Raw genomic sequence first — 57,671 nt, 5'->3', positions numbered from 1 at the left:
TGGTTTTAAACTTGGAACACTTGGTGGAATTTTAACAATTAATGCGAAAAAAAATTATTTTTTAATCACTAACCATCATGTAATTGCAGGGAAATGTTCTAAGCTGAATGATGATATTTTAAATGCTGCTGATGAAAAAATTGGAAATCTTTACTGGAGTGAATTCGGAGGTAATTATAAATATGGTGGTGAATACGATATTGCTTTAGCTAGAATTACCAATAAAAAGTATAATCCTAAAAACTTAGGATTTCATTACAAAAAACCAATAAAAACTACTTTTGAGATTAATGAAGTTTTAACTATTGGAGGGAAGTCAGGTAAAAAATGCGGTTTCCTATATTCAAGTAAGGCTATTGTGAAAATTGATGGAAATGATTGGTATAAAAATCAAATATTACTTGAGAATCTAGAACTAACAGATGGAGATTCTGGGTCAGTAATAACAGACAAAAATAAAAGCGTATTGGGCTTATACATGGGAAAGAATAATAAATTAAAAATAGCTAATAATTTATATAATCTATTTGACAATAAAATCATTACAACAACCCAAGGTAAATTTAAATTAGAATTATTTCATTAACACTAAAAACTATTATTTATGAGCATTAGAAAAATTGATAAGAAAAAACAAATTCAAACTTTAGAAATTTTTTCTCAAATAAAGAATGGACAAGAATTACTACTTGTTGCTACTTTTAAAATTAATATTTCAAATCATAAAGTTGATGAAATTGAGATTAAAGTTTTAAATGAACTTAACAATACTTATAAACTAGTAAGTGCCATTGAATACTGTGGTAAAGAATTTAAAAATAAGACAGTATTTCACTTTTTAGTTAATCTACAAAAAGTAGGTCTAAATCCAGTACATGAAAAAGTTGTAATTACACCAACAAAATTGAAGATAGATTCTGGACAGTTAATATTATCTTCTTTTAATTTCTATGATGATAAAACTGATGAAGAAACTGATTGTAAATATGACCCATTTAATAGTAACAGTTATAACCCAGAAACTGTTGATGGCGATATAATACTTGGAAATCCATAAAATAATTGAATATAAATTACATCACAAAATTTATTCTCATATCAGCAATTTTTTTAGTTGCTGATATTTGTATTTCGCAAAACACAAGTTTTAAAGATGTTTTAAAAAGTTTTAAAACAAATGATTATGAGAATATTAATAAAAATTTAAAAAAAATTGATACAAGTTCAATATCAAAATATGATAAGGCTACTTGGTTGTTTTATGATGCAGATTACAATTTTAGAATAGACAAACACCACAAAGCTTATGAGAGTATTATAAAATCTAAGAAACTATTTTACTCTATACAAAAATTTGATGATGCTATTGATTGTAATATTTTATTACTTGCGATTTTAGGTCATCAAAATAATTTAAACATTAACACAGAAGCTATTATCAGTGAAACTGAAAAATATGCTAAAGAAAAAAAGGATTCAACAGCTTTAAGAAATGTTTATAGGAGAATTGCCACTAAATATATTCATTTAGGAAATGGAGAAAAAGCAATAGAATATTTTAAAAAAATAATTCCAATTGCACTAAAACAAAAAGACAGTATACGTATTGGTTATTGTTATGATAATATAGGTACAGCTTTTAAACACACAAAACCAATAAGAATAGATTCATCAATTTATTACAAAAAAAAAGCAACTGCATTTTACATTAAATATAAAGATTATATAAGTTTAGCTTATAATTATAATAATCAAGGTGAATATTATAAACAGACTAGAAATTATAATCTTGCGCTTAAATATTATAAGAAGGCAGATTCAATAACTTTATCAAAGCATGTTGCAAAAAGTAAATTAATTTTTTACCAAAACATTGCAGGTACTTATGATAAACTAAATGATTACAAAAACGAAACTAAATATCTAAAAAAAATAGCCAATTTAAAAGATAGCATTAATGATACCAAGCAAAATATTGCCATTTCTGATATTAAAGAAAAATATGATAATGAAAAATTAAGAGCAGACAATCTAGCGATAGAAGCCAAAAGAATAAAAAACAAAAACTTCTTAATTGGCTCTCTCCTATTCATTTTGTTGGCTGGAACAATCGGTGTTTTATCACTTAAAAACTCCAAAAGAAAAAGAAAACTAGCAGAACAAGAAAAAGAGTTAGAAACTCAAAAAAATCTTAACCTTTTAAAAGAACAAGAATTGACTACAATAAATGCAATGGTAGATGGTCAAGAAAAAGAGCGCAAACGTATTGCAGAAGATTTACATGATAATTTAGGTTCTGTTTTAGCTACTTTAAAACTGCATTTTGAAAACCTTAAAATAAATAGAGAAAAGAAAAAGATAAACCAAGAAACACTATTTGATAAAACAGAAGGTTTGATTGATGAAGCGTATTTAAAAGTAAGAAGTATTGCACATGCTAAAAATGCTGGTGTTATTGCAAATCAAGGTTTATTAACTGCTATAAAAATGATGGCAGAAAAAATATCTTCTGCCGATAAAATTAAAATTGAAGTTATAGATTTTGGTTTAGATAAAAGGCTTGAAAACAGTTTAGAAATTACTGTTTTTAGAATTATACAAGAATTAATTACCAATACTCTAAAACATGCAGAGGCAAAAAATGCTACTATCAATATTTCTTTATATGATAAAAACCTAAATATTATAATTGAAGATGATGGAAAAGGTTTTGATATAAATAAAGTAAATCTTAAAAACGGAATGGGAATCAGTTCTATAAAAACACGAGTTAACCATTTAGGAGGTACTTTTAATGTAGATTCTACAAAAGGAAAAGGAAGTTCTATAATTATTGACCTTCCTATTTTATAACTCCTTATTTATAGGTATTATTTTTTATTTGTTAAATCTGTATTTTTATAAAAAAAATAAACTATGATTACAATTATAATGGCAGAAGATCATCAAATGTTAATAGATGGAGTAAAATCTTTCTTTGAATATGATGATGAAATTAATATTATTGGTACTGTAAATAACGGAGAAGAATTAGTGAAATTGGTTTCATTAAAACAACCCAAACTTGTTATTACAGACATCAGAATGCCAAAAATGGACGGAATTCAAGCTACTAGAATTATAAAGAAAAAATTTCCCCATATTCATGTTTTAGCAATGACAATGTTTGATCAACCAGATGCAATAAAACAAATGTTAGATGCTGGTGCAACTGGTTATATTTTAAAAAATTCTGGAATCAAAATGCTATCAAAAGCAATTATAACAGTTGCTAAAGGTGAAACTTTTTTTGACCCAAATGTTGCATTCAATTTTATGAATAGTTACATAGACGATAACGTTACTATTGGAAAAACAGAAAAAGTAGTTTTATCAAATAGAGAAAAAGAAATTCTTCATTTAATTGCAAACGGAAAAACTTCCAAAGAAATAGCTGAAAATTTATTTATTGCTAAAACAACTGTTGATACTCATAGAAAAAATATGATTCGTAAATTGAATTTATCTTCTGGAAATGAATTGGTTAAATATGCTATTGATAAGAAATATCAATTTTAATTTGCAACTTCATTGATAAATTTAATACGCATTAAACGTAATTCTTCTTCATCATAATCTCCATCAAATTCGTCTAAAGCATCTTGAATTTTATCAGAATCAGCATCCATAAAGTAATCATGTATTTCTTCTTGCTGATCTTCATCCAATAAATCATCTAATGAATAATTGATATTTAATTTAGTCCCAGAAAAAATAATCATTTCCATTTCCTTTATCAATTCACTCATTTTTAACCCTTTAGATTTAGCAATATCTTCTAAAGGTAATTTTTTATCAGTATTCTGAATGATAAATAACTTTAATCCAGAATTAGTTCCTGTACTTTTTACAATTAGATCATCTGGTCTTAAAATATCATTTTCATCTACATAGGCTGAAATAAGTTTGATAAATTCTTTACCAAATTTTCTTGCTTTACCTTCACCTACTCCATGTACTGTAGATAATTCTGCTAAAGTTATTGGATATTTCAAAGCCATATCATCTATCGATGGATCTTGAAAAACTGCAAATGGAGGAACACCTTGTTTATGTGCAACTTTTTTACGCAAATCTTTTAGTATATGCACCAACTTTTCATCAGCAACTGCTCCAGAAGATTTAGAATTTGTAATAATAGAATTATCATCCTCTTCATTATAAGTATGGTCTTCTGTCATCATAAAAGAATAAGGCTTATTAATAAACTCTTCTCCTTTTTCTGTCAATTTAACAACACCATATAGTTCTATCTCTTTCTTTATCAGATGAATTACTAAAACCTGTCTAATTAGAGCCATCCAATACAATGCAGATTTATCTTTACCAATACCAAAAAATGGTTGTAAATGTGTTTTATGAGATGTTAAAAGTGCATTTTCTTTACCCACTAAAGTATTAACAATCTCTTTTGCTTTATATTTTTGAAGCGTATCTTTTACAACTTTTAATAAAGTAATAACATCTTCTTTTGCTTCATGTTTTTTCTTTGGATTTCTTGAGTTATCATCCATGTCTGCACCTTCTCCATTTTCAACATCAAACTCTTCGCCAAAATAATGCAATAAGTATTTTCTTCTATTCATAGAAGTTTCAGCATAACCAACAACTTCTTGTAATAATGCGTGACCAATTTCTTGTTCAGCAACTGGCTTACTTGCCATAAATTTTTCTAACTTTTCTATGTCTTTATAAGCATAAAAAGCCAAACAGTATCCTTCTCCATCATCACGTCCTGCTCTACCAGTTTCTTGGTAATAACTTTCTAAACTTTTTGGAATATCATGATGAATTACAAAACGAACATCTGGTTTGTCAATTCCCATTCCAAATGCAATTGTAGCAACAACTACATCACAATCTTCCATCAAAAACATATCTTGATGTTTTACTCTAGTTTTTGCGTCTAAACCTGCATGGTAAGGAACTGCTTTGATTCCATTTACTTGTAAAACTTGGGCAACTTCTTCCACTTTTTTACGACTTAAGCAGTAGATTATTCCAGATTTACCCATTCTTTGCTTTACAAAACGAATAATATCTTTTTGTACATCTGCTGTTTTTGGTCGTACTTCATAAAATAAATTAGGTCTATTAAAAGATGCCTTAAATCTATTTGCATCTAGAATTCCTAAAGTTTTTAAAATATCTTCTTGTACTTTTTCTGTTGCAGTTGCAGTTAAACAGATAACAGGCACATTGTCAATTGCTTTAATAATGTGTTTTAAATTTCTGTATTCTGGTCTAAAATCATGCCCCCATTCAGAAATACAATGCGCTTCATCAATTGCTACAAAAGAAATTTTTTGAGTTCTTAAAAAAGTAACATACTCTTCTTTTATTAAAGATTCTGGTGCTACATATAAAAGTTTTGTAATTCCGTTAGTAATATCTTCTTTAACCTGAGCAACCTCTGTCTTATTTAAAGATGAATTTAAAACATGAGCTACTCCATTGTTTTCAGAAATACCTCTAATAGCATCTACTTGATTTTTCATCAAAGCAATTAAAGGAGAAACTACAATTGCAGTTCCTTCTGCCATTAAAGCTGGTAATTGATAACAAAGTGATTTTCCTCCACCAGTTGGCATTATTACAAAAGTATTATTATTCTCAACTATACTTTTAATCACTTGCTCTTGTAATCCTTTAAATTTATTAAATCCAAAGAATTTTTTAAGAGGACTGTATAAATCCATTTATATAAAATATTCGTTTAACTTTAAAAACAACTCACAAACATACTATAATATTTGTTCTAACTATTATTTATAGTAAATTTGCTCGTTTCTTAATCTAAAGATATAACTTTTTTTTATTCTGATAAAATACCAAACTATTGAAAAAGACAAACTCAATTATTAAAACCGCTAAAGAAACTATACTAGTAGAAAGTAATGCTATTGCTAATTTAGCTAATTTAATTGATGCTGACTTCGAAGAAGCAGTTAAATTTATTTTAAATTCTAACGGAAGAGTAATTGTAACTGGTATTGGTAAAAGTGCAAATATTGCTACAAAAATTGTTGCTACATTTAATTCTACAGGAACTCCTGCTATATTTATGCATGCTGCAGATGCAATTCATGGAGATTTAGGAAACGTACAAAAAGACGATGTTGTTATTTGTATTTCTAAAAGTGGAAATACTCCAGAAATTAAAGTATTAGTTCCGTTAATTAAAAATTATGGCAATAAAATAGTTGCAATTACTGGAAATGTAGACTCTTATTTAGGAGAACATGCAGATTTTACATTAAATGCTTTTGTAGAAAAAGAGGCTTGTCCTAATAATTTAGCTCCAACAACGAGCACAACTGCTCAATTAGTTTTGGGAGATGCTTTAGCTGTCTGCTTATTAGATTTAAGAGGGTTTACGAGTAAAGATTTTGCAAAATATCATCCTGGAGGAGCTTTAGGAAAACGTTTATATTTAAGAGTTTCTGATTTAGTAGAAAAAAATGAAGTGCCAAGAGTAAATGAAACAGATAGTATTGCTAAAGTAATTGTTGAAATTTCAGAAAAAAGACTAGGAGTTACTGCAGTAATGAAAGATGATAAATTGGCAGGAATTATTACTGATGGAGATATTAGAAGAATGCTTTCTAAAACAACAGAAATAACTCAATTTACTGCAAAAGATATTATGGGAAAAAACCCAAAAACTATTTCTGAAGAAGCTATGGCTATAGATGCCTTAAATACAATGGAAAACAACAGTATTACACAAATGTTAGTTGTTGATAATAAAAACAATTATGTTGGTGTTGTACATTTACATGATTTAATTAAAGAAGGAATTTTCTAATGGCAGAAAAACAGAAAGAAATGTCCTTTTTAGGTCATTTAGAAGAATTAAGATGGCATTTAGTTAGAAGTGCATCAGCAATTTTTATTTTAGCAATAGGCTTTTTTGTGTATGCAGAACAAGTTTATGATAATTTCCTATTAGCTCATATTAAACCAGATTTTATCACTTATCAACTATTTTGTGATTTTTTTAATTTATTGGGTATGGATAGTGATTTTTGTAATGTAACTTTTGCTGATAAAAAGTTACAGAGCATAAAAGTTACCTCGCAATTAATGAATTCTATTTGGTCTTCATTAATATTAGGAATAATTTGTTCTTTCCCTTACTTACTTTGGGAAATTTGGAGGTTTGTTGCTCCAGGTTTAACTAAAAATGAAGTGAAAAAATCTAAAGGATTTATTTTTACAGCATCCTTATTATTTTTTATAGGTTTAGCATTCAGTTTTTATGTAATTGCACCTATATCTGTACATTTCTTATATAATTATCAGATTTCTGAAAGCATTGTAAATAGCTTTACACTACAATCTCACATAGGACTAATTACCAACATGCTACTTGGAGTTTCAGTATTGTTTGAATTACCTGTACTAATTTATTTTTTAACAAAAATTGGATTAGTAACTCCAGAATTTTTAAAAAAATATAGAAAACACGCTTTGGTAGTTGTATTAATTTTAGCAGCTATTATTACACCACCAGATATTGCTAGTCAAGTAATTGTAGCAATTCCAATACTTATTTTATATGAAATAGGTATTAAGGTTTCGAAAAGAGTTATTAAAAAACAACAAAAAGATGCACAAAAAAGTCCAAGAGTTTAATGACTATCGTCAGAAAATGAACGATAAAATTTTAGATTCTGACAATAAAGTAATAAAAAGAATCTTCAATTTAGACACAAACGCTTTTAAAGAAGGTCATCTACCTGTAAAAACAAAAGAGCTTCTAGGTTTAGTGGCATCGGCAGTTTTAAGATGTGATGATTGTGTGCAATATCATTTAGAATCTGCACACAAATTAGGTGTTAGTAAAGAAGAAATGATGGAAACTATGTCTATAGCTACTTTAATTGGAGGTACAATTATGATTCCTCATTTAAGAAGAGCTGTTGAATATTGGGAAGCTTTAGAAGAAAGTAATTTATAATATATTTAAGATTTCAACCTCAATCATTTACTATATTTGATTTATGATTTTAAGAGCAGAAAATATTGAAAAAATCTACGGAAGTAGAAAAGTTGTAACAGGAATTTCTTTAGAAGTTCAACAAGGTGAAATTATTGGACTTTTAGGTCCAAATGGAGCTGGAAAAACAACTTCTTTCTACATGATTGTTGGAATGATAAAACCTAATGCTGGTAAAATTTTCTTAAATGATGAAGAAATTACGGAAGATGCCATGTACAAACGTGCGCAAAAAGGTATTGGATATTTAGCACAAGAAGCATCTGTTTTTAGAAAACTTTCTGTTGAAGATAATATTATGTCTGTTTTACAATTTACAGACTTAACTAAAAAACAACAAAAAGATAAATTAGAATCTCTTATTGAAGAATTTAATATTGGTCATGTTCGTAAAAACAGAGGAGATTTATTATCTGGTGGAGAAAGACGTAGAACAGAAATTGCTCGTTGTTTAGCTTCTGACCCAAATTTTATTTTATTAGATGAACCTTTTGCAGGTGTAGATCCTATTGCTGTTGAAGATATACAAAGTATTGTTGCGCAATTAAAGAATAAAAATATTGGTATTTTAATTACAGATCATGATGTACAAGCTACTTTAGCGATTACAGATAAAACGTATTTAATGTATCAAGGCAGTATTCTAAAAAGCGGAACACCAGAAGAATTAGCGGCAGATGAAATGGTTAGAAAAGTATATTTAGGTAAAGATTTCGAATTAAAGAAAAAGAAAGTTTTTTAATTTTTAAAATTACCAATATGCCAAAGAATTCCTGATGGATCATGTAAAAAGAATTCTTTTCCCCAATCGTTTACAACAATTTCTGATAATCTAACTTTTGAAAATTTCTCTGTAAGTTTCTTAGACTTGAGTTCTACTAAATACTCTTCTAAATCTTCAACTTCTAAGAATAACATAGAATTATCAACCCAATCTTTTACGTATGCTTTTTGAAGATAAAAACTCAGTTTTTCATCAATTTTAAAAAGAGACATGTTTTCTGATAAAACTACTTCAGAAAAACCCATTATTTTGTAAAAACTTCTTGATTCTTGGAAGTCTTTAGCTCCAATAAAGCTTCTAACAGATTTAAATTTCGGATTTTTTTCCATCGTTTGAAATAATAGATAAAACTACATAAATAATGATTATCAAAGGTATTGAAATATAATGCAAGAAAATAATCATCAATAAAGAAGTAACTAAAAACAAATACTTCATTAAATTATTTTTTACTGAATACTCTTTAAACTTTAATGAAAACAAAGGGATTTCTGCATTCATTAAATAGGTTAAAAGTATTGTTATGGCTATTAAAAAATAATTATTTGTAATTAAGTTTTGTACAAATTCAATATTAGAATATTCTTGAATTAAAGGTAAAGAAATAACAAATAAACTCATTGCTGGCGTTGGCAAACCTATAAAAGAATCAGACTGCCTAGTATCAATATTAAATTTTGCCAATCTGTAACAAGCTCCGAGAGTTAATAATAAACCTAAAATTTGAATAGGTTCAAATTGAAACCCACTCCAACTCATAAACTCAGTACTTTCAGAAAAAGAACCAAATTTATTATTTGTTGACAATAAATTGAACATAATAATTCCTGGCACAACACCACTTGTAACCATATCTGCTAAAGAATCTAATTGTTTTCCTAATTCACCTGTAACGTTTAGTAAACGTGCAGCAAATCCATCAAAAAAATCAAATAAAATTCCAATAACTACAAATAAACCTGCTAAAACAAAATTACCTTCTACAGCAAGAATAGTGGCAATTGTACCACAGAAAAGATTACCAAGTGTTATTAAATTTGGAATGTGTTTTTTAATATTCATTTTTTGATTGATTGAAAAGCTAAAATAAGAAATCAATTTATAGTGGTTTTCATTATTCTTTATTTTTTCATCATATTTGTAAGAAAAGAAATTCTATGCCAGTTTTCACTTCAGACTACTCTCCTACTTTGCCTTTTAAAAATGGTCATTTTAATACGATGTATAGACCTCTTTTTATGAAAGATATTTGTAGTTATTTACGAAAAAGAGTAACTACTTGGGATCATGATTTTATAGATTTAGATTTTTCTTTAGTTGGTTCTAAAACCTTGGTATTATTGATTCATGGTTTAGAAGGAAGTTCAGAATCTAAATATATGGCTTCAACTTCTAAACACCTAAATAAAAAAGGTTTAGATACCGTTTGTTTTAATTTAAGAAGCTGTTCTGGTGATGATAATTTACTTTTAGGAACTTATCATAGTGGAAAAACAGAAGATGTTGATTTTGTTGTAAACTATCTTTTAGACAATTATGAATACGAAAACTTAATCATTGTTGGTTTTAGTTTAGGAGGAAATTTAACATTAAAATATATAGGTGAGCAATCAGAAAAAATATCTCCAAAAATAAAAGGAGGAGTTGCTGTTTCTGTTCCTATCGATATTACTTCTGCTGAAAAAGAAATGGATAAACTCAAAAACAAATTATATCTAGAAGTATTTTTTAAAACAATAAAAAATAAAATTTTAGAAAAAGCACATAAATTTCCAGAATTTAATTTAGATAAAACACAATTATTTAAAGCTACTAAGTTTAAACATTTAGAACATTTATATACGGTACCTGTTTTTGATTTTGAAAGTCCTGAAGATTATTGGGAAAAAGCGAGTTCTAAACCTTATTTATCTAAAATTAAAAAGCCAACTTTATTGATTAATGCAAAAGATGATTCTTTTTTATCAAAAGATTGTTTTCCTTTTGATGAAGCTTATAATTCTGACTTTTTCTTTTTTGAAGGCCCAAATTATGGTGGCCATGTTGGATTTATAACTTCTTTTAAACCAGCAGAGAACACTTGGTTAGAACATAGAATTGAACGATTTATCAGAGAAAATATTCAGATTAATCTTAAGTAAACAATATCTTTAAAAAACTACTGTTATTTTAGTATGTTTTTAGATATTTGTATTGATAATTTTCGCCTTTTGAAACACAAAATATTATTTTTTTTATTATTTACTCCTCTCTTTTTATCTGCACAAGCATTTAGAAATTATTCTAATGAATTTTTAACAATTGGTGTTGATGCTGCAGGATTAGGAATGAGCAAAAGTGTTGTTGCTACTACAAATGATGTAAATTCGATTTACTGGAACCCAGCTGGTTTAGTTGGTATAGAAGATTATCAAGGTTCTTTAATGCATGCTTCTTATTTTGCTGGAATTGCTAATTATAATCATGCCAGTTTTGCAATGCCAATTGACAAGCAAAGTGCCGTTGGAATTTCAATTATTCGTTTTGGTGTTGATGACATTTTAAATACTACAGAATTAATTGATAGCAATGGAAACATAGATTTTAACAGAATAAGTCTTTTCTCTTCTGCTGATTATGCTTTTAATATTGCTTATGCTAGAAACTTACCTTTTAAGGATATTAAGTTTGGTGTAAATGCTAAAATTGTGAGAAGAATAATTGGTGATTTTGCTTCTTCTTGGGGATTTGGTTTCGATGCAGGAATTCAATTTGAAAGAAATTCTTGGCAATTTGGATTGATGGCAAGAGATATTACAACTACTTTTAATAGTTGGGCCATAAATGAAGATGGATTTCAGAAAATAAAAGATGCAAATTGGTTTGTAGATGAAAATGGAAATCAACTATTTGTTAATGAAGTAAATGGAGAAGAAATTTTAACTTACAAAGATAATACTCCCTATTTAGATGAAAATGGAGAAGTTATTAGTCCAAATCAAGAATTACCAGAAACTACAGAAGTAACAAAACCTAAATTACAATTAGGAGTTGCAAAAACTTGGAAAATAGGACGTTTTTTTAATTTACTTACAGAAGTAAATGCAAATATGCGTTTTGCAAAAACAAACGATATTTTTGCTTCGGATGCTTTAAGTATTGATCCTGCTGCAGGTTTTCAATTAGATTTTGATAAATTGGTTTATTTAAGAGCGGGAGTTGGTAATTTTCAATACATAACAGAATACGACAACACAAAATCACTTTCTTTACAACCTAATTTTGGTGTTGGTTTTAAATACAATGGAATCAAAATTGATTATGCTTTAACCAATATTGGTAGTGTTGGTAACGCTTTATATTCAAATATTTTTTCAATTACTATTGATTATAGTTTTTTTAGACGCTAGTTTTTATGAAAAAAAAATACTTCTTTTTATTATTTTTACTTTCCATTTATGCACCATTAAAAGCTCAGGTTCAACTTTCTGTGTATTCTGAAGTAAGTATTATTACTGCAGGACCAGGAGACGAATTATATGAAGCTTTTGGGCATTCTGCAATTAGAATTAAAGACCCTATTTTAAACTTAGATTTAATTTATAACTATGGAATGTTTGATTTTAATCAACCAAATTTTTTATTAAATTTTGCAAAAGGAAACATGATTTATAGTCTAGCTCGCTACGACTTTAAATACTTTTTAGCGAGTTATAAAAGAGATAAACGTTGGGTTAAACAACAGGTTTTAAATTTAACGCAAGAAGAAAAACAAGCTTATTTTATTTTTTTAGAAAAAAATGCTTCACCAGAAAACAGAGATTACCTCTATGATCCTTACTTTGATAATTGCGCTACTAAATTAAGAGATATAACAAAATCTGTTTTAGGTAGTAAACTTTTGTTTAACGATAATCACCTAGAAAAAGAACTAACATTTAGACAATTAACAAACAATGAAATCAATTTAAATTCTTGGGGAACTTTTGGATTAAATTTAATTGCTGGTACAAAATTAGATAAAAAAGCTACTTCTGAAGAATATATGTACTTACCAGATTTTGTATATAGTGCATTTAAAAATGCAACAGTTTATATAAAAAACCAGTCAAAAAAATTAGTAAAAAGAGAGGATAACCTTTTAAATTTTGAAGAAAAACAACCTAAAAATTCATTTTTTAATCCTTTTTTAATTTTTAGTATTCTTTCTCTTATAGGAATTTATATTACTTATAAAGACTTTAAAAAGAACAAAAGAACAAGATGGTTTGATTTTATATTATTTTTTATAACTGGATTAATTGGTTGTATTCTGATATTTCTTTGGTTTTTCTCAAGTCATTCTACAGCGCCAAGTAATTTTAATGTATTGTGGGCTTTTGCACCAAACTTAATAGTTGCTTTTCTTTTAGTAAAAAAAAATCAACAAAAATGGTTACAAAATTATTTGTTTGTACTGATATTATTTTTAGTAATTATTCCAGTATTATGGTTTGCTAAAATTCAGGTTTTTCCAATAGTAGTAATTCCTTTATTGCTATTACTTTTTGTTAGATATTTCTATTTATCAAAACGATTATTGACCTCTATAAAATAAAACAGTAGTTATTGTTTTTATTAAGATTTTAAAGTCTAAAAAAGCACTTCTTTCTTTAATATAATACAAATCATAGCGCAATTTAATTTCTTGTTCTTCAATTGTATTAGCATAGGGGTAATTAACTTGTGCCCAACCTGTTAATCCAGGTCTAACAACATTTCTTATAGCATAAAAAGGAATTTTTGACTCTAAATCATGCACAAATTCTGGTCTCTCAGGTCTTGGACCAATAATACTCATTTCTCCTTTTAAAATATTATAAAATTGAGGAATTTCATCCAATCTAGTATTTCTTAAAAATTTACCGAAAGATGTAATTCTTTTATCATTTTTCACAGCCCAAACTGCTCCATTAGATTCCGCATTTTTAACCATTGATCTCAGTTTAAAAATATTGAAATTCTTACCATTTTGCCCCACTCTTTCTTGTTTATAAAATAAAGCACCTCGATTTCCAATTAAATTCCCTAAAAACAAAATTGGGATTAGCACTAATAAAATAACAAGTCCAAATATTGAAAGAATAATGTCAACTAATCGTAAACCAAATAGATATAATCTACTATTATTATTTTTACTAAAATTTAAATATTTGTAAAAATTATTCTGTAAATATTCTTTTGGAACCCTTGCTGTAACTTCTTCATAGAATGTTTCATAGCTAACGATGTTAATTCCTTGTTCGAATAATAATATCAACTCTCTATTTAATTTTTTCACCTCTATAGAGGATAAATCTTTTAAGGATACAATAACCTCCGTTACATTATTATCTTTTATTAAATCTGATATTTTATTTGTAGAAATATTATAAAAATTAGTTACACCTTTTATTTTTTTATCAGATAAATAGCAATATAAGTTATGTATGTTATCATTTTTTACTTTTAAAATTAATTTCTGAATTCTATCTGAATTACCTATAAAAATTATGTTTTTGAAATACTTTGGTGAAAATATTAACCACATGTACAAAAACCTCCAAATTATAACTGGTAAAGAAAGAATTAAAAAGAAATATGCTATCTGTAACCTGTTAGATGGTAACTCTGGAGAAATAAAAGGAGTAAAAACATAAAAAATTGTAGTGAAAAAAGCTGTTAAAGTTACACTTCTAACAACGGTATATCTATTATTTGAAATATTTAAATTATATAACTGGAATATTTCTCCAAAAATCAAATAATAAAAAATAAGTAATAAAAACCAATTTAATATTCCTTCACTTTTAAAATTAATATAATTAAAATTTATAAAAGAGTAGGTTAGGTAAAGACTAAATACAAGAATAAAAATGTCTATAATTCTTAAAAAAAATTTTCTTTCAGATAAATTAAAATAGGATGTTTTTGATGCCAAATGTTTATATTTTATCTAATTTATTGATGAATTCAAATACTTAGTTTTAATTGAAATAAATTTATGAATATCACAAATTTATAAAAAAGAATATTAACTAATAAATGATTTAAAGTTATTACTAATAATTATTTTAATTAAGTTAAAAAAAGTGTCTCAGACAGTGTTGTTAAAACAATTTGACTTAAATAGTTAAATAAATGTAATAAATATTTTGGCAATAATCTTATTTTCGATTATTTTTAAATATATAATATTAGATAATGATAAAAATTATTGCTGTAGTTGGTGCAAGGCCTCAATTTATTAAACACTTTTCATTTGAAAAGTCAAGTACAAAAAAAATAGACTTAATAACTATTCACACTGGACAACATTACGATGAAAATATGAGTGCCATTTTTTTTAACGAATTAGGAATGAAAAAACCTAAGTATAAATTAAATACAGGAGGTGGAAGTCATGGATTACAAACCGGAAAAATGATAATTGAAATTGAAGAAATTCTACTTAAAGAAAAACCAGATGGTATTGTTGTTTATGGTGACACAAACTCAACTTTGGCTGCTTCTCTTGCTGGTTCAAAACTAGCAATTCCAATTTTTCATATAGAAGCTGGACTTAGAAGTTATAATAAAAAAATGCCAGAAGAAATTAATAGAGTTCTAACTGATCATGTTTCTAATCTACTATTTGTTCCTTCTCAATTGGCAACAAAAAACTTACAGAAAGAAGGGGTCTTAGATAATGTAATCGAGGTAGGAGATATTATGAAAGATTTAGTTTTTTATATTAAAAAAAACAATCACTTAACTATTAAAAAACCATTTTCTAATTTTTATTATGCTACTATTCATCGTCCATATAATACTGATGATAAAGAACGACTTTCTTTAGTATTAAAGTCATTAAACTCAATGAAGTTAAAAGTAGTGATGTCTATACACCCTAGAACAACAAAATTAATGAACCAATACAATATAAAAAGAGAATCCTATTCAAACATTCATTTTATAAACCCTCAATCATATTTTGATAATCTTTCTTATTTAAATAGTAGTAATGGTTTATTAACAGATAGTGGTGGAATGCAAAAAGAAGCATATTGGTTAAAAAAACAATGTGTTACTATTAGAAAAGAAACAGAATGGATTGAGACATTGGTCGATGATAAAAATAAATTGATTTTTGATGAATTATCTGACTTAAAGAATATATTTACTAATGATTTATTAAATTGGAATGATAGTTTATATGGAAAAGGAAATACAGCTGAAATAATAGTTGATACAATAGTAAAATATTATAAATAGCTAAAATAGTTTTTCATATAAACCACTCAAGTAATTAAAGTTATGATGTTTTTTAACATAATTATAGCCCTTTAAACCTAAATCACTCCTCTCTTGGATTGTCATCTCTTTTAGCTTTAAAACCACATCAGCAATCTCTTTAGAATTTTCTGGAGGAACAACAAAACCACAACCAGATAATTCTACAGGATCTTTTATTCTATTAGATGAAGATATTATAGGCTTTTTTGCTAGCATATAATCAAAAAACTTGTTAGAAGACACACCATAGTCAAATAAAGGGGTATTGTTTCTTCCTACAAAGCAAACATCAAAAAGAGCCAACATACTTTGTACTTGATTTTTATTTATTTTAGAAATAAAAGAAACATTATCCTGACTATCAACTTGTTTTATTAATTCTTCTTTTAAATAACCATCTCCAACAAAAACAAAGTGAATATCTTTCTCAAATTTTAAAGATATTGATGCTTCAATTAAATACTCTAAAGCATTTGCCATTCCCATTGTTCCTGTATAACCAATAATAAATTTATTTTTTGGAATTTGGTTAATTATTTCAAGTGTAAGTTCCTCTTTCTTTAATAACGACTCATCAATTCCATTAGGTATCCATACAAATTTATTAGGGTTTTTAGAAATAGGGTTTATATACTTGTGTGCATTTGGTAATAAGCTAATAATATAATCTGCTTTTTTATAACCAAATTTCTCTACCCATCTCATTAAAATTACCATTGGATGATTTTTAGAATACCCTTTTAAATACATTGGTGTAAGAGGCCATAAATCTCTAATTTCAAAAAAAAGAGTTTTAACTTTATATTTTCTTTTTAAAAACCAACCTGTTAGAATAGGAAAAATAGGCATTGAAGAAACAAGTATAACATCTGGTTTACCTAATAATTCTTTTTTTAGAAAAGCTGTTTTTATTGCAAAAACAATCATACTCCATAGTTTAAAGATACTTCCTCCGTCATATTCTGGTATTTTAACCCAACAAAAAGTAATCCCTTCTTCTAATTTTTCTAATGTGAAGTTTTGCTTTTGATTTATTTTTGGCTGATTATGAAATAAATGATTGTAAGAACCAGATATTATCTTAACATCATATCCTTTTTTTATCCAGTATTTACTAAAATAATAATGACGTTCTCCCCAACCAGAATCCAATTTTCCTGCAGTCATATTTAATACCCAAATAGTTTTTTTCATTATAAAAGTGAGGTTATTATTTCTGGCTTACCAGATTTTGTTGGTGCAATATAATCAACATTAACATAATCGATTACAAATGATTTATCTTGAATATGTTTTTGCAATTCTGCTGTTATTTCTTCTAATGTTTCAAATTTGAATCCTTTAGATTTTATATATTCAATGGTAATTCCGTTTCTGTTTTTTTGGATTACTCTAAATTGTTTTATAGTGGATACATATTCAAAAATACCTGTAAAAGAGTGTACAATTAGCTTTTTATCATCTTTTAAAACAACTACATCTGTTTCTCTTCCTACTATTTGTTGCAATAATGGATAATTATATTCCCTTTTTTCTGGATAATTTTCTTTAGGCAAAATAATTGCTAAATCGCCTAGTTTATAGCGAATTAATGGCATCGAAAACCCATCTAACCTTGTTACTAAGAGATGTCCCATTTTACCATCATCTAACTTATTACCATCATCGTCTACTACTTCTAGAAAAACATGTGGACTTAAGATATATTTGTAGTCTAAATCTTTTTGAGAAGCAATCATTAAACCTTCATTACTACCATAAGTATCAAAAACCTTACAATTAAATGCCTTTTGAATATTATTTCTATAATGATTAAAAAGTTTATCTCCCAAACTTATTACAGCCTTCAATTTAATAGTATAATTGTTCTTTAGTACAAATTCAGATATAATATTCAAAGATGAAGCATAACCAGATAAATAATATTTATTAGTGTTATTTAATTTTTCACAAAGAACATGTAATTGCGTATCCGACAAAGAAAAAGCATTTAAATAAATAGTATTATACAAAAAATCTTTTGTCGATTTTAGAAAACCTCTATTTAAATTCATGCCCGTTTGTACAATAGGTGCTCCTATTTTATAACCAGACCACTCCCACCAATGTGTAAGTATTCCTCTTAAAACAGATTGCTCTTTTTTATTCATGTACACCGTAGTTTGTATACCAGAAGAACCGCTACTTGAATAGGATACTAATTCTTTCTTATCATAATTCTTCGAGATTAAAATATCTACATTGTTTCTAATATCATCTTTTAACAAAATTGGAAATTGTTTTATCCAAGCATACGGATTTTCTCCTTTTAATTGAATTTTTTTATATTTAGGTACTGTATTTACTGCATGTAGCAACACTTTTTGAAGGTTTTCTTTTTGAAGGTTTTCTAATTCAACCTCAGAAAACAAATCAACCTTTCGCCAATATTTTAATTCTTTTTTGTATGAAGATTTATTAAAAAAATCACCAATGGGTAAAACAATATTTTCAAGAAATTTCGAATACATTTAAACAAGAATTTGATTCCATTTTTGTTTTACTTCGCGCCACGCAAAACTTTCTGCTTTTTTTCTTCCATTTAAAGCCAAACTAAAATTATTTTCCTCAATAATTTTAATAATTGCATCTGCCATTTGGTTTTCATTTTCCTTATCTACTAAAACTCCATCAATATTATTTTCAATTAAAAAAGGCATACCACCAACATTTGTGCTTATAATTGGTAAACCTAAAGCCATTGCTTCCATAACACTTACAGGCGTATTATCAAAATTTGTAGTATTAATAAAAAGATCAAAATCTATTGCTTTTTTATGCCATTCCTCTTTGGGTAAAACACCGGTAAACTCAACCGAATCAATAATATTTAATTCTTTTGCCAAATTTCTTGAAGCTTCAAAAGAAGTATCTTTACCTGGACCAACCATACATAATTTTGCTTTTGGGTATTTTTCTTTTAATAAAGACAATACTTTTATGGCCAATGTAGGATTGTATAATTCTTTAAACGCACGTACCCATAAAATTTTAGGTTTAAGCTCTATTCTTTTTTTAAAACTATAATTTTCTATTTCTAAAATGTTTGGTATAAAATCAGTTTTATATCCTTTTTTTTCAAACTCACTTTTTAAATAGTTTGAAGGGGCAATATTTTTATATGAATTATTAAAAATTAAATTAGATATTTTTACGCTCTTATTGATACGAAAAGGCAAATTTCCACCTCTTAAAATCGTAATATATTTAATTCTAAACAACCTTGCTAATTGCGATGTTATAAAAGAAAAATAGAAATTTGAAGTACTAAAAGTATCTATCAAAATATAATCAGTTTTGTTACTATTTTTTACAACGGCTAAACACATACTTAATAAACGAAGAATTTTATTGTTCTTACTTGAAGATTTTTTTACTTTATGTCCTTCTAGTTGTAATAATCTAGATAAAACCTCCATTGAAGTATTGTAGTTAGTTCTTTTAACTAAGTTATTACCAATATAAAGAATCCTTTTTTTTATCATTGTTACTCTTCTTTTTGAATGTTAGTAATATTAATTAAACTTAATCCATAAATAAAACCTGGTAGTGCAATTCTCATTGCCGAATGATTTATAGTTAAAAACCATATCATATAAAATGAAATAATAAATGCTTTTTGAAAATTATTACCATTAAAAAAATTAATAAGAGGCATAATTAATAGTATTAATAGTAAAATAAAACCAATTAAACCATGTTCTTCAATTAACCTTCCTACTTCATTATGTGATGCAGCTGTAATATGTCTATTACTTTTCATCCTTTCATACTTTCCATTACCAACACCAATACCTAAGGGATTATCTAAGAAATTGGTAAATTGATACCCCAATAAATCTGATCTACCTGTAGTTATATCTTTCTTTTGTATTCCTGAAGCATTTTTACCTGTATACCTATTATCTAACATTCCTCCAGTAATATTTGATGTATAAACCCAAATAGCAAAAATAAAGAATCCAAGTATTAAGATATACTTAAAAAGTATTTGAAAACTCATTTTTTTATATAAAACAAAGAAAAACGAAAAAAGAGCTAAAGAAATAGCTGCAGTAATAATTCCTCCTCTAGAAAAAGTTAATAAACCTCTATAAGTAAAATAGATTAAAAAAAAAGCATCTAAGAATAAAAAACCACTCAACTTTTCTTTTAATAATAGAAAAACTGCTAAGATAAACATACCTAAACCAACTGCAGTTGCAACTTGGTTTGGTCCAAATCCACCTGAAGTTTCTGCAATAGCAGAACCACCAAAAATAATTTCTTCTAGGTCGGGAGTTCTAAAATACAAATAGGTAATCATTGAAAATAAAGGTAGTAACATAAAAAACAAGCCCTTCATTAACTCTTTTTTACTAATGGGTCTTAAATAAAAGTATAAGGCAGAAACACCCAATACAATTGGCCCACTTAAATTAAATACAATGTTTTTTCTTAAAGACTCTCCTTCTGGGACATTAGTAAAAACGATACCTAATAATAAAAGTAAAATATAAAAAATAAAATGGACAGAAAACTTTTGCTTAAATGGACCTAAAAAAATACCTAAAACTAAAAATAAAATAACTCCATATTTACCTGTTTCGTATAAAAAGAACCCCTTGCTCATTCTTAAAAAAACTTCTGCGCCTGCAATATATGAAGCAAAAAGGAATGCTTCTTCTTCTCTATTACTAGAAACTATAATTAATACAATTGGAATAACAAAGCAAGCTAAACCATAAAATTTTGGAAAAAAAGGTAATGTTCCAAAATATCCAAAAGCAATGTGGATTAAAATAAAAATTAATTTGTTATTTAATACTTTTTCTACCAAATTAAATTGCGTAAATTGTTATTAATTTTTTTATAAAATTTTCTTTAGAATAATTTGCTTTTACATTTTTGTAATGCAACTCTCCATAAGATTTTTTCTTTTCTTCTGAATTGATGTATTCTTCTATTGCATTTGCTAATTCTAAACTATTTTCTTTTTCTACAACTATACCAGATTTTCCATTTTCTATAACCTTACCACATTCTCCAACATTTGTAACTACAACAGGTAATTTAGCTAAACCATACTCTAATAAAGATATTGGTAAACCTTCAGATTTAGAAGATAAAACACCTATAGTAGATTGGTAAAGTATATTTTTAATATCTAAACACAAATCATATAAATATACAGATTTATCTAAATTACTCTCTACAATATATTGTTTTATTTTATTGGAATACTCATCTTTAAAATCTTTACCTATAAAATGTAATGTCCATTCTGGGTACTTAGGTTGAAGAAATTTAAATGCTTTTAATAGGTTTAAATGATCTTTTACTTCTCTTAAGGAAGATAAAATCACAATTCTTTTATCTTCTATTCCTTGTAATACTGTTTTTTTACCTAAATTATTAAAAAGTGGAAAGTTTTCTAACTTTATTGAATGCTTGTGTTTTAACTTTTTAGTTGACCAATTATTAAGTTCTTGGTTTACATTTATAATTCTATCAAAAAAAAAGCTAAAAAATTTAATTATAAAAAATTTAAAGCCTTTAAGTTTTGTATAATTTCCTGAATGTATATGCCAAGTTATTTTAACTTTTGGGTAAACCATCTTCAAACAAAAAACAAAAAAATAAGATGTAGAATGAGCATGAATTATATTAATACTATTTTTTTTTAAATATTTTCTAAACTTAAATATTGCTGAAAAATCTATACTTTTTTTTCTTTTTAAATATATATATCCAACCTTTTCTTTTAAACTACTTTTTAATATACCTTCTTTTCTAGTAGTACATAAATGTGAATTTATTCCCTTTTCTAATAATGAATTTGCAATATTAACAGCAAGAACTTCAGCTCCACCAGCATTTAAAGAGTCTATAACTTGTATCACACCAAAATTATTCATTTATAATATTTTTTTTATTTCTGATGAAAACTTTTCTAGTGTATATTGTTGAGACCACTCTTTCGCTTTTAAAACTTGATTAATGTACTCTTTATAATCTTTAATATAGCCTTCTATTATTGTAACGATATTTATTTCATTTATATTTGACTTAACTACAGTACCTCGAGTACCATAACCTAACATATTTTCTACACAAGAAACATTCGATGAAATTGGCAAACAACTCCAAAACATTGCTTCTGCAACCACTTTGGGCCAACCTTCTGATTTAGAAATAAAAATTAAAAAATGTGATTCTTGAAATGCTTTTTTAACCACTTCTTTTGGTTGATTACCATGTAAAATAATAGAATCATGGAGATTGTGCTGTTCAATATACTCTTGAACTTTTACAAACTCCAAACCATTACCATACATATTTAATTGTGCTTTTATATTCTTTGCTACAAGTTTTTCAATCACTTTAACACTTAACATCGGCTGTTTTCCTGCTGTAAATGCACCCACAAAGATAAAATTAATATTAGAAGAGAAATCTTTTTCAGGAACTTCTACAATTTCATTATTTACATAAGATGCCGTAAAAAAAGGAACAATATTTTTAGATTGATTTTCCCACTCTCCATAAACTAAAACTTTACAATTTTTAGTTAAAAAAGTATTAGAAACGATCCATTTTTGAATGCGATAACTTACCGGTTGTTTACTTTTAGGATCCCAATTACCTGCATATTTTACGGTTTTAGGTGTTGATGGAAACAAAATTTGAACAAAACATCCTAATAAACCCACATTACCCGGACATCTTAAATGGATGTGATCTGCCCAAAAACATGCTTTTATTATTTGAAGTAAGATAACCGGAATTTTAAAAATCGAACTAATTTTAGTTTTTAAAGTCAATACATTAAAACAAGGTATTTTCTTTAATTGAATAGTATTCGCATTATATGCAACTTCTATAGCTTTTATTCCTTCTTTAGAAATAGGAGCCACTATTCTAGTTTCAGAAACATTCTGCAACCACAAATTCATTTCACGTACATAAGGCTCGTAAGCAAACAGTTTTTGCTTTTTACTTTTATGTAAAGTATGTGTAATTATTGCAAACTTCATACTTTTAATGGTTTATTAAATAATAAACTAACCCATCCCATTTTTCTACCTAAGGCTTCTGTAAATGCTTCTTTTTTCTTATTCCCTTTTAAACAATTAGTAAAACGTATGGTCATTAATAACAAAACAATGGCATTCCATTTTAGTCTTGCTTTTAAAGACGGATTTGGGAATTTTGTTCGCCAAACATACCAACCATTACGAATCACCATTTTTCCATAGGCATACTTATTAGGTCTTCCTCCTTCTTCATGATAATGATGTAAAGTAGCAGATGTATTTACGTATAAATTATATTTTTCAGAAACTCGTAAACAATACTCTAAATCTTCATACAAACCATAGCCTTCAAAATACTCCGAAAATTTTATGGTATCTACAACCTCTTTTTTAAAGGAAGAAACTCCTCCCATAAAATATTCTGCTTTATAGGTTTTATTGTTTGGAGGTAAGCTACCCACCGAAAATCCGTTTGAAAATCCTGGCATTATACAAGGTGGTTGGTCAGATAATAAACCAAAACGTTTTCTTAAAACATTTCTATTTCCTAAATCTCTAACATAACCATCAATTTCAAATTCATTAAAATGAGGGTTCTCATTCTGCTTTAAAACTCTCCATTTTACTTCATTTAAAATATAACCTCCAACTCCACCCGCTGCTGGATATACTTTATATGTATCCATTAAATTTTTAAAATACGGTTCTTCTAAAATAATATCGTCATCTAAAAAACAAACAACTTCCATATTTTCTGAAACTCTATCAATACCAAAATTACGTTGTTTTGTTAATCCCCTATTTGTATCATCAACTTTAAAATAGTTAAGGTTTTTAAACTTATTTTCCTTTAAAACAATGGTTGTTTTATCATCTGTAGAACCGTCAATAATTAAAATCTCATTGGGATACAATTCTTGTTTTTCTACAGATTTTAGCAACTTTATAATTGCTTCTGGACGCATGTAGGTGCAAATAATTAAACTAAACTTCATCAGTATGGATTAAGTAATTCCACATTCTTTTATTCGTCTCTTCAATAGGCAACATTGTTACTCTATTTATCCATTGTTCTCTACCTTTTAAAGTTTTAGAAGAATTTTTTAATGCATCTTCAATTACTTTTAGAACATTGTTTCTATTTTTTATCCAGAAAACAGCGTCTAAATCTTTTATAATCTTAAAATGTATAAATCGATATGTTTTTTTTACAGACCAATTATAACTACTTTCTGCAATATCATAATTGATATAACAAGTTGCTTTATTTAATAAAGCTGCATCTAACGCCATTGTAGAGCCCATATTTACCACCAAGTCTGCATGTAAAATAGTGTTTATTAGTAACACAATATCTTTTTTACTGGGTCCACCTTGGTTCCATAAAAAAGTTTCTGCACCAAACCAATTGGGTTGTAATTCTTTAACAATAGTTGCATATTTTTCTAAAACCGTATCAAATCCGTCATTTCTATCAATAGGATTTGGTCTAAAAAGCACACTATAAACTTCTTTACTTTTAGCATTTAATTTTAAAACTGCCTCACAAACATCACTTAAATAATCAGGATCATTTGGCGATGTTGTTTTATCATTACCAGAATACAAAATGTACTTTTTAGAAGGATCTAAATGAAACTGAGCAAAAAATTCTGCTCTTTCTAACCGATATTCTTCATTAAAATACGGCATAAATTGTGGCGTTCCTGTAATTTTAATTTCAGATGCTTTTATAAACGGATAATGTGCTTGCATTTCGTCTTTCATATAGGCACTCCACACAAAATATTCATCTGCTTTAATTAATAATGCTCCTTTAGGAATGTTGTCCCAAGAATGGATAAAACAAACTGTTTTAATCCCTAAATCTCTTGCGGCTAACATAGGCGCAACACCACTACTTGCCCTTTGATGCGTACAAAAAACCATTGTAGGTTTGTGCTGTAATAATTGTTCTTTACACGCTTTATAATAACTTGTTTTTCTGGTGATTTTATAAAATGGTTTGTCTAAATAGGCGATTCCTTTTTCTGTTGAAAACAGCGTAGCAATGGTTGTGATTAAAAAGTTTTTTAATTGAACTCTTAAAGAAGTGTTTTTAGAAATACCTATTAAATAAAATTTGTAATCCTCATTTTTAAAGGTTTTTGAATTGAAAAAGATTTCTGCCCTATTTTTAATTTTTTGAAGAAAATTTAACTTAGCACTGTATGCTTGTTTGGGCAAATGAACAACCTTATTTTTAATATTATATTGTTCTATATAATCTTGATCTGACCAAAAAGTAGTTTTTACCTCTTTCTGGTTGACAAAGCCCGATAGCACAAAGTTCTTCGCACTATACCCAGACTGGACTAACAAAAAAACATGTTCTTTTTTTAAACTCATTTGATCGTTTTTATATAAAAATCTACTCCATTCTTTGTTTCCTTTAATTGATAATTATTTTCAAAAAAAATAAAGAAATCTCTCAAGTTTTCTTGTAGCGATTTATCTATGCTACTGATGTTCGATTTATCTAAAAACAATAAAGAAGGTGTTTTTATATCTATAATTACATCTGGAGAATTTTGCTTTATTTGATTTGTAAAATCAACAATCATTTGTTTTGTTATAGGTGAATTTAGTTTAAATAACGTCTGATAAAAATTAGAGACCGTAGCCCTTTTTTCTGTTAAATTATAAATAACACATTCATTTCCCCAAACTAATAATGATTCCTTTTTAAAAGTTGTATTGATATGATTAGCAATTACTTCATTTTTATGCTCCTTGTTTTTAACCAAAGATATATACCCAGACAACGTGCTAAAAACAGGAATTTGAAAGAACAAAAACATCGAAATTATTAAGACGATTAATTGCTTCTCTTTACATAACAATTCCGCTTTAAAATAATCGATACTAAATGCAGTAGACAGCACAATTACAGGAACCCACATCATATAATAATGGGTAAATCTTTTACCAGACATATTGGTAAAATACAATTCTAGCGGCACCCAAAACAATAATAAGAGGGCTATAAAATGAATTCTTTTTTTAATTAAAGAAATCAAAGCAATTAAAAATGCTAACAACATAATTAACGACACCTCATAAGTTCTTGTACTTTTAATAATAAAGACAATTACATTACTAACAGATTGTTTAGCATAAGAAAAATTATAGATAAATGCTGCATTATAAAATTCTGAAAAACTATTCGTTATTAAAAAGTAGATTGTTAATATAACTGCAGCAATAAAAATACCTAATCCTATTTTTAGAAATTTTTGAATTAAAGCAAGTATGCTTTTTTGCTTAACAAAAGTATCAATTACTAAAGCAAAGAATAAGGCAATCCAAAATGAAATTAAATTTGCTCTAATTGTTAAATTAATGACAAATAATAACCCTATTAATAAATAATCTAGTGTTTTCTTATTTTCTTTTAACAATAACGAAAGAGCAAACAATACTATTACTGCACCATATTCTTCCGTTAAGTTACCACCATCAAAAAAATATTTTAAAGAAAGTAAGCCAAATAAAACTGATATAAATACTGCAGTTTTAGAATATTTTTGTAAAAGAGTTTTATAAATACTGAAAAAAGAAAAAAGAATCAAAAAAAATTCTAAAATTCTAATTCCTATATAATTTTTAAATCCTATAAGATACCCTAAAGCATTTATTAAATATAAAGAAATACCTTTATGGTCCCAAGCGTCTATATATGGAATCTTACCTTCAAAAAGCAAAGTTCCCATATAGGCATAAACAGAAGCATCTCTAGAGAATACATTAAAAAATATTGGTAAAAATAAAACCAAAGTTAAAAATGCAATATATTTTTTCATCCTATTTAAATCTAAATGAAATAGTTTGTAAAAATGATTTAAAAGCAGCTTTAAATAAACCCCATTTTTTTATTGAAACCTCACCTGTCTCTCGATTATGGTGAGTCACATCAAATTGTTTTATTCGCATATTTCTAACACTTGCTAAACCAGAAACTATTAAATTTGGAGCAAAAGTATCCGCAGGAATTTTATTAAACTCATCACTAAATGCACTTACTCTCATTAGTCTATAAGGTGCATTTACATCTTTAACCTTAAAGCCATAAAAAATGCCAACTACTAAACGAGATATTTGTGTTGTAACAACTCTAACCAACGGACTATCTCTATGAATACGTTTTCCTATTAAAAAATCGAAATTATCTCTTTCTCTCCAAAACTTATTAAATTCTGTAGCTTTTAATTCATTATCAGAATCTACTTGAAAAATCCATTCTGCGTCTATATTATCTTTATAACCTTTTAAAATAGTAGGACCATGCCCACTATTTTTTTTATCAACTACTTTAAGTGTTTTATATTCTTTTTCTAAAGATTTTAAAAATGCTAACGTATTATCTTTTGAACCATCATTATAGGTAATAATTTGATAATTAATTTCTAATTCAGAAAGTTTATTTGTCCAATCTTCAATTACTAATTTAATTGCTCCTTCTTCATTATAAACTGGAATTACTACTTTTAAATCGTACATGTTAAAAAATTTATTATAAAAAAAATATACTAATTTTTATTATTTAGCTAATTCTGTTTCAAAAATTGTTAAAGCTCTTTCTATAGTATGGTGCATGTCATAATATTTATAATCACCTAATCTACCTCCAACTATTATATTTCCTTGATTTTTTACCTCTTCCATATAATTATTAAAAATTTCTTGATTCATTTTTCCTCCTATTGGATAATAAGGATCGTCTCGTTCATCCTTTTTAGAAAATTCTTTAATTATTAAGGTTTTATTAATAGTATGATTTCTTTCTGGATGTAAATGATGTGGTTCGTGAATTCGTGTAAACGGAACATTAGTTTCTGCATAATTCATTACTGAAGTTCCTTGATAATCATTTACTTCTTTTACTTCTTCTTCAAATTCTAAAGTTCTCCATTCTAAGTCTCCGTGTTTATAATCGAACAACCGATCTATAGGACCACTATAAATTATTTTTGTTGATGAAGGAATTTGATCTTTTACCTCAAAAAAATCGGTGTTTAAATGAACATCAATATTAGAATGCGCTAACATTTTATTAAATATAGCTGTAAATCCATCTAACGGAATTCCTTGATATTTATCAAAAAAATAACTCTCATTATAATTGGTTCTAAAAGGTAATCTTTTTAGGATATGAGCAGGAATGTCTTTCGGATCTTTTTCCCACTGTTTTTGTGTATATCCTTTTAAAAATGCTTCATATAATGGTCTGCCAACAAAATTAATTGCTTGCTCTTCAAAATTTGCAGGTTCTTTATAAGATTCTTTTGCTTTTTCTTTTTCTAAAAAAGGTTCAACTTCAAAAGGTTTTAAATTAACATTATAAAAACTATTTATAGTCTCTAAATTTATTGGCATTTGGTATACTTTACCTTTATATTCCGTTAAAACTTGATGATAATAAACATTAAATGCAGTAAACTGTGTAATATATTCCCATACTTTTTCATTAGAAGTATGAAAAATATGTGTTCCATATTTATGGTACTCTATTCCTGTTTCTTTATGTACCTCTGAATAACAATTTCCACCTACGTGATTTCTACGCTCTATAACTGCTACTTTTTTGTTAAGTTGACTTGCTAATCTTTCTGCAATTACACTTCCAAAAAATCCTGCACCAACAACTATATAATCGTATTTATTTAAATCCATTTTCAAAAATTTTGTGGGGGAAATTTATGACTAACATTGCAAGGTAACTATTCAATAACTTACTTGCAAATAGAAAATTATTTTTTAATATCTACAAACTTCTTTTGCTTAGAAATAGCCCAAAGATCAATGTTTAAAAGAGAATTTATAAATAAAGAAGCTGCATTACCAATACCAAAAGAATGTTTATCTTTTTTTATGTTTAAAAAGTCAGACTTCATAGCTGTTAAAATTGCATCTTTTTGATAATCTACATTAATTATCTGAGAATGCATTGCTCTATTTTCTTGTCTATTTCCAATATTTATAGTTCCAATACCATAATATGGAGCTTCTCTAATTCCTGCACTTGAATTACCTATGATAAATTTACTATTTTTTAATAGTGTTAAAAAATATTCAAAACGTATAGAAGGAAAAATTCTAAATCTTTTATTTCCTTTTAGCTTTTTATAAGCATTAAAAATATATTCTGAGCCAAGATCATTATTTGGATAAATAACTACATAATTTTTATCATCTTCTAACAATGCTTCAACAAATACTTCGGCATAAGTTTCAACATTTTCTACTTCGGTAGTTACAGGATGAAACATAACAACAGCAAATTCATCAAAAGGAATTTCATAATATCTTTTAACTTCATTGAGTGTTGGTAGATTACTAGAAAACATTATATCTACGTCTGGTGATCCGATTACTTTTACCGAAGTTTTTAATTCTCCTAATTGAATAATTCTTTGCTTAGCAGATTCATTTGACACGTAATGTATATGACTTAATTTAGACACAGAATGTCTTATTAAATCATCTATAGTTCCAGAAACTTCACCACCTTCTATATGTGCTACTAATATATTGTTTAAAGCACCTACAATAGCACCAGCAAGTGCCTCAACTCTATCTCCATGAATAATTATTAAATCTGGATTAATATCTTTAACATATTTAGAAAAACCTTCTATAGTTTTAGCTAAAGTTAAGTCCATTGTTTTTTCTGAAGTATGATTCGAAAAACTATAGATATTAGAAAATTTACATTTTTCTATTTCAATAACTGTTTTGCCATATTTTTCTAACAAATGCATACCAGTTGCAAAAATATATGGTTCAAAGCTTGAGTGATCTTCTAAAATTTGAATTAAGGATTTTATTTTACCAAAGTCTGCTCTTGTACCCGATAAAAAAACTATTTTCTTTTTACTATTCAATATCTGACAATTTTAATTGTTGATCTACATCAATATTATTAATGGCTTTTTTACCTAGAATATTATTAAAATTTTCTGCTAAAATTTCTCCAGTACCTGGACGTTTTACCCAAATATTATCCATAGTAAAAGCATCTCCTTTACTTATACTTTTTATAGTACAAACTGTAGCAAAAGCAAAATCTATTGTAACTTGTTCTTCTTTTGCTGGTTCTTTTATTCCTCCTCGCATTTGCCAAATTAAATTACTTCCAGTAATTAAATTTTCACATTCTTTTTCATCCATAGAACAAACAATATCTGGACCTGTTCTTTTCATATGATCTGTAAAATGACGTTCTAAAATACTAGCTCCTAATGCAACAGCACCAAAACAAGCATGATTAGAAACCGTATGATCTGACAAACCAAAAACTTGTTCAGGAAAAGCTTCATGTAATTCTGTCATTGCACCAAAACGAACTAATTTTGCTGGTGTTGGGTATAAATTTGTTGTATGCAATAATGCTAATTGTACATTGTGCTTTTTAAAAATAGCAACCGCTTTAGCAACACTTTCTATTGTATTCATACCTGTACTTAAAATTACAGGTTTTCCAAATTTTGCTATGTGTTCTAATAATGGATAATTATTACATTCTCCAGAACCAATTTTATAAGCAGAAACATTCATTTTTTCTAAACGTTCTGCTGCTGCTCTAGAAAAGGGTGTAGAAATAAAAATCATTCCTTTACTTTCTACATATTTTTTTAACTCAATTTCATCTTCTTCATTTAAAGAACAACGATCCATTATTTCATAAATAGAAATATCCGCATTACCAGGAACTACACTTTTTGCAGCACCACTCATTTCATCTGCAACAATATGAGTTTGATGTTTTACTACCTCTACACCTGCTCTTTTAGCTGCATCAACCATTTCAAAGGCAGTTTTTAAAGATCCTTCATGATTAATTCCTATTTCTGCAATTACTAATGGTGGAAAATCTTTACCAATTTTTCTGCCAGATATTTCAATATAAGGATTCATATAATACTTTTATTTCAATTGTTTATTATAATAAAATGATGCTAATTCAAAATCTTCTTCATCATCAATATCTATTTTTGCTAATGGGCTATTCTCAATATATGGATAATTATTATCTCCAATAATTTTACCTTCTTTAATTAAACTTGCTTTAGTAATATAAAGTAATCCATTTTCGAAATATAAAGGGTCTAAATCTTGGCTTCTCTGTCCGAATGAATAATTATAAGGTATAAATTTATCCTTTTCAATCTTGCCAAATTTTTGTCTATTTTCAGAAACAGTCATTAAGCTCTCATATGCTCCATTTGTAAACTTATAAAATGCATTTATTAACAAATCTTTTCCTCTAAAAGGATTTGTTGCTTGTAATAAGATTACATTATCAAAATTTTCAATTTCATTTTCTAAAACGTGTTGTAAAACTGCTTTTGTTGGAGTTAAATCTCCAGATAAACTTGATGGTCTATCCATTACAGTTACTCCTTCTTCTAATGCTATTTTTTTAAGTTCTAAACAATCTGTTGAAACAACTATTTTATGACAAATATTTGAATTTTTTTTCGCATAATTAATACTATGTACAAATAATGGAATGCCACCTAACAGCTTACTGTTTTTTTTTGGAAGCCTTTTAGAACCGCCTCGAACAGGAATAATTACAAGATTTTTTTGCATTGTGACTCTTTATAAAATAGGTTTTCAAATTTACTATTTTAATTTTGTTTGATTGTTTTATTTTAAAAGGATTTTATTGATGTAATTTTTAATAGCATCCACATGGTTTTCACTTGTAAAATGATTTCTAAACGTGTCTTTACCTTTTTTACTGATACTTTTTAAGTGTTCTGGAAACTCTAACAACGTACAAATCTGTTTGGTCATATCTTGCAAATCATCACATAAAATGGCGTTTTCTTTATTTTTTAGTTCTGGAAACGCCAAAACGGAAGCTTTTGTAGCTACCAATGCTTGTCTGTAATTTAAAATAACCGGAATTCTAGTTCTAGTTCCTGTATTGTATTCCCAAGGAATGATATGAATATCTTCTGGACACAAAACTGTTTGTAAATCTGCTACAAACCCTTTACAAATAATGTTTTTACCTTTTAATTTTTCTAACAAACTAGGTGTTGCTTGTTTTAATCCACCAACAACAACTAATTTTGTTGATGGATTTTTAGTATGAATTTCTTGCCAACAAACATCTAAAAAACGCTCTAAACCCAATCGGTTTGCTGTAGTTCCCATACCACCTAAATGTACAATATCTGGTTTGTTTTTAGGCAAATTTTTAGGTTGAATTTCTTGATAGGTGGTAGGAATATACAATGCTTTTTTATTTGAAATCTCCTCTATTTCTTTAGCTTCTGTAGCCGAACCAGAAATGGAACCTGCTACCTGTTTTACTAACTGAAATTCTACTCTCTTTTTTTGAAAAGTATGCAACTTTTTTAAAAGATTCTGCTTTGTTCTTAATTTTGCCAATTTATATTCCCAATCATGATGACCATAAATTACAGGTACTTTTAAATTAGAATAACAAGCCCAAATTGCCGCCCAGCGCCAATCTCCAAAAACTAAATCGATCTTATTTTGTGCTACATACGTAGTAAGGTAATTTATATTTTTAGCATTCAAGAAAAAATATTCGAATAATGCTGGTTTAAAAACTGCATTGTAACCTCTTTTTAAACCTTTTTTCGGCGTAATCGATGTAATTTTATACGTTTCAACAGACTTTATAAACGGACGTACTTCTTGATAATCTTCCTCCATAAAAACATCGCTATCAGACCATTGTACTGCCAATAACTTTATCTTAAAACCGGCTTTATACAACAACTCTAAATGACTATAATATACAGAAGCTCCTCCGTTTGCATTAGGAGAAATGGGTCCTTGATTTAGTATAAATAAGATGTTTTTCATAATTCTGACTCCATTTTATTATACACATTTAAAACTTTTTGTTGAATTGTTTTATACGCTAATTTTTTCGCAATTTCTTTATTGATTACAAAGGCGTTTTCTAATAACGCATCATTTTTTAAAGCTTTAGAAATTAACTTAGAAATTTCTACAGCATCTTCTGGATTCTGAATTAAAAAACCATTCTCACCATCAGAAATATAATCTTCGCTTGCGCCACCTGGATTAGATTGTATTGGGAAAGCACCCAAAATAATGGCTTCTAAAAGTGTGTTTGGTATACCGTCTGAAACACTATTACCAATGGCTATTTTAGCACTTCCAAACTTTTCTAATAATTGTTGATGGCTAATTTGAGTTTTTCTTGTGGAGTATTTAATCTTTAAATTATGCTTTTTATTTATTTTTAAAATTTCTTCTTCAACTATATCATGTGCAGAATACACATAAATTTCATAATCTTTTAATTCCTCTGCAATTAAAACTAAAGCATTTAAAATAAATAATGCTCGTCCAAAATTATGTTCATATCCTTTAAGAATAATTAAATTTCTTTTTTCAACGGGTATCACGTATTCTTGATATTTCTCTATATAGTAACCTCCACCACCAGGAAAATCAACAGCTAATACATTTGCATTAGAGTCTATCGACTTAATTAAATCTTTATCTCTATTACATTCTAGAAAAAAATAATTAATGCTATGTATAATCTTCTCAATTTTTAATTTATGTTCTTTTTTATCTTTATAAAAATAAATATCATTTCCCCAACACGAATATGCCCAATTAAACGATATCCTTTTGCGAACTTTTAGCAAAGGATAAGTTTGCGATTGCATTTCTAAAGAATGTACCAAATCTGGTTTGAGTTCTTTAATTAGTTCTTCTAACTTTTCTGATGCGGTAACTTCTAAATAAGGTACAATTTTTTCATAAATGGATGACATTTTTTTTTCTAAAAAATATTCTCCTTTAAAATAAGGTACTTTTCTTTTACGCCAACCAGTTGTATAATTCGTCCATAATAAATCTTTATGAAGGGGTCTGTCTAAACAATCGAACACATAAATTTCGTGTTCTGTATCTTTTAATTGACCAATCCATCTAGCTGCATGAATGTATTGCTGACAAACAAAAAGTATTTTCATAAACTATGCTTTAAAATACTGTCTAACTTTTTAGTAAATAACTTTGCTCCTTTTACGTTTAAATGATCTGAGTTCTCATAAAATAATAAATTTGTTGGCATAAAATCTAAAGCATCAATTACTTCAATATCTGTTAGATTATCAGAAAGTATTTTATTTATAATTTTATTGTATTTGTAATTGGTTAAGGTATAAAAATACTCTGAATAAGGAGGTAAAACTAATATTAATTTCACATTATTTGCTTTACATAATTTATTTAAGTATTTAATTCTTTCTAAATTTTCATCAATAATAAATGTCTTGTTTAAGTTTATCTCTAGCCTTTTTAATTTCTCTATTATGCTAGAATCTTTTACAAAAAAATTATCGTTTGCTCTCCAGCCTTTTTTAGATACTTTTTGTTTTTTCATAAATGAAAGAAAAAAACTATCATTCATCAATTCCTTAAAAGGTTCATTTATAATTAAACTGTTTTTAATAGCACCTTGATTGTATTCCTTTATTTTAAAATAATTATAGTAAAGCCTTTTCTGACTTTGATGATACTTTTTTAAACCATTTAATTCATTAAATAGTGAATAATATGATATTGGAATTAAAACTCCTTTCAATTTCTCTCTATTCTTAATGTTACCAATTAACAAATCAATATCTGTATTTAACTCTCTAGCCTTTGTAGCTATGTTCACTGAATTAAAACTAAAAATGCTATCTGTAACTACCCCAAAATACAAGTGAGAATTACCAGAAACAATAATTTCTACATCTTTATTCTGCAACAAATTTGATTTATAATTGTATATATTTTTATTTTTAGGAAAAACAAATCTATCTAGAATAAAAAACAAACAGATAATTATTAAAAAAAGGACAGTTATTTTTTTAATGAATAATTTCATTTGATTAAAATTGAAAATAAATAAATGATGTTTTTTCTGCAGAAGACATTGAATATAGAATTAAAAATATGAAAAACATGTAGAATGTTTTTCGATACTTATTTTTAAAAATAATTACAATTTCATCTCTTCTTGAAAACCATTCTATTAAAATAAATAAAAATAAAATTGGAAACATTCTTTTTTGAGGAATTACGGAAGGAAAGAAATTAGAGCCATCAAAAATTCTAAAAATATATTCTATAGCTCCTGTTATTGTTTCTGCTCTAAAAAACACCCATGCTAAACAAGTTAGTGAAAAAGTAATTATAATCCCTCTAAATTCTTTTAATGTTACACTTTTTTTACTCCCAACAATAATATTTATATTCTTTCTATTTCTATCTGTTAATAATAATGGGATAAACAATAAGGCATTTAAAGCTCCCCAAGCAATAAAAGTCCAATTTGCACCATGCCAAAAACCACTGACCAAAAATATAATTAAAACGTTTCTTAATTGAAATATTTTAGAACCTTTAGAACCTCCTAAGGGAATGTATACATAATCTCGAAACCATGTGGTTAAAGAAATATGCCAATTACGCCAAAATTCTGCAATATCTCTAGAAAAATAAGGGTATTTAAAATTTCTCATCAAATCGAACCCAAATAATCTAGCTGTACCGATAGCAATATCTGAATAACCACTGAAGTCTCCATAAATTTGGAATGCAAAAAATACAGCTCCTATAATTAAAGTAAGTCCAGATTGCTCTTGATAGTTTTCAAAAATCTGATTTACATAAACTGCACAATTATCTGCAATTACTACTTTTTTTACCAATCCCCAAAGTATAAGTTTCATTCCAGAAACAGCTAAATCATAGCTAAAAATTCGTTTTTTAAAAAACTGAGGTAGTAAATTAGAAGCACGTTCAATTGGACCTGCAACTAATTGTGGAAAAAATGACACAAAACTTGCAAAGGCAATAAAGTTTTTGGTTGGTTCTAATTTGTCTTTATAAACATCTATAGTATAACTTAATGTTTGAAAAGTGTAAAACGAGATTCCAACAGGAAGGATAATGTTTAATGAACTTTTATGCATTGTAATACCAATAACTGACCAAGCATCTACCCAATTATCAATAAAAAAATTAAAATATTTAAAAAATCCTAGTAACCCTAAATTAAAAAATAGACTTATCCATAAAAAGTATTTTCTTTTTACCTTATTTTTAGTTTTTCCTATTAATAAACCTAATGAGTAATCTAGAAAAGTACTTAATAAAATTAATAACAAAAAGCGCCAGTCCCACCATCCATAAAAAACGTAACTCGCAAATAAAATTAAACTATTTTGTATAATTAGTTTTTTAAAAATAAACCAATACAAGAAAAAAACTATAGGTAGAAACACTAAGAATTCTAAAGAGTTAAATAGCATTTATTTTATGTAAAGTTTTTTATTATGATTATGTTAATTATTTAACCAGTTTTCTAAAGTAAAAATTTGAAACATTTTACTGTAGTTTATATTTTCTTTATTTAAAAAATTACTTTTAATTTCATTTTCATTAAAATATTCAAAAATGGAAGAATTCTTGTTCTTAATAATCTTAAAGAATTCATTACCAAAATCATTATCTGGTTGAAACCAATCTTTTAACGGAATTGAAAATCCTTGCTTTTTTCGAGAAACAAATTCTTTATCAAAACGTTTTTCAGCAATAGAATTTAAAATTTTTTTCTTTTGCCATGAACCATTATAATTTCGACTAATTTTATGTTTTGAAGGTATTTTAGCCATTAAATTAACTATATCAACATCAATTAAAGGTGTTCTTACCTCTAAACTATTCATCATAGAAGCTATATCTACTTTTGTTAATATATCTCCATAAAGATAAGTTTTGTAGTCTAAATAACTTCCAGTACTATAAGTATCTAATCTTTGGCTTTTTGCTTTTTTATACCACTTATTAAATGAACTATATTCAATATCAAAATCTTTGATTACATCTTTTCTGAAAATTTTATTAGTTTCATTAATATTAAAAAAGCTAATTAAATTAATCCAATCATTTAAACTAGGCTGTCTAGGTGTATTAGGATAAGTTTTACCTATATATTTTAATGCCTTTTTTAAGACATCTTTATAAGCATGTTTTGGAGCACTTGGTTTTAAAATCTTTAAAAAATTTTGATAACTGTAGTAGCCTCCAAATGCTTCATCTCCTCCATCTCCTGATAATACTACAGGTAAATGTTCACTAATTTTTTTTGTTATATAATAGGTTGGTATGGAAGAACTATCTGCAAAAGGCTCTCCATAATGTTTAATTAATTTTGGGAAAACGTCTTGCATATCTTGCATATCTATATACTCTATATGATGATTTAAATTATACTTTTCTGCAACTTGTTTAGCATATGGAACCTCATTAAAAGCTTCATTTTCAAACCCCATTGTAAAAGCATCAACATTTTTTCCTTCTTTAGCTAAAGAAGATGCAATTATACTAGAATCTATGCCTCCTGACAAAAAAGTACCATAAGGCACATCTGCAATTTTATGGTATTTAACAGATATATCTACTGCTTCTTCAACTCTTTCTACCCAATCATGATAAGATACTTTATAATCAGGTTTAAATTGAATATCATAATATTCTTTGTGCTCTATAATTTCCCCTTCAAAATTTAATTTTATATAATTACCAGGTTCCAATTTAAATAAATTATTGTAGATAGTTAAAGGTGCAGGTATATAACCAAATTTCATATATTCTGATAGAGCAGTAACATTTATACTTTTTATAAAGTCTTTATGTTTAGAAAACTGTTGAATTTCAGACCCAAACATAAAAAAATTTTCTCCTTGGTAATAAACTAAAGGTTTTATACCAAAATGGTCTCTTGCCAAAAATATTTCACTTTTAGAAATATTTGCAATAGCAAAAGAAAACATGCCTCTAAACTTTTCTACACATTTTTCTCCCCAATATTGATAAGATTTTAATATTACCTCAGTATCACCTGTAGTTTTAAAAGTAAAACCTAATTTTTGAAGTTCTTTTTTTAATTCTAAATAATTATAAATTTCACCATTATAAGTAATTACAAATTTATCATCATCAATTTTCATCGGTTGTTTACTTCCTTCTAAATCGATAATAGATAATCGCCTATGTCCAAAACCAATATTATTATGTTGCCAGTAACCAAAACCATCTGGTCCTCTATGCGCTATTACATCTGTAATTGGTTTTAAATCCTCTATAGAGACAGTATTTGAAATGTCATAATTAATAATTCCTGATATTCCGCACATTTATGAATTGAGTATTACAGTTAATCTATTTATATATTTTTCTATTGTAAAATTGTTTTGTAAAGACATATAATTTTGTTCCCCAATTTTTTTTCTTTCTTTTTCTTCAAGTATTAATTTCTCTAATTTATTTAATTGATCTACCTCATTTTTGTTATCAATAAAATATTTATAATTACTACCTAATAAAGATACACATCCATCATGTTTTGTAACAACTATTGGCAAACTATACCCCATATATTCCATAACAGTATTAGGCATTCCTTCTTTTAAAGAAATTAAAACTCCTATATCTAAACAAGGTAATACATCTTCTGCTTTAGTGTTATGAAGAATTGTAATGCTATCTTTTAAATTATTGATAAAGATATATTTTTTTACTTCATTAAACTTTTTTTTATCTAAAGCATCACCTACCAAAACTAAATGTATATTTTTATTCTTTTGTAACAATTTAGAAAAAACTTCAATTAAAATGATTTGCAACTTTTCTTCTCTAAAATGAGCTATCATCCCTAAAACAACCTTTCCTTTTATTCCTTTATTTTTGAGTAAGAAATTATTAGTATTAATTTTATTTACAGTAGAAAAATTAGGCAAAAAATAGCCTTTTTTAATTTTAAATTTAGATTCAAGTTCTTTTTTTCCTTCAATAGAATTAGCTAAAAAAAAAGGTGTTTTTTTTACGGCTATTTTTTCTATATAATCACCTCTATAATAGTCAGCACCTCTATGATGCCAAAAAGTTATTTTTGCTCCAGAAATTTTGTAACATAAAACAGCTATAATTGAAGGTGGATTTAAGTAGGGTATTATAATATCTGGATTATGCTTTCTTAGTTTAATCCCTAATAAAAATATTTTTATTCTTCTTTTAATGTACTTAAAGTTACCTGAAGCGCTTAATGGGTTTTTTTCTAATCTTAAATTATTTAATCCCAATTTTTCACATTCTTCGTAAAACAATTTTGATTCATTAGTTTTTATGTATGAATATATAAAAATAGAACAATTTAATTCATTTTGTAAATAAGCTGCAAAATTCAAAGCCTGTTTTTCCGCCCCACCAAGAGTAAATGATTTTAAAAGAAATATTATTTTTTTATTTTGAAAAATCATCATTCTTTTTTGCAACCATTATCATATAAGGACTAAAGTGTTTAGATGTACCTTTAAAAAGGTGTTTTTTAATAAAATATTTTCTTCTGGTTAAAAAATTTACAAAATATTTTTGAATAAAATTTCTTTTTTGCGGATAAAAATCTAGAGTAAATTTTCCTATGTAGTCTTTCTTAATAATTTTAAAACCTTCTTCTTTTAAAACTTTTTCCCATTCTTTAAAATTCATGGAAGGAACATAATGAATGTCTAAATTTTTTTTATCAAACATTTTTTTTAAATAAAACTGGATATAGCCTCTAAAATTTGGAACTTCTAACACAATGTACCCTTCATTTGAGACTAAACTTGCTTGTTTTTTTATAACACTTTTATAATCTTTAAAATGTTCTATAAAACCAAAAGAAGAAACCACATCGTATTTTCTTTTGTAATTATAATCAAAAAAATCATCGCAAATTAAATCTCCAACTTCATATTTATTATCAATTAACCAATCTTTCATAGATAAATTAACATCTTCAATTCTATCTATACCATTTATTTGATACCCTAAATCTCCAAAAATTGTTGAAAATCCTGCAGGAAAAATACCTACCTCAAAACTTGTTTGATTTTCTTTTGATTTTGGTAAATTTTTTTTAATCCAATTGTAAATATCTGAATTTGTATCAGGTTTATTATAAGTTGTTTTTGAATATGATTTTTCCCAATGCTGTTTTGTTGTTAATCTATTTTCCATAATTTACTCCCATTTGAAATTATTAGAAATTATATGTCCGTGATATTTTTCTGTTGGTAAAACACCTGAATTAAAGACATCTTTTTCTACTACTTTAATTTTACATGTATTTTCTATAATTATTTCTTTATCAGCATTATTTACAAACCAAATATGTAACATATATGTTCCCGGAATTAAATTCAAATTTTCAAAACTGCATTTTATAGAATCTTTTTTTCCTTTTTTTAATATTTGTTTTCTAAATGTAGTACTAAAAGTTAGTAAAGGTTTATTTATTAAATTTTTAATTGTGAAGGCTGCTTGAATATTGCATTCTTCTAAATTTTTACTTTCAAAAAAAAGTTCAAAAAAACCATTTCCATAAGTATTTAATATATTGGGTTGTGATAACTTATTGTCTTGTATTAATAATGATTTAAGCTCAACACCATTTGTTGACACTAAACCTTCAAATTTTATTTTACCACTATTTAAATCTACTAAAGGTTCACTTTTTAAATATTCAGAAATAACTTTACTAGTTTCTCCTTTAAAACTTACTTTACCATCATCTAATAACAAACTAATTGGACACAAATTTTGTATTGCAGTCATATCATGACTCACAAACAAAACAGTTCTTCCATCTTCTCCAGAAATATCTTGCATTTTACCAATGGCTTTCTTTTGAAATTCTGCATCACCAACTGCTAAAACTTCATCAACAATTAAAATATCTGGTTCTAAATGTGCAGCAACTGCAAAAGCTAAACGAACTTTCATTCCGCTAGAATACCGCTTTACAGGTGTGTCTATATAACGTTCGCAACCAGAAAAAGAAACAATTTCATCTAATTTAGATGCTATTTCTTTCTTTGTCATTCCTAAAATGGCTCCATTTAAAAAAATATTTTCTTTCCCAGTCATTTCTGGATGAAAACCAGTACCAACCTCCAATAAAGAAGCTATTCTTCCATTCGATTTTATAGAACCTGTTGTTGGCCCTGTAACTTTAGAAAGTATTTTTAACAATGTAGATTTTCCAGCTCCATTTTTGCCAATAATTCCAAGAACTTCTCCTCTTTTAACTTCAAAGTTGATATCTTTTAAAGCCCAAACGTATTCTGACTCTCCTTTTGACGCTCTATCATTCGATTCTCCTATTTTTAAATAAGGATCTTCTTTACCTCTAATTTTAGCTAAAAAACGATTAAAATCATGACTAATAGTACCTGTCCCTAAAGTTCCTAAACGATATTGTTTAGATAAGTTTTCAACTTTTAAAATTACATCTTTACTCATATCTAAATAGTATCTATAAAAGTTTTTTCTGTTTTATTAAAAATTAATAATCCTAAAAAGAAAACTATAATTGTAAATATAGATGTATAAATAATACCGAAAACTGAGTAATTACCATCATTTAAAAGTATAAATCTACCAAATTCTATTAAATGTGCAATAGGATTAAAATCTACAATCCAAGAATAATCAGTTCCTTTTTCAACATCTATCAATTTTTCTCTCATTAAATCTAAAGGATACATTACTGCTGATAAATACATTAATAATTGTACCCCAAAAGAAACTAAAAATGTTAAATCTCGATATTTAGTAACCATAGACGAAATTATCATTCCTAAACCTAAACCAATCATTCCCATAGCAATAATTAATAAAGGAAAAAATAAAATATAAATATTTGGTAATACATTAAATCCATTAAAATAATAATAAATATAAACGCAAATAAATATAAATATTTGAATTCCAAATTTCAACAAATTAGAAACAATGATAGACATTGGCATTATAACTCTTGGAAAATACACTTTTCCAAAAATGGCTTCATTTTTTTTAAAAGTATCTGAAGTAGCTATTAAACATTCTTTAAAATAATTCCAAATAGTAATACCTGCTAAATTGAATAAAAAAGAAGGGACAACACCTGTTGATATTCCTGCAATACCATTAAATACCAGTGTAAATATTATTGAAGTAAATAAAGGTTGAATTAGATACCAAAGTGGTCCTAAAACAGTTTGTTTATAAAGTGTAACAACATCACGTTTTACAAAAAGCAATAATAAATCTCTATACTGCCAAACTTCTTTTAAATTTAAATCAAGTAAATTGTTTTTTGGAGTAATTTCAAAAAGCCACTTTTCTTTGTTCATTTATAAATATTACTGATATAAACAAATATAAATTATTTTAAGTGAATTCATATTATTTTTCGTTGAATCCTCTTATTTTTACGATGAATAAAATCAATATCATGAACAAGCAACTTATAGAATGTGTTCCTAACATTAGTGAAGGAAGAGATTTACAAAAAATAAATACAATTGCAAATGTTGTAAAGACTGTTGAAGGAGTAAAATTGTTAGATATTGATCCTGGTAAAGCTACAAATAGAACCGTAATTACATTTGTTGGCGAACCAAAAAATGTAATTAAAGCTGCTTTCTTATTGATTAAAAAAGCTTCAGAATTAATTGATATGAGCAAACAAACTGGTGAACATCCAAGATTTGGAGCAACAGATGTTTGTCCACTTGTGCCAATTGCAAATATTTCTATGGAAGAAACTGCAAAATATGCACATCAATTAGGAAAAAGAGTTGGGGAAGAATTAGGTATTTCAGGTTACTTCTATGAAAACGCTGCAACTTCTGCTGACAGAAAAAACTTAGCCACAGTTCGTTCTGGAGAATATGAAGGTTTAAAAGAAAAGTTATCAAACCCTAATTTTAAACCAGATTTTGGTCCAACAGTATATAACCAACAAGTAGTTTCTTCTGGAGTTACAGCAATTTCTGCACGCGATTTTTTAATCGCCTATAATGTAAATTTAAATTCAACATCAACAAGGCGTGCAAACGCAGTTGCCTTTGATATCCGTGAAAATGGAAGAGCCAAATTAGTCAACGGAAAAAAAGTATTAGATAAAAACGGAGAACCAGAAAGAATTCCTGGAAAATTAAAAGCAGTTAAAGGAATTGGTTGGTTTATAGAAGAATATGGAATTGCACAAATTTCGTACAATTTAACCAACATTACAATTACATCAATGCACGAAGCTTTTTATGAAACTGATTTAGCGGCTACAAAACGCGGCTTAAGAGTTACAGGTTCAGAATTAGTTGGTTTAGTTCCTTTACAAGCAATGCTAGATGCAGCAGATTTTTATCTGATAAAACAACAACGTTCTTTAGGAATTAGCGAAAATGAGAAAATAAAAATTGCCATAAAATCTCTAGGTTTAGATGATTTAAAGCCATTTAATCCACAAGAAAGAATCATAGAATATGTGATGAATTCTGATGCAGATAAAAAACTAATCGACTTTACTATTAATGATTTTGCAGAAGAAACTGCATCAGAATCTATGGCTCCTGGAGGTGGAAGTATTGCTGCTTACGTTGGTTCTTTGGGCGTTTCTCTAGGTACAATGGTTGCAAATCTTTCAGCACATAAAGCGGGTTGGGATTCTAAATGGGAATATTTTTCGAATTGGGCAGAAAAAGGTCAGAAATACAAAAACGATTTATTGTTTTTGGTTGATGAAGACACCAATGCTTTTAATAAAATTATTGATGGTTTTAGAATGCCAAAATCTAATAATGAAGAAATTGAAGCTAGAAAATTGGCAATTGAAAACGCTACTAAATACGCAACAGAAATCCCTTTTAAAGTGATGGAAACAGCTCATAATTCTATAGAAGTGATGCTAGAAATGATGAAAAACGGATTACAAAATTCGCTCTCAGATGGTGGCGTTGGTGTTTTATGCGCCAAAACTGCAGTTACTGGCGCTTATTTTAATGTTCGCATCAATGCAAAAGATATTAAAGATAGAAAATTTGCAGAAGAAATTTTATCAAAAGCAGCAAATATTTATCAAAAAACGATTAGTTTAGAAAATGAAATGATGGAAATTATTAACGCTTATATTTAATTTATTTTGGGCATTCTTTTTTACACCAAAACAGAAAAAGTTTTAGTGTAAAAAAGTCGGGCTTTATGTTTCAATCTTTTTATTCATTCTTCACAAAAAGGATTTCCACGTCAATCCCTAATGCAACTTACTTAATATGGAAATAGAAAACTTAGAAATTATAGCATATCAACCAGCACTTGCGCCTCACTTTTATAGTTTAAATGTAGCTTGGTTAGAAAAATATTTTTACGTAGAACCTTATGATGAAAAGGTTTTAAGCAATCCACAGAAATATGTAATTGATTCTGGGGGATTCATCTTTTTTGCAAAATATAACGATGAAATTGTTGGTGTTGTTTCGCTCATCAATCAAAAAACTTTTTTTGAATTAAGTAAAATGGCTGTTTCACCCAAATATCAAGGTTTAAAAATTGGTTTAAAACTAATGAATTTCTGTATCGATTTTGCAAAAAAACAACAATGGAAAAACATTACATTATACTCTCACAGAACATTAGTTCCTGCAATTAATTTGTATAAAAAAATAGGTTTTAAAGAAGTAGAATTAGAAAAAGAATCTCACTATGAGCGTTCAGATATTAAAATGCTTTTAGAATTTTAAAAAGTAAACAGTTTTCAGTCTCAGTTTTCAGAAAAAAGATTCTGAAACAAGTTCAGAATTAAAGAAAACTCTGAATTGCTAATTCATATCCTTTTAATCCAAAACCAAATAGAACTCCTTTTGCTGAAGGAGCAATAAAACTGTGATGCCTAAACTCCTCACGTGCATGCACGTTAGAAATGTGTAATTCTACAACAGGAGTTGTGATTCCTTTTACAGCATCTCCAATACCAACAGAAGTGTGTGTATAAGCTGCAGCATTTAAAATAATTCCATCATAATCAAAACCAACTTCGTGTAATTTATCAATAATTTCGCCTTCTATATTAGATTGAAAATAAGATAACTCTACCTCTTTAAATTTTAACTGAAGTTCGCTAAAAAATTCTTCAAAAGTTTTAGAACCATAAATTTCTGGTTCTCTTTTTCCTAATAAATTTAAATTGGGTCCGTTTATAATAATTAGTTTCATACTGCTAAAATATAACAAATAAAAAACGGAAGCAAAAATGCTTCCGTTTTTAAATTCTTTAAAATTATAAATTAGAATCTATATCCTAATCCTGCTTGAAAAGTGTTAAATTTCATTGAATAGCCAGAAGGCGCATCTTCAGCTCTATTTGTTAAACCAAATGCATACCTTGTACTAATAAAAAACTTTTCATTAATATCATATCCCGCTCCAATTCCTAAACCTAAACCAAAAGTATTTAGTCCTTCAGATTCAGAAACCACCAAATCAAATTGAGGTCCAGCTTGTAAATTAAACTTTTCTGAAACATAATATTTAGCCATAATTGGTAGTACAATCTGCTCTACTGATTCGCCATCCTCAGATGTTCTTACAAATTGAAACTCAGGTTCAATTAATAATTTTTCAGAAACAGAAAAAGTTGTAGAAACCCCAACATAAAAACCTTGCACACTTTGTGAAGCAGAAATACCTCCTCCGCTAGCTTTTAGCGTGAAATCATGGAAACCTGCTGTTAATGCAATATTCGAGTCCTGTGCATTCACACTTCTTAATCCTAATAATGCTACTACAGCAATAAATAATAACTTTTTCATTATATTTTTTTTTAAAATTTATATAATCAAATATAAAAAAATGTAACCTTAAATCTATAATAAAAGAATATTTAATATAGTTTATTATAATTCTAGATAAGCATATTTACTACTTTTATCTATTAAAGAGTTAGTTTATTATTTTTAATATCTTTATACTATGAAATGGCAAAATGCAATTAGAGATTTTCAATTATTTTTAAAAATAGAAAGAGGGCTATCTCAAAACACAATTGACAGTTATTCTAGAGATTTAGAAAAACTATTAATTTTTCTTGAACAAAATGAAATTAATTGCTCCCCTATTTCTATTGATAAAGAGACTGTTCAACAATTTATTTATGATGTTGCTAAAAAAGTAAACCCTAGAAGTCAGGCAAGAATTATTTCTGGATTGCGTAGTTTTTTTGACTATTTAATTTTTGAGGATTACAGAAAAACAAATCCTACAGATTTAATTGAAGCTCCAAAAATTGGAAGAAAATTACCTGACACTCTTTCTGAAGATGAAATTAACGAATTAATTTCTGCCATAGATTTAAGTCATCCTCAAGGAGAAAGAAATAGAACCATTTTAGAAACTATGTATAGTTGCGGTTTACGTGTGAGTGAATTGATTACCTTAAAAATTTCTGATTTATTTTTTGAAGAAGGTTTTATAAGAGTAATTGGTAAAGGAAACAAACAACGTTTTGTGCCTATTCATTATAATGCTCAGAAATATATTTTATTTTACATTAATGATATAAGGACTCATATTGCTCCACAAAAGGGTTTTGAAGATACTGTTTTCTTAAACAGACGTGGAAAAGGCTTAACCAGACAAATGATTTTTATTATTTTAAAAGATCTAGCTATTAAAATAGATTTATCAAAAAAAATAAGTCCACATACATTAAGACATTCTTTTGCAACACATTTATTAAAAAACGGCGCAGATTTAAGAGCGATTCAACAAATGTTAGGGCATGAAAGCATTACAACTACAGAGGTTTATGTACATATAGACAAGAGCTACTTAAAAGAAGTTGTAGAAACATTTCATCCTAGAAAATAAACAAGTAATTAGTTTTCAGTAACAGTATTCAGTCAAATTGTTACTAACAAAATAAATAAAACATCTCTTTTTTTAATTAAAGCAATTAATTACTAAACAAGTTTAGCCCTGATTGTAGCGGCATCCTTTTTTATTTTTCTTAAAAAAGATATAGCGAAAAGCAGGAAATAGCTTCAAAAAAAATTCCTACTTAAAAAAGTAGGAATTCTATTTTATTATTATCAATAATTTCTTGTTTTAAGAAAATCAATAAGGTTTTTATTTAGCTACATTTACAGCTCTTGTTTCTCTAATTACAGTAACTTTTACCTGACCTGGATACGTCATATCATTTTGAATTTTTTGAGAAATTCCAAAAGATAATTCAGCCGCTTTTGCATCATTTACTTTTGTACTTTCTACCATAACACGTAATTCACGACCTGCTTGAATAGCATATGCTTTTTGCACACCTGAGAATCCAAAAGCAATATTTTCTAAATCTTTTAAACGTTGAATGTAAGAATCTAAAACTTGACGTCTTGCACCTGGTCTTGCGCCTGAAATTGCATCACAAACTTGTACAATTGGTGATATTAAACTTTTCATTTCAATTTCATCATGGTGAGCTCCAATTGCATTACAAACATCTGGTTTTTCTCCATACTTCTCTGCCCATTCCATTCCTAGTAATGCGTGAGGAAGTTCACTCTCTGTATCTGGCACTTTACCAATATCATGCAATAAACCTGCACGTTTTGCTACTTTAGAATTTAAGCCCATTTCTGCTGCCATAATTCCACAAAGATTTGCAACTTCACGAGAGTGCTGTAATAAATTTTGCCCGTAAGAAGAACGATATTTCATCCTACCAACCGTTTTTATCAACTCTGGATGTAATCCATGAATTCCTAAATCTATAACAGTTCTTTTACCAACTTCTATAATTTCTTGTGTAATTTGTTTTTCTGTTTTTTTAACAACTTCTTCAATTCTTGCTGGGTGAATTCTTCCATCTGTTACCAATTTATGCATTGATAAACGAGCAATTTCTCTTCGAACAGGATCAAAACAAGAAAGAATAATTGCTTCTGGAGTATCATCAACAATAATTTCTACACCAGTGGCTGATTCTAGAGCTCTAATATTACGCCCTTCTCTACCAATAATTCGTCCTTTTACATCATCAGACTCTAAGTTAAATACAGAAACACAGTTTTCTACTGCTTGTTCTACACCTACTCTTTGTATGGTTCCTAAAATAACTTTTCTTGCTTCTTGTTCTGCAGTTAATTTAGCTTCTTCAATTGAAGTTTGTACAAAAGCCATTGCTTCAGTTTTAGCTTCATCTTTTAATGAGGTTACTAATTCTACTTTAGCTTCATCTGCAGATAAACCAGAAATTTGCTCTAACATATCAACATGACGCTTATGCATAACTTCTAGCTCAGACTCTTTATTTTCAATAAAATCTAATTTTTTGTTATAGTCGTTTTCTTTATGTTCTAAAGACTTGTTTAACCTTTTGTTTTTATCAACTTCAGATGCAACTTGAGACTCTCTATCTCTAATACGTTTTTCAACATCAGAAATCTTTTTCTCTCTTCCTAGAATTACTTTTTCGTGCTCAGACTTAAGTTCTATAAACTTTTCTTTAGCTTGTAATATTTTATCTTTTTTAATAGACTCAGCATCTATTTTAGCTTCTTTTAGAATTGCTGCTGCTTCTTTTCTTGTACCATTTAGTAATTTTTTACCTTTAGATTTTTCCATAGCTTTTGCTATTAAAAAACCAATTATTACTCCTATAATTGCTGCCAAAATTGGCAGTATCATTCCCTCCATAATTTAAATTTATATATAAAAAAAGCCTACATTAGTTTGGTTTTTTAAACTCCATTATGGTATTTATAGGACTAACTAATTGGTCAAGGATCCACTTGTTTCTGAAATAATTCAGCTACTATGGCTTGCTTTTACAATTAAGACTCATCCTTCATAATTGAATCGTGTTGAGTTTAATAAACAATGTACTAACGTAGGCAGTGTGTTGTTAATGTGTATTTTAAAGAACTTATTTTAAATGAGAATCAACTAAATGAGTTAACTCTTTTATTTTATCTACTACTTCTCTACTTGTGGAATCTTTTTCTATGGTTGATATTTCTACTTTTGAAGCAAACTGTAATGCACACATAGCTAAAACATCTTGTTTATCACTAACTGCATAGTTTTCTTCATACATAGAAATTAATTTATTAATAGCATTGGCTGCTTTTCTCATTCCTTCTTCCTCTTTAGTATTATTAACACTTAAAGGATAGGTTCTACCCGCTATTACTACATTAATTTTAAGTTTTCCCACAATTTAAAGAACTTTATTCATGTAACTGAATGATACATTTATCGATTTCTCGAATTAAAGTATTTATTTTGAGTTTCGTTTCTCTTGTATTTGTACTACTGCCATCTATAGTTTTTGCAATTTTAAGCAAATCATATTGTTTTTTCTGTTCTGCTAGCAATTGCTCTCTTTCAAATAATTGATGTTGTAATTTTGTTGTACTCTGAAGCAATATTTCATTTTCATTCTTTAAAAATTCATAATTAGACAGTAAGCTTTCTAACTTATCTTCCAGTATATGAATTGCTTCTATTGTATTACTCATCTATATCTATAAGAATAAAACTATAACACAAAGTTAACATTCTGTTTTATACTTTACAACATTTTGTTGCTTTATTACTAATGTACTGAAATTTAGCAAGTTATCAAAAAGATGATTTTTAGTATTTTTGTAAAAAATAATTGCATTTTGAAACAAACCTTTTTGTTATTCTTATTCTTTTCAACTTTTTTCAGTTTTTCTCAAGAAAAATACCTAAAAGACTATTTTAGAAATCCTTTAGGCATACCCACAGTTTTAGCAGGTACTTTTGGTGAATTAAGATCTAATCATTTTCATTCTGGTATCGATATTAAAACACAAGGAAAAGAAGGTTTAAAAATATATGCTGCTGCAGATGGATATGTCTCTAGAATAAAAGTTGCTCAATATGGTTTTGGTAAAGCAATCTATATTACACACCCAAATGGATTTACAACTGTGTATGCTCATATAAGTAAATATGCTGATAAGATTCAAAAACATGTAAAAGCTATTCAATACAAAAAAGAAAATTACCAAACAGGGAACTTGTTTTTTAAGAAGGATAAATTCCCCGTTAAAAAAGGAGAAATTATTGCTTTTACTGGTGATACTGGTAGTTCTGGTGGACCTCATTTACATTATGAAATAAGAAACACAAAAAGCGAGAATATTATTAATCCTTTAATTTTTGGATTAGAACCAGAAGATACAACACCTCCTGTTTTTCAATCTTTAAAAGTTTATCCTTTAAATAATAACTCAAGAATCAACAATCAAAACAATAGTTTTATTCTTCCTTTAAAAAATATTTCTAAAGGTAAATATAGTGCTGATAGAATTTCTGCTTCTGGAATTATTGGTTTTGGAGCAAGTGTTTTTGATAGATTAAATAAAGCACCAAATAAAAACGGAATCTATAGTTTAGAAATGCTGGTAAATGGAAAACGTTTTTACTATCATGATGTAGAAACATTTTCTTTTGCTGAGAGTAAATTCATCAACTTACATATTGATTATCCTCATTATAAGAAATATAAAAGACGTTATCAAAAAACATATAAAGAAACTAAAAACAAGCTTTCTACTTATAATAAACTAATTAATAACGGAAAATTAAACATAAAAAACGGACTTAGTTATACTGTAGAAATTATTGCCAAAGATTATAAGGGAAATACTAGTTATCTAAAAATACCTGTTACTGGTAAAGAAAGTAATACTATTTTTTCTAAACCCAAAGACACAACCAATTTTAAAGTAATTGCAAGTAATTTTCAAAAATTTAAAAAAGAAAATATTGCAATAGCATTTCCTAAAAATACTTTTTATGAAGATTTATATTTAGATTTTGCTGTAAAAAATGGCGTTGCAAAAATACATACTCCTACAATTCCTTTAGATAAAAGTTTTACATTAACATTTAATGTATCTAATTATTCTGAAGCAGAAAAACAACAACTTTATATTGCTAACGTAGAAAACCCAAAATATCCAAGATTTCAATATACTAGAAAAAAAGACAGTACATTTTATACCACAACAAAAACCTTAGGTAAATACACTTTAAAAACTGATAAATACAAACCTAAAATTAACTTATTGTACTTTAAAGATCAACAATGGATTTCTAAACGAAAAACCATAAAAGTTAAGATTTCTGATATTGGTTCTGGAATAAAAAATTACAGAGCTACTATTGATGGAAAATGGATTTTAATGGAGTACAACCATAAGAAAAAATTATTAACCTATAATTTTAGTGATAAAAAATTGGTTGGTAGCAAACATATCTTTAAAATTGTAGTCTCGGACAATGTTGGAAATACGAATACGCTTTCTGCAACGTTCTTTAAGAAACAAGTAAACTAACTTACGTGAAAAAAGTCTTTCTATTTTTATTCTTTCTCCCCTTTTTTGCTTTTGCTCAAAAAATGACAATCCTAAAAGGAACTGTTAAAAATAAAGACAAGCAACCAATTGAAAAGGTTTCAATTAAATATAATAACACAGGTACAACAACTGACAAAAACGGAAACTACCAAATTAGAATTCCTTTTAAAGAAGAAATTACCATCATTTTTAGTCATTTATCTTATAAAACTTTCTCTAGAAAATATACTGCAAATAGTAGAAATGGAGTCCGTTTATCTGTTACTCTAACATCAAAAACAGAACAATTACAAGAAATAGTCATAAAAGATAATAAAAAAGAAGCGCTAGGAATCAAAAAAATAGATATTGGAGTTGTTAAAAATGTAATTGGACCAAATGCTGGAGTCGAAAATATTTTAATGACTTTACCAGGTGTTAGCAATAACAACGAATTAAGTACACAATACAATGTTAGAGGTGGTAATTTTGATGAAAATTTGGTTTATGTAAACGGAATTGAAGTTTACAGACCGTTTTTAATAAGATCTGGTCAGCAAGAAGGTTTGAGTTTCATCAACCCAAATATGGTGCAAAATATAAATTTTTCTGCAGGAGGTTTTCAAGCAAAATATGGAGATAAATTATCATCAGTCTTAGATATTACTTATAGAAAACCTGTAGAAGTTGGCATCAGTGCAGACCTGAGTCTTTTAGGTGCTAGTGTTACTTTTGAAGCTCCTTTAATAGAAGAAAAACTAACATCAATAAGTAGTTTAAGATATAGAGATAATAGTTTATTTGTAAATAGTAAACAGATTGAAACAAATTTTAAACCAAAGTTTATAGATTTTCAAACATATCTTTCTTATGAAGCATCTGATTATTTAAAATTCAACTTTTTAGGGAATTTCTCTCTAAACAACTACAATTACAAACCCATTTCTAGAAGAACTCGTTTTGGAACTGTTGCAGATCCGTTAGAATTAAATGTTTATTATAGTGGAGAAGAACAAGACAATTACCTTACTTTATTTGGCGCTTTTTCAACAGAATATGAAGTAAATGACTTTTTAACTCTTACAGGAACTCTTTCTAGATACAATACACAAGAAGAAGAGCATTTTGATATTGCTGCTGCTTATAGTTTAGGTGAAGTTGATGCTAATATTGGATCTGAAAATTTTGGTGAAGTAGATTTTTCTGAAGGAATTGGCTCTCAACTAAATCATGCTCGTAATGATTTAGATGCTTTAATAAGTAACGCTCAAATTAAAGGAAAATACAAAGCAGACAGAATGCAGTTCGATTTTGGTGTAAAATATCAAAAAGAAGATATTAAAGATCGTATTAGAGAATGGGAATTAATAGATTCTTTAGGTTTTTCTATAAGACCTCCAAATAGTATTAGTAACAATCAACCTTACCAACCATTTGAAGGACCTATTACTACATATCAAAATATAAGAGTTGATAATGAAGTTCAAATTAATCGTATTTCTGGTTATCTGCAATTTAACGAACGCTTATTTTGGAATGAGAATGAAATTTGGTACAACGTTGGTATAAGAGCTCATAACTGGACTGTTAAAGGGAATGGAATTAACTCAAAAAATCAAACTATTATTAGCCCAAGAGCACAGTTCTCTATGAAACCTAGTTGGCGCAGAGATATGCTTTTTAGATTTGCTGCTGGTTGGTATTCTCAACCTCCTTCTTATAGAGAATTAAGAGATTCTAACGGAAATATTAATGTAGATTTAAAAGCGCAAAAATCGATTCATTTAGTAACTGGTATGGATTATAGTTTTGAAATGTGGGAAAGACCATTTAAACTTACAACAGAGTTTTACTACAAAGATTTAACAAATGTAAACGCTTATACTATAGATAATGTAAGAATAAGGTACAGAGCAGATAATGATGCAACTGCTTATGCTCATGGGTTAGATATAAGATTAAATGGTGAATTTGTTCCTGGAAGTGACAGTTGGGTAAGTCTTGGGTATTTAAAAACCGAAGAAGATATTAGTAACAGAGGTAATATTGCTAGACCTTCTGATCAACGAATAAAATTCGGTATACTTTTTCAAGATTATGTTCCAAGTTTACCCAACTTAAAAGCATATTTAAACTTAGTTTATAATTCTGGAGTTCCTGGTGGTTCTCCTTCTTATGCAGATGTGTATCAATTTCAAGGACGTTTAAGAGATTATAAACGTGCAGACCTTGGTGTTTCTTATGTTTTTACAGATGCAAACAGGCAATACAAAACAGGTTGGTTATCTAAATTTAAAGAATTAAGTGCTGGTTTAGAATTGTTCAATATGTTTGATATTCAAAACTCAATAACCAATACTTGGGTAAGAGATGTTTATTCTAAAACCCAATTTGGTATTCCAAATTACATGACAGGTAGAGTTTTAAATTTTAAACTTTCAATGAAATTATAATTAAAAAAAACGAGTTGACTTTCATCAACTCGCTTTTTCAATCAAAACAAATTTCACTTTTTCTTTTTATTTTTTATCAGTTTTTTATTAATAAAACCTTTATCTGTGATTATTCTTACAAAATAAATTCCTGTTGATAAATTACTAATGTTAATTTCATCATTTTTATTTATTAATAATCGTTTACCAACTAAACTATATACTTCTACAGATTTTAATTCTAATCCGTTTAAAACTGAAACTTTAATATTAGTAGTTGCTGGATTTGGATAAATACCAATGTTTTCTTTTAAGAAATCTTCATTTACAGATAATGTTCTTGCACAATATGTATTATATGTTGCAGTTGCATCTTTTTTCCAACTAGTATTATTATTAGAATCAGAAACATTATCAACTTGAATACAACTTAAATCTGCATTACCAGTTACATCTAAATTTATTAGATTACTATTTGCCCCATTATTAAGATTTAAATATGTTAATTTATTATTACTAATATCAAGTTCTACAATAGTTGTTAGCTTAGAAATGTCTACTTCTTCTATTAAATTATTAGCAACATTTAAAACTTTAATACCATTACCAGTTCTGGCTAGTGATTTCTTTTCACCTGTTGTTCTTGAAGAAATTATTACAGTATCTGCATTTAAAAGGCTACTAATATCTGTAATACTATTTCCAGAAATATTTATACTTGCTGCATTAGTAAATGCTTCTAAACCAGCTACACTAGTAATATTTAATCCGCTTAAATCTAAATCACCAGTAAAAGCTTGTGCTTCTTCATAGGTTATTACACCATCATTATCATCATCTAAACCAGTGATTACAGTTAATGCATTATCTAAATTTTCATCAGTTGTATACACTTCCCATTCTGAATTACAATCTGTATTGTAAGAAGCGGTTTCATCTTTATTAGTCCAATTTGTATTGGAATAATCCACATCATCAACAGCAATACAAACTAAAGAACTATTATTTGAAATATCAAACTCTGAAATTGCTGCATTGTTACCATTTCTTAAATATGCTCTTACCAAACCATTGTCTACAATTGCAAATTTTGTAATATTTAGATTCTTACTAATATCTATATTTTCAATATTATTATGGCTTAAAATAAGTTCTTCTAATAATATGTTTTTAGAAAGATCTATTCCTGTAAGTACATTTTCATCTGCCCAAAACCTTTTTAGTTTTGTGTTATTTGAAATATCTATATTTTCAACATCACAGTCTTTTATATCAATTCTTTCTAACTCTATATTTTTTGTGAAATTGAAAGAAGATATATTATTTCCACCTGATCTAAGATCATATAATTTAATGTTTTTTGTAAGATCTATTGATGTTAAATTGGTTTCAGAAACATACAATCTTTCTAAACCTACTAGCATTGAAACATCTATTGTATTAATTGGTGTTTTCCATAAGTGAATTCTATTTAGTGCCAAGTTATTGACAAAATCCACAGAAGCTAAGTTAAAGTTCCAATCTAATTGTAACTCTTCTAAATTTGTATTTGAAGAAATATCAATGGAGGTTAACTCATTAATATTTAACCAAAGTTTCTTTAACAAAGTATTATTAGAAACATCAATAGATGCTATTTTATTATCGCCAGCATAAAGTATTTCTAAACTTGTTAACGGACTTATATCTAAACTTGTTAATTGATTTTGATCTATACTCAACCAAGTTAACTTTGTGTTTTTTGATAAGTCAACGTTTGTTAAATTATTATTTCTAATATTTAACCCTGTAATATTAATAAAAGCTTCAACTCCAGTTAAGTCAGAAATTCCAAGTCCTTCAGCTGTTAAAGTTTCTGTTATTGCTTCTGCTTCTAAAACTTGGATTTCAGAATCTCCATTACTATTTATAATAGGATCTGCAACTAAAGCTGCTTTCATTATTGTATCTGAAAAAGAAACAATTGGAGCAATATTACAGTCTGTATTAAAACTTGAAGTTACATCTATTTTATCCCAGTTTGTTATTGAAAAATCTACATCATCTACTTGAATACATGTTAAATTAGGATTATTGCTTGCATCAAAATATGTAAAATTACTATTGTTTCCGTTTTTAACATTTAAAGTATTTAGCTGATTACCATTACAACTAATTGCAAATAAATTAGTGTTACTAGAAACATCTAAGTATGTTAATTTGTTGTTAGCAATTCTTAAATCTTCTAAAACTGATAACAAACTTACATCAATTGAAGCTAATTCATTATTATAGATATCAATACGTTTTAACATTGTATTGTTTGATAAATCTATACTAGTTAATAGATTGTCTGATGTGAAAAACCAGTTTAATTCCGGGTTTTTTGAAACATCAATTGATGTTAATTGATTTCCATGCACAAATAAATCTTTTAACATTGGGAGTATTGAAACATCAACGCTCGAGATTTGATTTCGCATAATTCCAAAACGTTCTAAAGCTGTGTTGTTAGAAACATCAATACTTGTTAATTGATTGTCATTTAAAAATAAATTAGTTAACGCTGTATTTTGACTTAAATCTATTGAAGTTAATTCATTTATTCCTGCTTCTAAAGAAACCAAATTGGTCATTACTTCAATTCCTTGTAAACTTTTAATTTTAGCTGAAACGTTAGGTAACAAAGTATTGTTTATTGGGTCTTGAATATTTAAACTGTCTATTACTTGTGCTTCTGATATTAAAATATTTCCATTTAATCCATTGGTGTCAAAACCTAAATCTATCAACGCTTGTTCAAAGTTTGTATCTAGAATTGTTACAATTGTATTTTCTCCTGAACAATTTGTGCTAAATATTGCAGAATCATCTTTTACCCAATTACTTGTATTTTGGCTTTCATCAATTTGAATACAAGTTAAATTCGGATTCTCATTTAAAAATACTGATTGATATTGTGGATCTCCTTCTCCTAATAACAGATTATTACTTACATCTAAACTTGCTAAATCGTTTCCGTTTAAGTACAAGTTTGTCAAACTACTATTATTACTGATATCAATAGTAGAAATGGCATTATTTTCAAAAGATAACCAATATAGTTCTGGGTTGTTAGTTACATCAACAGTAGATAAACTATTATTATCCATTACTAAATATTGTAATTTGATGTTGTTTGAAACATCAATACTTGTAAAATTATTATTTACAATAGTCAACCATTCTAAATCTAGATTATTAGAAACATCTATTGAACTTAAATTATTATTATATCCAGAATAAATTCTTTTCAATTTTGTGTTTTGAGATACATCTAGACTTGATAATCCAACTCCGTAAAAAGTAATAAATTCTAAATCTAAATTATTACTTATATCAATTGCATCAATTGGATTATTTGAAAAACGTAAATCTTTTAAATTGATATTGTTTGATAAATCTAAAGTTGATATTTGGTTATTTGGCTGTAATTCATAATTATTCTCTAAACGTAATATTTCTAACAATGTGTTTTGTGTTACATCTAAAGAGGTTAATAAATTATCAAAAGCATAAAAAATAGTTAGATTCAGATTGTTAGAAACGTCAATTGATGTTAATTGATTTCCATGCACAAATAAATCTTTTAACATTGGGAGTATTGAAACATCAACGCTCGATATTTGGTTTCTCATAATTCCAAAACGTTCTAAAGCTGTATTATTAGAAATATCTATTGTTGTTAATTGATTGTCATTTACAAATAAATTAGTTAACGCTGTATTGTGAAATAAATCTACGGAGGTTAGCTCGTTATTTCCTGATTCTAAAGAA

50 protein-coding genes (2 of these 50 cut by a window edge) are annotated in these 57,671 nt (G+C 27.2%); 17 read left to right on the top strand and 33 right to left on the bottom strand.

From position 1 onward, the window contains the following. The 4 genes from PHEL85_RS01470 to PHEL85_RS01455 form a co-directional block, all read left to right on the top strand. Positions 1 to 586: the 3' portion of a hypothetical protein gene (locus tag PHEL85_RS01470; RefSeq protein ID WP_036820119.1), read on the top strand. It extends 374 nt beyond the left edge of the window; the window shows 586 of its 960 coding nt (coding positions 375–960); its start codon lies off the left edge, out of view; the stop codon is at positions 584 to 586. A gap of 18 nt (positions 587 to 604) precedes the next feature. Further along, a complete protein-coding gene (locus tag PHEL85_RS01465; RefSeq protein ID WP_036820117.1) occupies positions 605 to 1,057 on the top strand; it encodes a hypothetical protein in 453 nt (150 codons plus the stop codon). 5 nt (positions 1,058 to 1,062) lie between these two features. Beyond that, positions 1,063 to 2,853: a sensor histidine kinase gene (locus tag PHEL85_RS01460; RefSeq protein WP_036820115.1), complete on the top strand. Its 1,791-nt coding sequence runs from the start codon at positions 1,063 to 1,065 to the stop codon at positions 2,851 to 2,853. 63 nt (positions 2,854 to 2,916) lie between these two features. Further along, positions 2,917 to 3,558, top strand: coding sequence for a response regulator (locus PHEL85_RS01455; RefSeq protein ID WP_036820112.1), 642 nt, complete (start codon positions 2,917 to 2,919; stop codon positions 3,556 to 3,558). Here PHEL85_RS01455 and PHEL85_RS01450 read toward each other — a convergent pair. Then, complete coding sequence (locus PHEL85_RS01450) at positions 3,555 to 5,738, bottom strand: ATP-dependent DNA helicase RecQ (protein ID WP_036820109.1); 2,184 nt, start codon at positions 5,736 to 5,738, stop codon at positions 3,555 to 3,557. The two genes, PHEL85_RS01455 and PHEL85_RS01450, sit on opposite strands and share 4 nt — an antisense overlap. 140 nt (positions 5,739 to 5,878) lie before the next feature. Here PHEL85_RS01450 and PHEL85_RS01445 point away from each other — a divergent pair, with 140 nt between their 5' ends. Genes PHEL85_RS01445 through lptB form a run of 4 tightly spaced genes read left to right on the top strand, consistent with a single transcriptional unit; the run spans position 5,879 to position 8,783 of the window. Further along, positions 5,879 to 6,847 carry an SIS domain-containing protein gene (locus tag PHEL85_RS01445; protein WP_036820107.1) on the top strand — a complete coding sequence of 323 codons (969 nt, stop codon included), beginning with the start codon at positions 5,879 to 5,881 and terminating at the stop codon, positions 6,845 to 6,847. Further along, a complete protein-coding gene (tatC, locus tag PHEL85_RS01440; RefSeq protein WP_036820104.1) occupies positions 6,847 to 7,677 on the top strand; it encodes a twin-arginine translocase subunit TatC in 831 nt (276 codons plus the stop codon). Before PHEL85_RS01445 ends, tatC begins: the two co-directional genes overlap by 1 nt. Then, the gene (locus PHEL85_RS01435) at positions 7,652 to 8,002 is read left to right on the top strand and encodes a carboxymuconolactone decarboxylase family protein (protein ID WP_036820101.1); all 351 of its coding nucleotides are present in this window, start codon (positions 7,652 to 7,654) and stop codon (positions 8,000 to 8,002) included. The genes tatC and PHEL85_RS01435 overlap by 26 nt, the downstream gene beginning before the upstream one ends. A gap of 43 nt (positions 8,003 to 8,045) precedes the next feature. Then, positions 8,046 to 8,783, top strand: a complete 738-nt coding sequence (gene lptB / locus PHEL85_RS01430; protein WP_036820099.1) for an LPS export ABC transporter ATP-binding protein — start codon at positions 8,046 to 8,048, stop codon at positions 8,781 to 8,783. Here the strand turns inward: lptB and PHEL85_RS01425 are convergent. Together PHEL85_RS01425 and PHEL85_RS01420 are read right to left on the bottom strand one after the other, a co-directional pair. Beyond that, positions 8,780 to 9,154 carry a glyoxalase gene (locus PHEL85_RS01425; RefSeq protein ID WP_036820096.1) on the bottom strand — a complete coding sequence of 125 codons (375 nt, stop codon included), beginning with the start codon at positions 9,152 to 9,154 and terminating at the stop codon, positions 8,780 to 8,782. The two genes, lptB and PHEL85_RS01425, sit on opposite strands and share 4 nt — an antisense overlap. Further along, on the bottom strand, positions 9,132 to 9,887 hold the full coding sequence (locus PHEL85_RS01420; protein WP_200882306.1) for a CDP-alcohol phosphatidyltransferase family protein: 756 nt from the start codon (positions 9,885 to 9,887) through the stop codon (positions 9,132 to 9,134). Before PHEL85_RS01420 ends, PHEL85_RS01425 begins: the two co-directional genes overlap by 23 nt. 95 nt (positions 9,888 to 9,982) lie before the next feature. Between PHEL85_RS01420 and PHEL85_RS01415 the strand changes: the two genes are divergently transcribed. From PHEL85_RS01415 to PHEL85_RS01405, 3 genes are all read left to right on the top strand, one after another. After that, on the top strand, positions 9,983 to 10,966 hold the full coding sequence (locus PHEL85_RS01415; protein ID WP_036820093.1) for a YheT family hydrolase: 984 nt from the start codon (positions 9,983 to 9,985) through the stop codon (positions 10,964 to 10,966). A gap of 69 nt (positions 10,967 to 11,035) precedes the next feature. Further along, a complete protein-coding gene (locus PHEL85_RS01410) occupies positions 11,036 to 12,214 on the top strand; it encodes a hypothetical protein (protein ID WP_200882305.1) in 1,179 nt (392 codons plus the stop codon). Positions 12,215 to 12,219: 5 nt separating this feature from the next. Further along, on the top strand, positions 12,220 to 13,401 hold the full coding sequence (locus PHEL85_RS01405) for a DUF4105 domain-containing protein (RefSeq protein ID WP_036820090.1): 1,182 nt from the start codon (positions 12,220 to 12,222) through the stop codon (positions 13,399 to 13,401). Here PHEL85_RS01405 and PHEL85_RS01400 read toward each other — a convergent pair. Further along, complete coding sequence (locus PHEL85_RS01400; RefSeq protein WP_036820087.1) at positions 13,381 to 14,763, bottom strand: sugar transferase; 1,383 nt, start codon at positions 14,761 to 14,763, stop codon at positions 13,381 to 13,383. The genes PHEL85_RS01405 and PHEL85_RS01400 overlap by 21 nt on opposite strands. 263 nt (positions 14,764 to 15,026) lie before the next feature. Here PHEL85_RS01400 and wecB point away from each other — a divergent pair, with 263 nt between their 5' ends. Then, a complete protein-coding gene (wecB, locus tag PHEL85_RS01395; protein WP_052108411.1) occupies positions 15,027 to 16,076 on the top strand; it encodes a non-hydrolyzing UDP-N-acetylglucosamine 2-epimerase in 1,050 nt (349 codons plus the stop codon). On the opposite strand, the gene PHEL85_RS01390 is transcribed toward wecB, so the two are convergent. From PHEL85_RS01390 to PHEL85_RS01280, 23 genes are all read right to left on the bottom strand, one after another. Beyond that, complete coding sequence (locus tag PHEL85_RS01390; protein ID WP_036820084.1) at positions 16,077 to 17,291, bottom strand: glycosyltransferase family 4 protein; 1,215 nt, start codon at positions 17,289 to 17,291, stop codon at positions 16,077 to 16,079. It lies immediately after the preceding gene. Continuing rightward, on the bottom strand, positions 17,291 to 18,607 hold the full coding sequence (locus PHEL85_RS01385) for a hypothetical protein (RefSeq protein WP_036820081.1): 1,317 nt from the start codon (positions 18,605 to 18,607) through the stop codon (positions 17,291 to 17,293). Before PHEL85_RS01385 ends, PHEL85_RS01390 begins: the two co-directional genes overlap by 1 nt. Next, positions 18,608 to 19,621, bottom strand: coding sequence for a glycosyltransferase family 4 protein (locus PHEL85_RS01380; RefSeq protein WP_036820079.1), 1,014 nt, complete (start codon positions 19,619 to 19,621; stop codon positions 18,608 to 18,610). A gap of 2 nt (positions 19,622 to 19,623) precedes the next feature. Continuing rightward, complete coding sequence (locus tag PHEL85_RS01375; RefSeq protein WP_036820078.1) at positions 19,624 to 20,955, bottom strand: O-antigen ligase family protein; 1,332 nt, start codon at positions 20,953 to 20,955, stop codon at positions 19,624 to 19,626. 1 nt (position 20,956) lies between these two features. Next, on the bottom strand, positions 20,957 to 22,033 hold the full coding sequence (locus PHEL85_RS01370; RefSeq protein WP_036820076.1) for a glycosyltransferase family 4 protein: 1,077 nt from the start codon (positions 22,031 to 22,033) through the stop codon (positions 20,957 to 20,959). Further along, positions 22,034 to 23,152 (bottom strand): glycosyltransferase, encoded by a 1,119-nt coding sequence (locus tag PHEL85_RS01365; RefSeq protein WP_036820074.1) that lies wholly within the window; start codon positions 23,150 to 23,152, stop codon positions 22,034 to 22,036. Then, positions 23,149 to 24,147, bottom strand: coding sequence for a glycosyltransferase family 2 protein (locus PHEL85_RS01360; RefSeq protein ID WP_036820071.1), 999 nt, complete (start codon positions 24,145 to 24,147; stop codon positions 23,149 to 23,151). The genes PHEL85_RS01365 and PHEL85_RS01360 overlap by 4 nt, the downstream gene beginning before the upstream one ends. Beyond that, on the bottom strand, positions 24,137 to 25,540 hold the full coding sequence (locus PHEL85_RS01355; protein WP_036820068.1) for a hypothetical protein: 1,404 nt from the start codon (positions 25,538 to 25,540) through the stop codon (positions 24,137 to 24,139). The genes PHEL85_RS01360 and PHEL85_RS01355 overlap by 11 nt, the downstream gene beginning before the upstream one ends. Continuing rightward, positions 25,537 to 26,994 carry a hypothetical protein gene (locus PHEL85_RS01350; RefSeq protein ID WP_036820065.1) on the bottom strand — a complete coding sequence of 486 codons (1,458 nt, stop codon included), beginning with the start codon at positions 26,992 to 26,994 and terminating at the stop codon, positions 25,537 to 25,539. Before PHEL85_RS01350 ends, PHEL85_RS01355 begins: the two co-directional genes overlap by 4 nt. 1 nt (position 26,995) lies before the next feature. Next, entirely contained in the window at positions 26,996 to 27,691 is a 696-nt protein-coding gene (locus PHEL85_RS01345) for a glycosyltransferase family 2 protein (RefSeq protein WP_036820062.1), read from the bottom strand. 39 nt (positions 27,692 to 27,730) lie between these two features. Beyond that, on the bottom strand, positions 27,731 to 28,864 hold the full coding sequence (glf, locus tag PHEL85_RS01340) for a UDP-galactopyranose mutase (protein ID WP_036820059.1): 1,134 nt from the start codon (positions 28,862 to 28,864) through the stop codon (positions 27,731 to 27,733). Between the two features lie 77 nt (positions 28,865 to 28,941). Further along, entirely contained in the window at positions 28,942 to 30,075 is a 1,134-nt protein-coding gene (neuC, locus tag PHEL85_RS01335) for a UDP-N-acetylglucosamine 2-epimerase (RefSeq protein WP_036820056.1), read from the bottom strand. Further along, entirely contained in the window at positions 30,068 to 31,108 is a 1,041-nt protein-coding gene (locus PHEL85_RS01330) for an N-acetylneuraminate synthase family protein (protein ID WP_036820054.1), read from the bottom strand. The genes neuC and PHEL85_RS01330 overlap by 8 nt, the downstream gene beginning before the upstream one ends. Before the next feature lie 9 nt (positions 31,109 to 31,117). Next, entirely contained in the window at positions 31,118 to 31,786 is a 669-nt protein-coding gene (locus PHEL85_RS01325) for a cytidylyltransferase domain-containing protein (protein WP_036820052.1), read from the bottom strand. 57 nt (positions 31,787 to 31,843) lie between these two features. After that, the gene (locus tag PHEL85_RS01320) at positions 31,844 to 33,040 is read right to left on the bottom strand and encodes a glycosyltransferase (RefSeq protein ID WP_036820049.1); all 1,197 of its coding nucleotides are present in this window, start codon (positions 33,038 to 33,040) and stop codon (positions 31,844 to 31,846) included. Further along, the gene (locus tag PHEL85_RS01315; RefSeq protein WP_036820046.1) at positions 33,037 to 34,191 is read right to left on the bottom strand and encodes a glycosyltransferase; all 1,155 of its coding nucleotides are present in this window, start codon (positions 34,189 to 34,191) and stop codon (positions 33,037 to 33,039) included. Before PHEL85_RS01315 ends, PHEL85_RS01320 begins: the two co-directional genes overlap by 4 nt. After that, positions 34,188 to 34,973: an SGNH/GDSL hydrolase family protein gene (locus tag PHEL85_RS01310; protein ID WP_156109070.1), complete on the bottom strand. Its 786-nt coding sequence runs from the start codon at positions 34,971 to 34,973 to the stop codon at positions 34,188 to 34,190. Before PHEL85_RS01310 ends, PHEL85_RS01315 begins: the two co-directional genes overlap by 4 nt. 124 nt (positions 34,974 to 35,097) lie before the next feature. Further along, positions 35,098 to 36,522 (bottom strand): MBOAT family O-acyltransferase, encoded by a 1,425-nt coding sequence (locus PHEL85_RS01305; protein WP_036820040.1) that lies wholly within the window; start codon positions 36,520 to 36,522, stop codon positions 35,098 to 35,100. Between the two features lie 33 nt (positions 36,523 to 36,555). Then, positions 36,556 to 38,409 carry an asparagine synthase (glutamine-hydrolyzing) gene (asnB, locus tag PHEL85_RS01300; RefSeq protein WP_052108410.1) on the bottom strand — a complete coding sequence of 618 codons (1,854 nt, stop codon included), beginning with the start codon at positions 38,407 to 38,409 and terminating at the stop codon, positions 36,556 to 36,558. Continuing rightward, positions 38,410 to 39,534: a glycosyltransferase family 4 protein gene (locus PHEL85_RS01295; RefSeq protein ID WP_081965055.1), complete on the bottom strand. Its 1,125-nt coding sequence runs from the start codon at positions 39,532 to 39,534 to the stop codon at positions 38,410 to 38,412. Then, the gene (locus PHEL85_RS01290) at positions 39,515 to 40,273 is read right to left on the bottom strand and encodes a methyltransferase domain-containing protein (protein WP_036820034.1); all 759 of its coding nucleotides are present in this window, start codon (positions 40,271 to 40,273) and stop codon (positions 39,515 to 39,517) included. The genes PHEL85_RS01295 and PHEL85_RS01290 overlap by 20 nt, the downstream gene beginning before the upstream one ends. A 3-nt stretch (positions 40,274 to 40,276) precedes the next feature. After that, positions 40,277 to 41,557: a polysaccharide ABC transporter ATP-binding protein gene (locus tag PHEL85_RS01285; RefSeq protein WP_036820032.1), complete on the bottom strand. Its 1,281-nt coding sequence runs from the start codon at positions 41,555 to 41,557 to the stop codon at positions 40,277 to 40,279. Positions 41,558 to 41,559: 2 nt separating this feature from the next. Next, positions 41,560 to 42,432 (bottom strand): ABC transporter permease, encoded by an 873-nt coding sequence (locus tag PHEL85_RS01280; protein ID WP_036820029.1) that lies wholly within the window; start codon positions 42,430 to 42,432, stop codon positions 41,560 to 41,562. A 101-nt stretch (positions 42,433 to 42,533) separates the two neighbouring features. On the opposite strand from PHEL85_RS01280, the gene ftcD reads away from it, so the two are divergent. Both ftcD and PHEL85_RS01270 read left to right on the top strand, forming a co-directional pair. After that, entirely contained in the window at positions 42,534 to 44,216 is a 1,683-nt protein-coding gene (gene ftcD / locus PHEL85_RS01275; protein WP_036820026.1) for a glutamate formimidoyltransferase, read from the top strand. Between the two features lie 136 nt (positions 44,217 to 44,352). Beyond that, positions 44,353 to 44,820, top strand: a complete 468-nt coding sequence (locus PHEL85_RS01270; protein WP_052108409.1) for a GNAT family N-acetyltransferase — start codon at positions 44,353 to 44,355, stop codon at positions 44,818 to 44,820. A gap of 58 nt (positions 44,821 to 44,878) precedes the next feature. Here PHEL85_RS01270 and aroQ read toward each other — a convergent pair whose 3' ends face one another. Further along, entirely contained in the window at positions 44,879 to 45,292 is a 414-nt protein-coding gene (gene aroQ / locus PHEL85_RS01265; protein ID WP_036820023.1) for a type II 3-dehydroquinate dehydratase, read from the bottom strand. Positions 45,293 to 45,363: 71 nt separating this feature from the next. Then, positions 45,364 to 45,888, bottom strand: a complete 525-nt coding sequence (locus PHEL85_RS01260; RefSeq protein ID WP_036820020.1) for a porin family protein — start codon at positions 45,886 to 45,888, stop codon at positions 45,364 to 45,366. A gap of 160 nt (positions 45,889 to 46,048) precedes the next feature. On the opposite strand from PHEL85_RS01260, the gene xerD reads away from it, so the two are divergent. Then, entirely contained in the window at positions 46,049 to 46,945 is an 897-nt protein-coding gene (gene xerD / locus PHEL85_RS01255; protein ID WP_036820017.1) for a site-specific tyrosine recombinase XerD, read from the top strand. Positions 46,946 to 47,203: 258 nt separating this feature from the next. Here the strand turns inward: xerD and rny are convergent, their stop codons facing one another. The 3 genes from rny to PHEL85_RS01240 form a co-directional block, all read right to left on the bottom strand. Next, the gene (gene rny / locus PHEL85_RS01250) at positions 47,204 to 48,769 is read right to left on the bottom strand and encodes a ribonuclease Y (RefSeq protein WP_036820015.1); all 1,566 of its coding nucleotides are present in this window, start codon (positions 48,767 to 48,769) and stop codon (positions 47,204 to 47,206) included. A 229-nt stretch (positions 48,770 to 48,998) separates the two neighbouring features. Then, a complete protein-coding gene (locus tag PHEL85_RS01245; RefSeq protein ID WP_036820013.1) occupies positions 48,999 to 49,289 on the bottom strand; it encodes a cell division protein ZapA in 291 nt (96 codons plus the stop codon). Positions 49,290 to 49,302: 13 nt separating this feature from the next. Beyond that, entirely contained in the window at positions 49,303 to 49,593 is a 291-nt protein-coding gene (locus PHEL85_RS01240) for a hypothetical protein (RefSeq protein WP_036820009.1), read from the bottom strand. A 147-nt stretch (positions 49,594 to 49,740) separates the two neighbouring features. On the opposite strand from PHEL85_RS01240, the gene PHEL85_RS01235 reads away from it, so the two are divergent. Beyond that, positions 49,741 to 51,444, top strand: a complete 1,704-nt coding sequence (locus tag PHEL85_RS01235) for a M23 family metallopeptidase (RefSeq protein WP_036822943.1) — start codon at positions 49,741 to 49,743, stop codon at positions 51,442 to 51,444. A 62-nt stretch (positions 51,445 to 51,506) separates the two neighbouring features. Beyond that, entirely contained in the window at positions 51,507 to 53,897 is a 2,391-nt protein-coding gene (locus PHEL85_RS01230; protein WP_235318216.1) for a TonB-dependent receptor, read from the top strand. A gap of 53 nt (positions 53,898 to 53,950) precedes the next feature. Here the strand turns inward: PHEL85_RS01230 and PHEL85_RS01225 are convergent, their stop codons facing one another. Continuing rightward, a protein-coding gene (locus PHEL85_RS01225; protein WP_036820003.1) for a T9SS type A sorting domain-containing protein crosses the window boundary here: on the bottom strand, positions 53,951 to 57,671 show its final stretch. The gene runs 3,947 nt beyond the window's last position; the window shows 3,721 of its 7,668 coding nt (coding positions 3,948–7,668); its start codon lies off the right edge, out of view — the gene reads right to left on this strand; the stop codon is at positions 53,951 to 53,953.

Origin of the sequence: Polaribacter sp. Hel1_85, assembly GCF_000766795.1 — a bacterium.
Taxonomy (GTDB): domain Bacteria; phylum Bacteroidota; class Bacteroidia; order Flavobacteriales; family Flavobacteriaceae; genus Polaribacter.
The sequence above is the reverse complement of the archived record's forward strand: the minus strand, read 5'-3'. Positions and strand labels throughout refer to the sequence as shown.

Bases quoted from the DNA above. Each gene is read 5' to 3' on its own strand.
- PHEL85_RS01405 (WP_036820090.1), top strand. From the start codon at position 12,220: ATGAAAAAAAAATACTTCTTTTTATTATTTTTACTTTCCATTTATGCA.
- PHEL85_RS01370 (WP_036820076.1), bottom strand. From the start codon at position 22,033: ATGAATAATTTTGGTGTGATACAAGTTATAGACTCTTTAAATGCTGGT.
- ftcD (WP_036820026.1), top strand. From the start codon at position 42,534: ATGAACAAGCAACTTATAGAATGTGTTCCTAACATTAGTGAAGGAAGA.
- PHEL85_RS01320 (WP_036820049.1), bottom strand. From the start codon at position 33,040: ATGAAAAACATCTTATTTATACTAAATCAAGGACCCATTTCTCCTAAT.
- glf (WP_036820059.1), bottom strand. From the start codon at position 28,864: ATGGATTTAAATAAATACGATTATATAGTTGTTGGTGCAGGATTTTTT.
- PHEL85_RS01385 (WP_036820081.1), bottom strand. From the start codon at position 18,607: ATGTATTCGAAATTTCTTGAAAATATTGTTTTACCCATTGGTGATTTT.
- PHEL85_RS01325 (WP_036820052.1), bottom strand. From the start codon at position 31,786: ATGCAAAAAAATCTTGTAATTATTCCTGTTCGAGGCGGTTCTAAAAGG.
- PHEL85_RS01315 (WP_036820046.1), bottom strand. From the start codon at position 34,191: ATGAAAATACTTTTTGTTTGTCAGCAATACATTCATGCAGCTAGATGG.
- PHEL85_RS01270 (WP_052108409.1), top strand. From the start codon at position 44,353: ATGGAAATAGAAAACTTAGAAATTATAGCATATCAACCAGCACTTGCG.
- PHEL85_RS01425 (WP_036820096.1), bottom strand. From the start codon at position 9,154: ATGGAAAAAAATCCGAAATTTAAATCTGTTAGAAGCTTTATTGGAGCT.
- PHEL85_RS01435 (WP_036820101.1), top strand. From the start codon at position 7,652: ATGCACAAAAAAGTCCAAGAGTTTAATGACTATCGTCAGAAAATGAAC.
- rny (WP_036820015.1), bottom strand. From the start codon at position 48,769: ATGGAGGGAATGATACTGCCAATTTTGGCAGCAATTATAGGAGTAATA.
- xerD (WP_036820017.1), top strand. From the start codon at position 46,049: ATGAAATGGCAAAATGCAATTAGAGATTTTCAATTATTTTTAAAAATA.
- PHEL85_RS01455 (WP_036820112.1), top strand. From the start codon at position 2,917: ATGATTACAATTATAATGGCAGAAGATCATCAAATGTTAATAGATGGA.
- PHEL85_RS01380 (WP_036820079.1), bottom strand. From the start codon at position 19,621: ATGATAAAAAAAAGGATTCTTTATATTGGTAATAACTTAGTTAAAAGA.
- PHEL85_RS01330 (WP_036820054.1), bottom strand. From the start codon at position 31,108: ATGAATCCTTATATTGAAATATCTGGCAGAAAAATTGGTAAAGATTTT.
- PHEL85_RS01280 (WP_036820029.1), bottom strand. From the start codon at position 42,432: ATGAACAAAGAAAAGTGGCTTTTTGAAATTACTCCAAAAAACAATTTA.
- PHEL85_RS01260 (WP_036820020.1), bottom strand. From the start codon at position 45,888: ATGAAAAAGTTATTATTTATTGCTGTAGTAGCATTATTAGGATTAAGA.
- PHEL85_RS01365 (WP_036820074.1), bottom strand. From the start codon at position 23,152: ATGAAGTTTGCAATAATTACACATACTTTACATAAAAGTAAAAAGCAA.
- PHEL85_RS01415 (WP_036820093.1), top strand. From the start codon at position 9,983: ATGCCAGTTTTCACTTCAGACTACTCTCCTACTTTGCCTTTTAAAAAT.
- PHEL85_RS01295 (WP_081965055.1), bottom strand. From the start codon at position 39,534: ATGATGATTTTTCAAAATAAAAAAATAATATTTCTTTTAAAATCATTT.
- PHEL85_RS01355 (WP_036820068.1), bottom strand. From the start codon at position 25,540: ATGAGTTTAAAAAAAGAACATGTTTTTTTGTTAGTCCAGTCTGGGTAT.
- PHEL85_RS01305 (WP_036820040.1), bottom strand. From the start codon at position 36,522: ATGCTATTTAACTCTTTAGAATTCTTAGTGTTTCTACCTATAGTTTTT.
- PHEL85_RS01450 (WP_036820109.1), bottom strand. From the start codon at position 5,738: ATGGATTTATACAGTCCTCTTAAAAAATTCTTTGGATTTAATAAATTT.
- asnB (WP_052108410.1), bottom strand. From the start codon at position 38,409: ATGTGCGGAATATCAGGAATTATTAATTATGACATTTCAAATACTGTC.
- PHEL85_RS01345 (WP_036820062.1), bottom strand. From the start codon at position 27,691: ATGTACGATTTAAAAGTAGTAATTCCAGTTTATAATGAAGAAGGAGCA.
- tatC (WP_036820104.1), top strand. From the start codon at position 6,847: ATGGCAGAAAAACAGAAAGAAATGTCCTTTTTAGGTCATTTAGAAGAA.
- PHEL85_RS01360 (WP_036820071.1), bottom strand. From the start codon at position 24,147: ATGAAGTTTAGTTTAATTATTTGCACCTACATGCGTCCAGAAGCAATT.
- PHEL85_RS01290 (WP_036820034.1), bottom strand. From the start codon at position 40,273: ATGGAAAATAGATTAACAACAAAACAGCATTGGGAAAAATCATATTCA.
- lptB (WP_036820099.1), top strand. From the start codon at position 8,046: ATGATTTTAAGAGCAGAAAATATTGAAAAAATCTACGGAAGTAGAAAA.
- PHEL85_RS01285 (WP_036820032.1), bottom strand. From the start codon at position 41,557: ATGAGTAAAGATGTAATTTTAAAAGTTGAAAACTTATCTAAACAATAT.
- PHEL85_RS01390 (WP_036820084.1), bottom strand. From the start codon at position 17,291: ATGAAAAAAACTATTTGGGTATTAAATATGACTGCAGGAAAATTGGAT.
- PHEL85_RS01240 (WP_036820009.1), bottom strand. From the start codon at position 49,593: ATGAGTAATACAATAGAAGCAATTCATATACTGGAAGATAAGTTAGAA.
- wecB (WP_052108411.1), top strand. From the start codon at position 15,027: ATGATAAAAATTATTGCTGTAGTTGGTGCAAGGCCTCAATTTATTAAA.
- PHEL85_RS01230 (WP_235318216.1), top strand. From the start codon at position 51,507: ATGACAATCCTAAAAGGAACTGTTAAAAATAAAGACAAGCAACCAATT.
- PHEL85_RS01350 (WP_036820065.1), bottom strand. From the start codon at position 26,994: ATGAAAAAATATATTGCATTTTTAACTTTGGTTTTATTTTTACCAATA.
- PHEL85_RS01465 (WP_036820117.1), top strand. From the start codon at position 605: ATGAGCATTAGAAAAATTGATAAGAAAAAACAAATTCAAACTTTAGAA.
- PHEL85_RS01420 (WP_200882306.1), bottom strand. From the start codon at position 9,887: ATGAATATTAAAAAACACATTCCAAATTTAATAACACTTGGTAATCTT.
- aroQ (WP_036820023.1), bottom strand. From the start codon at position 45,292: ATGAAACTAATTATTATAAACGGACCCAATTTAAATTTATTAGGAAAA.